Here is a 55,137-nt window from a genome sequence, read left to right as displayed (position 1 = left end):
TCAGCACCATGCGCGGATCAGGGCTCCACCACAGGATCGGTTCGTCCGGGTTGAACCACGGGAAGATGCCGTGCCGGTAGGCTGACAACAGGCGCGGAACGGACAGGTCGCCTCCCGCAGCGAGCAGGCCGTTGGGCGAGCGTAGCGCTAGTTCGACGGGGGGGAAGTCGGTACTGTCGGTGAGCCAGGGGATCATCGGACTAGACCTTTTGGCATATATTCATTAGGGGTATTTTGTGCTTATATTGCCACGGTCAAAGACTATCGTGGTGGCGAGGTGGCGATGTTATCGGCTCTGTTCGGCAAAAAAAACGATCACCCCATGGCGGACATCAAGTCCGCACAGGCGTTGCTGGAAGACTTGCCGAAGAACGATGCGCACAAATCGCTGGGAGAGCTGACCGAGTGGATCGAATCGGTGTCGGACCATGTCGACTTTCGGCTGGAACACCAGTTCGCCGTGTTGCGCCTGCTCGACGAGACCGCACAGCCTCATGTGCATAAGCTGGCGCGCGATTACTTCACTCCCGGGGAACTCGGCAAGTTCCAGGAGAACCGGCTGTGGCTGGCACTGGACAATTTCTACCGTCATTCCGCCAATGCATATGGCGTGCTGTTCGACCGCTACAGCAGCGGCGACAAGGGCGGCGGCGCGCTCAGGGAGCATGTGCCGCTGATCGCCACACGTGCGATGCATGCCTTGGCCAGGCGGCAGAAATATGCCTGCGCGCATTACTGTCCTGCCGGCAGCAGCATCTGGACCGACCTCGCGAAACTGTACCGGCACGCCGAGCAACAGAACTATCTGGATGCTCCTGTCGCACTATATCCCGGCGTGGGCGGCAACACCTCGGTGCGGTTGGTGGCGGGGCATTTGCTGGGCTGGTATGGCTGCGGGGTCAGTGCGTTGAGTCCGCTGGATATCCACTTCGTCGAGCGCATCGTCGGTCAATATTGCGCTGCGATAGAACTCGGTGCGCAGTTGGGCGCGAACAGCCTGTTCAGCTTCGACCTGGAACGTCCGGCCGCGCCGATGCGGGTCAAGGTGGACAGCACCGTGCATCCGTCCATGCGTTTCGTCGACATGTCGGCGATGCAGCCGAAACTGGAAAGTCTGCTCAAGACGCTGGACAAGAATGTCGTGCCGGACGAGTTGAACCTGGGCGGGGCATATGAGGCGGAACGAGTGCGCGGCGCAGCCCGGCATCTGCTGGAATATCTCACTGATCCGCCGTTGCGCCGCAGCGTGCGCCGCAGCATCAAGATCGACATGAACGTGGTGAGCGGCTTTGCCAAGGTGGTCGAGCGCGCCGGTGCCTCTCCGGAAAACGGCGAAGATCGTGCGGTGTACTGGGAGATCGAGGACATCAGCAGCAGCGGGTTCCGTGCCGTGTTGCCGGCGCAGGGAATCGACGGCATACGCATCGGCACCCTGCTCGGGGTGCGGCCGGGCAGCGTGTCGCACTGGGGGGCTGCCGTGGTGCGCCGCCTGATGCGCGACGACGCCAATCTGTTGCATGTGGGCGCGGAGATACTGTCCAGCCATGCCGTCGGTGTGGTCTTGAGCCCGAGCGGCGGCGGGGTGGATGACGGGCTGCCCGCGCTGTGGCTGCAAGCGAAACCGGGCGAGCCGGACGGCGAGGTCCGCCTGTTGATGAAGGCGGATACTTTTTCCATGCACCGCAGCCTGAAGACCGGTTTGAACGGCAAGCATTACCTGTTGATTCCGGCGGGCCTGCAGGAACACGGCCTCGATTGCGATCTGGCGCGTTTCCGGCTTGTCGAGCAGGAAGCCGGTGGCGACGGGGACTACTGAACCCGCGCGGACAGCCAGCTTTCGATATCCTTCAATTCAGCATCGCATACCGAATGCGGCATCGCGTATTCATGCCATTCCACCGCGTAACCCAGCTCCAGCAGCGCCTCCCTTGAATCGACGCCCAGCTTGTATGGCACGACCAAATCGCTGCGGCCATGCGCCATGAAGACCGGTGTTGTCCGCGTGGCTTGCTGCATCTCGGCAGGCAGGCTGTCCGCCAGCGGCAGGTAGGTGGACAGTGCCAGCACGCCGCCCAGCGGCGCACTCTGGCGCAACGCGGTGTGCAGTGCGATCGCGCCGCCTTGTGAGAAACCGGCCAGGAATATGTTGCTCGGCGTGATGCCGCCCGCGATTTCCTGGGCGATCAGTGCCTCGATGGCGGCCTGAGAGGTGCGGATTCCTTCGGCATCCTGCCGGGCGCCGATATCCTGGCTGGCGATGTCATACCAGGCGCGCATGACAAATCCGCCGTTGATGGTCACCGGGCGCATGGGCGCGTGGGGAAAAATATAGCGCATTGAGCAGGGCAGTCTGAGCTCGTCGACGACGGGTTCGAAGTCGTGTCCGTCCGCTCCCAGGCCATGCAGCCAGATGATGCTGTGGCGCGGGTTTTTGCCGGATTCGATGGTGATGCTTGCAAGATTGCCGGGCATTTCTTCCTCTGTTCGCTGGATCACGCGGTCAACGGTTCGGATTAAAATCACGTTAAAGTAATCACCGGAACCGCCGATAAGAGCGAAACCGACGATTGATTAATAAGAAGCAGTCTGGGTGGAGAAACCATGAAAAGAAATATTACCCCTACATCGGTAGAGCGGGTGATGCGTGAGGACGATTTTATCGTCTCCATGACCGATCTCAAAGGCCGTATCACGTATGGCAACCGCATCTTCATCGAATTCTCAGGCTACAGCGAGTCCGAGTTGATTGGCGCCCAGCACAACATCATCCGTCACCCGGACATGCCGCGCGCGGTATTCAAGCTGCTGTGGGACAAGATCCAGAATCGCGAGGAGTGCTTCGCCTATGTGAAGAACATGGCCAAGGACGGCGGCTTCTACTGGGTGTTCACCAACGTCACGCCGACATTCGATCCGGCGGGAAACATCACAGGCTATTTTTCGGTGCGCCGCAAACCCAAGCTGAGCGGTGTGCAGACCGCGAGTGCGGTGTATGCCGCGATGCTGGAAGCGGAAAAGAAAGCGGGGCCGGCCAATGCCATCGCAGCCTCCACCAAGATACTGGTCGACATATTGAATGAAAAGGGACTCAGCTATGACGAACTCGTCCTTGCAATTTAGATTTTCCGCGCTGCTGTGGTCGTTTTCGTTCGGCGTGCTGGTCATCATCCTGACCAGCTTCGCCCGGCATGGTGTGGACGCGTTCATGCTCGGCTTCCTGGTGTTCAGCGTGGGCGTGTCGATCTGGGGGCAATGGCTGGCGCGGCGCTGGCTGGCGCCGGTGGCAAGATTGAAGGCGGTCATCGACGAAGTCGCCGAGGGGAAATTCAACAGCCGCGTGACCGGGATATCCGAACAGAAAGACGAGATCAGCCTGCTGTGCTGGAGCGTGAACGACATGCTGGACCAGCTCGGCGCGTTCTTCCGCGAACAGGAATCGAGCTTCCGCGGCAATCTTGCCGGCAACTTCAACCGCGTGGCGATGGGCGGCGGGATGCATGGCGGATTCAGAAAGGGACTGGAAAACCAGAACATTCTGCTTGAGGGGATGGCGGGCCAGAAACTCGCGGCGATGCGCACCAACATGCTGTCGCGCGCACATCACCTCAATACCGAAAACCTGCTGAAGAACCTGTTGTCCAGCCAGCAGGACCTGAAGGTGATCACCGACAACATGGAGCAGCTGGCGTCGCTGTCCAGGCAGACCCGCGAGGATGCGGAAGAGAGCCGTTCATCGGTGAAGGATGTGGTAGAGCGGTTGTCCGGCATCGTCGTGCGGGTGAACCATGCCAATACGGCGATCACCCAGCTGAATGCCCGCAGCACCGAGATCAACAAGGCGGTGGGGCTGATCACCTCGATCGCGGACCAGACCAACCTGCTGGCATTGAATGCGGCGATCGAGGCGGCGCGAGCAGGCGAGGCGGGGCGCGGCTTTGCGGTGGTGGCGGACGAAGTGCGCAAACTCGCCGAGAACACCAAGAACGCATCCGAGTCGATCGGCCGCATCATGCAGATGTTGCAGGGCGAGGCAGCCAAGATGCTGGTGGACTCCGAGGAAATGCACGAGATCGCCAATTCTTCGCAGGGGGTCATCGGCAGACTGGAACAGAAGTTCGGACAGTTCTACGAATCGGCTGTCACCACACTGGCGAGCGCGCGTTACGCGCAGGATCTGAGCTTTGCCTCGCTGGTCAAGGTGGACCACGTCATTTACAAGCAGCGCGCCTATGTCTTGGTGAGCAATGCGGATAACGAAGAATTCAAGAAGGCGGTGGGCGTCGATCACCACAACTGCCGTCTGGGCAAGTGGTACGAAGGCCCGGCCAGGGAAGTGTTCGGCGACTCGCCTTCATACCGCAAGCTGGCCGCGCCGCATGCCAGGGTACACGGCTGCGTGCATGAGATGGTCGAGATGCTGGGGCACAAGTGGGAGCGCGACGAGGCGGTGCAGGACAAGATATTCGACGCGCTCAAATGTGCCGAGGAGGCCAGCCTGGAGGTGATGCAGGTGATCGACCAGGTCGTCGTCGACAAGCACCCGAACATGGGCAAGGCGGCATAAGCGCCGCCTCAGAGACTGTTTCGATCAATCGGGTTCGGGCATGAGCTCGCGCAGTATCTGGTAGATCTCGCGGTAATTCTTAGGAGGCTTCCCGGCCTCCTTTTCTTTTTTGGCGTTGCGGATCAGCGCGCGCAGGTGTTGCGCATCGGCTTGCGGGTGTGCGGCGAGCAGTTCGGTCAGCGCATCGTCGTTCTCCAGCAGGCGGTCGCGCCAGCGTTCCAGCCGGTGCAGGTGGACGGTGTGCTGCTGTGACTTGCCCTTCCACGCATCCAGCTTGGCGATGATCGGGGCTGGGTCCACGTCGCGCATCAGCTTGCCGATGTACTGGATCTGGCGACGCTGTGCGCCGAAGGAGTTGATGCGGTGCATCTCGCGTATCGCATCGCGCAGGCTTTCGGGAATGTCGAGTTGCGCGAGCTGGTCCTTGCCCAGTTCGGTCAGTTCCTTGCCGAGGTCGCGCAGCTCGTGCATCTGCTTCTTGATCTTGGTCTTGCTGGGTGGCAGCTCTTCCTCGTCGTCTGCCTCCACGGGCTGGTTGCGCAAGCCGCGTCCGCGCGTAGATGGGCTGTCAGTCTTGCGCGCCTGGGGGCGGATGACTTCTACCTCTCCATCGTCATAAATCTCGCCGTCACCCTGCAAGCCGTCTTCATCCAGCAATTCTGCGTCGTGCTCGTCTTCGTCGCCTCCGAGATGGATGTGGAGCGGTTTGTTTTTGTCTTGTTTGTTGTGCTGATTCATGGCTGCGAAATGGCTATAAGATGCTGCTATGATAACGCCTTTCCTCGTCCCGTTCGCTCAGTTATGAATCGCTCCGTTCCGACCGTGCCGCGTTTTTCCCATTCCGCAGATACATTGCGCGACATCGCGCAGGACTTGCTGGACTACGCCAAACAGCGCGGCGCGACCGCCGCTTCCGCCGACGTGTCGGAGGGTTTCGGGCAGACCGTCACGGTGCGCCATAACGAAGTGGAGACCATCGAATACAACCGCGACAAGGGGCTGGGCATCACCGTCTACATCGGCCAGCGGCGCGGCAACGCCAGCACCTCGGATTTCTCGCGACAGGCAGTGCGCGACACGGTGGATGCCGCGCTGTCCATAGCGCGCTATACCGCCGAGGACGACTGTGCCGGGCTGCCGGAGGCCGGCCTGCTGGCGCACGACTGTCCCGATCTCGACTTGTACCATCCCTGGGATCTGCCGGTGGACGATGCCATCGGACTGGCGCGCGAATGCGAACAGTCCGCGCTGGCGCGCGACAAGCGCATCAACAATTCGGAAGGCGCGACGGTGAACGTGCACGAATCGCAGTTCGTGCATGCCAACAGCCAGGGCTTCATGGGCGGTTATCCCGCCTCGCGCCACAGTCTCAGTTGCGCGGTGATCGCGGGCAAGGACGACGCGATGGAGCGCGATTACTGGTACAGCGTGGCGCGCGACGCGAGCGAGATACTGCGTGCTGACGAGGTGGGGCGCATCGCCGCGGAGCGCACGGTGCGCCGCCTCAATGCACGCAAGCTGGCCACCATGCAGGTGCCGGTGCTGTTCGAGGCGCCCATCGCCTCCAGCCTGCTGGGCCATTTCGTCGGCGCGGTCAGCGGCGGCAGCCTGTATCGCAAGTCGTCCTTCCTGCTCGGGCAGATGGACAAACCCATCTTCGCTCCGCACATCAACATCGAGGACGTGCCGGACATTCGCAGGGGGCTGGCCTCCAGCCCGTTCGACGACGAGGGCGTGCGCGTGCAGAAGCGCCGCGTCGTCGAGGACGGCGTGCTGCGCGGCTATTTCCTCGGCAGCTACTCGGCGCGCAAGCTCGGCCTGCAGACTACGGGCAACGCGGGCGGCAACCACAACCTGATCCTGAGCCCCGGCGAACTCGGTTTCGACGGACTGCTGAAGCAGATGGGGCGCGGGCTGCTGGTCACCGAGTTGCTCGGCCAGGGCGTGAACCACGTCACCGGCGACTATTCGCGAGGCGCGGCGGGCTTCTGGGTGGAGCACGGCGAGATCCAGTACCCGGTGCAGGAGATCACCATCGCGGGCAACCTCAAGGACATGTTCCGCAACATCGCCGCCGTGGGCAACGACGTGCTGGTACAGGGCTCGCGCCAGTGCGGCTCGATCCTGGTCGAGGGGATGACTGTCGCGGGACGCTAGGGGCGCTGAACAAGTCCTCCGTTCGTGGTGAGCTTGGTGAAACTACTAGCCAGCCGACTAGGCTGCCAGGAAACACCAGCCAAGTCGTTGGTTATGTCGAACCATGAACGGAGGATGTCTCCGGATCAATTGGTGGCAGAGCTTGCCCTTCGACAAGCTCAGGGCGAACGGCTTGTTCAGCGTTTTCCTGGCTTGGCATGATAAAATCCGCGCCTTTACAGCTTTCCAACCCAATTTTTAACTCTTAGGACTATTCGCCATGTTTTCGAGAAAAAACACCATCGCCACCGTTGATCCCGACCTGTGGGCCGCGATCCAGAACGAGAACCGCCGCCAGGAAGATCACATCGAGCTGATCGCCTCGGAGAACTACACCAGCCCGGCGGTGATGGAAGCCCAGGGCAGCCAGCTGACCAACAAGTACGCCGAAGGCTATCCCGGCAAGCGCTATTACGGCGGCTGCGAGTATGTGGACATCGTCGAGCAACTGGCGATCGATCGCGCCAAGGCGCTGTTCGGCGCGGAATACGCCAACGTGCAGCCGAACTCCGGCTCGCAGGCGAACCAGGCCGTGTACATGGCCGTGCTCAAGCCCGGCGACACCATCCTCGGCCTGTCCCTGGCGCACGGCGGTCACCTGACCCACGGCGCGTCGGTCAATGCCAGCGGCAAGCTGTACAACGCCGTCCAGTACGGCCTGAACGACAAGGAAGAGATCGACTACGACCAGGTCCAGGCATTGGCCACCGCGCACAAGCCCAAGATGATCGTGGCGGGCGCTTCCGCCTACTCGCTGGTGATCGACTGGAAGCGTTTCCGTGAGATCGCCGACAGCGTGGGCGCATACCTGTTCGTGGACATGGCGCACTACGCCGGTCTGGTCGCTGCGGGCGTGTACCCCAGCCCCGTCGGCATCGCGGACTTCGTCACCACCACCACCCACAAGACCCTGCGCGGTCCGCGCGGCGGCATCATCCTGGCCAAGGCCGAGTACGAGAAGGCGCTGAATTCGGCGATCTTCCCCGGCATCCAGGGCGGCCCGCTGATGCATGTCATCGCCGGCAAGGCAGTTGCCTTCAAGGAAGCGGCCAGCAAGGAATTCAAGGCATACCAGATGCAAGTGGTGGACAACGCCCGAGTGATGGCGAAGGTGCTGCAAGAGCGCGGCCTGCGCATCGTCTCCGGCCGCACCGACAGCCACGTGTTCCTGGTCGACCTGCAGGCCAAGAACATCACCGGCAAGGACGCCGAAGCGGCACTGGGCCTGGCTCACATCACCGTGAACAAGAACTCCATCCCGAACGACCCGCAGAAGCCGTTCGTGACCTCCGGCATCCGCATCGGCAGCCCGGCGATGACCACCCGCGGCTTCAAGGAACTCGAAGCCGAGAAGCTCGCTCACCTGATCGCCGACGTGCTGGATGCACCGACCGACGAGGCAGTGATTGCGCGCGTCGCGGGCGAGGTGAAGAAGCTGACGGCGCAGTTCCCCGTGTACGGAGCCTAATGCAGGATATGGGATACAGGAGACAGGATTCAGGGGAAAGCCCTGTTGTACCTGAATCCTGTATCCCGAATCCTTAATCCCATGAAATGCCCGTTCTGTAAAGGCGATAACACCCAAGTGGTGGACACCCGCGAAAGCGAGGAGGGCGACAGCATCCGCCGCCGCCGCCGTTGCCTTTCCTGCGACAAGCGCTTCACCACCTACGAGACGGTGGAGTTGCGCATGCCGCAGGTGGTGAAGCAGAACGGTATGCGCAGCGAATTCGACGAGGATAAGCTGCGCACCAGTTTCAACCGGGCGCTGCACAAGCGCCCGGTTTCCACCGAGCTGGTCGATGCGGCCATCGACCATGTCACGCAGAAAGTCTTCGCGCTGGGCGAACGAGAGATCGGTTCGCGCCAGATCGGCGAGATGGTGATGAAGGAGCTGCTCAAGCTCGACAAGGTGGCCTATATCCGCTTCGCTTCGGTGTACAAGAGCTTCGAGGACGTGGACGATTTCGCCGACGCGGTGAATGCGGTACGCAAGACGCCGCGCCGCAAACCACAAAACTGACCATGCTGACGCCGCAAGACAGCGAGTGGATGGCGCAGGCACTGCGGCTGGCCGAGCGCGGCCTTTACACCACCAGTCCCAATCCCCGCGTCGGCTGCGTGCTGGTGCGCGATGGCAAGGTCGTCGGGGAAGGCTGGCACGAGCGTGCGGGCCAGCCCCATGCCGAAGTCCATGCCTTGCGCGAGGCCGGCGAGGCGGCGCGAGGTTCGACGGCCTACGTCACCCTCGAGCCCTGCAGCCATCACGGGCGCACGCCGCCCTGTGCCGATGCGCTGATCGCCGCCGGCGTTTCGCGCGTCGTGGTCGCGGTGCAGGACCCCAATCCCCAGGTCGCCGGAGAAGGCATCGCGAAGTTGCGCAATGCCGGCATCGCCGTCGAGAGCGGCCTGATGGAAGCGGCGGCGCGCGAACTCAACATCGGCTTCTTCGCGCGCATGACGCGCGGAACGCCGTGGGTCAGGAGCAAGACCGGCATGAGCCTCGACGGTCGCACCGCGCTCGCCAACGGCGTCAGCCAGTGGATCACCGGCCCCGCGGCGCGGCGCGACGTACAGTACTGGCGCGCGCGCTCCTGCGCGGTGCTGGCCGGCGTCGGCACGGTGTTGGCGGACGATCCGCAGCTCAACGTGCGCGAAATAGAAACAGACAGACAGCCGCTGCGCGTGGTGCTGGACAGCAAGCTGCAGACGCCTCCGTCGGCGCGCATCCTGGAAGAGGGGAATGTGCTGATCTACACGGCCATGAAAGATGAGGCGAAGATCGCCGCGTTGCGGCAAGCGGGCGCGGCGGTGGAGCTGTTGCCGGACGGCGACGGGCAGGTGGATCTGCCCGCAATGCTGCGCGACCTCGCGCAGCGCGGCATCAACGAAGTGCTGGTGGAGGCCGGCAGCACGCTGAACGGCGCGCTGCTGCGCGCGGGGCTGGTGGACGAGCTGCTGCTGTACGTCGCGCCGCAGCTGCTGGGCGACGCCGCGCGCGGCATCGCGCAACTGGGCGAATTGACAGCGCTGGAACAGCGCATCGATCTGACATGGCAGGACGTGCGCCAAGTGGGCGCGGACCTGCGCATCGTGGCGAGAGTGAAAGGAAAAGAAAATGTTTAGTGGAATCGTGGCCGACGTCGGCATCATCAAGCGCGCGGAGGACCGTGAAGGCGGCCTGCGCCTTTCCGTGGCGACCGAAGCGCTGGGCATGGACGACGTGAAGCTCGGCGACAGCATCGCCGTGAACGGCGTGTGCCTGACCGTGGTGAAGCTGGAAGGCAATACCTTCACCGTGGACGTGTCGCGCGAGACGCTGAACTGCACCGTTGGGCTGGACAAGCAGGGCGGACACGTCAACCTGGAAAAGGCGCTACGCCTGTCGGACCGCCTGGGCGGTCACCTGGTCACCGGTCACGTGGACGGCGTGGGCGAAGTGGTCGCCTTCAACGACATCGGCGAGAGCTGGCGGCTGGTGGTGCGCGCACCGCACGCGCTGGCGAAATACATCGCGGTGAAGGGCTCCATCACCATCAACGGCGTGAGCCTCACCGTGAACCGTGTCGCGGGCAGCGAATTCGAAGTGAACCTCATTCCGCACACGCTGGAGGTCACCACGCTCAACGAACTGAAGGCGGGCGCGAAGGTGAATCTGGAGATCGACCTGATTGCGCGGTATGTCGAGAGGATGATGGCGGCGGAGCAGGATTAATCCGGGGGCGGTGGATGTTTGTAGGGGCGGGTTTCAAACCCGCCCGAGTCAAAACCAAAAAACAAAATCAAAACCGCCGGGGGTTGCCCGGCAGCAAGTTACCTTTCTTGTCTTGCCAAGAAAGGTAACCCAAAGAAGGCGCCCCCGGTTTGCCGCCGCTACGCGGTTCCCTCGACCAGACGCAAACGAGCGGGGCTGCGCAACTCGCACGATCCGCTACGCGGCCACGTGCTCAAACAGTGCTCGCCCAACCCCACCGCTCGTTCGCGCCTGATCGAGGCGGCGCACAGGGGACGAAAGCAAAACCCAAAAACAGCATGGCGAGCTGTCGCTCGCCATGCGTTAACCACAATGCTGAGTGGCTAACGTTTGACATAAGGGGCGCGCTTTAGCGCGTCCCGCTTGATGGATGGGTTGGGCCTCATGAGTAGAAATTCCTCAGCGAAAAGAGGACTAGGAAAACAAAGGCACAGAGAATTCCGCCTACGGCACATACACCACCCAATGATAAAAACTTTAAGCGGGAATCTTCTACCATGCCTGAATCGGCTATCGCCAAGCCAACTGCGGCCATTGATAGAACCGAGCTGACCAACGAGACGAAGAAGCAGAAGAAAGTAATGCCGATCAAAACAGTCCAGGACGGCGCTTTGAAGAACTTCTCAAGCAGAGTGGCTAATAGCAGAAGGGACGCTGTTGAAAGAGTTGTCAGGTGTTTGAAGAAGTCATAGTAGATCTTCAGACCTTCGATATAGTCTTTGTGCTGCTGCTCCTTGGTCGGGTGCTTTATCTCGGTAGTCATGTTCAGCGATGTAGTGGCGTTGAGGTTCAACGTAAAGTAGATGGCAAAAATGCCATATATTCTGGAACGAACTGCCATATAAGCTGGCGCATTGTTTTCTATCTCCCTGTTTCCATTGCAAGCCGGTCGGATAAATGCGGCGAGCCGCAAATCAAACACGGCTTTTGTTGCTGACTGATTTAACCGCCCGCAACCCTAGCCGACCTTCACGCCGAAAACAATATGCTGGAATATCTATGCATTTTCAGCCCTTGCCGTACAGCGCGCGCAACTCGTCCTTTGCCTGTTCGAGGACGCGCTTCTGGTTTTCGTCGAGGTTTCTGCCCGCGCGGTTGATGTAGAACACCAGCATGGACATGGCGGAGCGGAAGGGCGGGGCTTTGCGGCGGGTGCTCGCTTCCGCCGAGCGCTTGAGCGATTCCGCGATGCGTTTCGGGTCGTGCCAGGTGAAGACGCCTTCCTCCAGGCCGAGCGCGAAGCTTTCTTGCGTCACCTTCGCGGACCAGTAGCGGGGTGCGATTTGCCGTGCCATTCCCTTCGATCCTCCGTACAGGGCAAGCGGGGAGCCGTGCCGAAATGGTAGAATTGCACATCTTCGGCGGCCGCGCATCCTGCGCGGCCCGCCTTTTCAGAGGTTTTGCATGACAGACGTTGCACCGATACAGGACATCATCGCCGAAATGCGCGCCGGGCGCATGGTGGTGCTGGTGGACGAGGAGGACCGCGAGAACGAGGGCGACCTGGTGTTCGCGGCCGAGTTCGTCACGCCTGAGAAGATCAATTTCATGGCGAAGTTCGGGCGCGGGCTGATCTGCCTGACGCTGACCGGGGAGCATTGCGACCAGCTCAAGCTGCCGTTGATGGTGAATGAGAACGGCCTGCCGCTGGCGACCAACTTCACCATGTCCATCGAGGCGGCGACGGGCGTGACCACCGGCATCTCGGCGGCGGACCGTTCGCGCACCATCCAGGTGGCGGCGGCGAAGGATGCGAAGCCTGCCGACATCGTGCGGCCGGGTCACATCTTCCCGCTGCGCGCGAAGAGTGGCGGCGTGCTGGTGCGCGCGGGGCACACCGAAGCGGGCTGCGACCTGGCTCAGCTGGCGGGGCTGACGCCCGCTTCGGTGATCTGCGAGATCCTCAAGGACGACGGCGAGATGGCGCGCCTGCCCGACCTGATCCCGTTCGCGAAGGAGCACGGCCTGAAGATCGGCACCATCGCCGACCTGATCGAATACCGCATACAGAACGAGACGCTGATCGAGCGCGTGGCGCGCCGCACGGTGCAGACCGCCTACGGCGAACTCGACCTGGTGACCTACACCGACAAGACCACGCAGCGCGTGCACCTGGCGCTGGTGAAGGGCGACATCCAGCCGCAGAACGAGACGCTGGTGCGCGTGCACGAGCCGCTGTCGGTGATGGACTTCCTCGAGCAGGCCAGTTACCCGCAATCGACCAGCGTGCACGACGCGCTGACCCGTATCGCCGCGGCGCCGGCCGGTGTGCTGGTGCTGATGCACCACGCCGAGACTTCGCAGGACCTGCTGGCGCGCGCTGCCGCCCAACCCGAGGCGCAGCACGCGCAGTGGGACCCGCGCAATTACGGCATCGGCGCGCAGATCCTGCGCGACCTCAACGTCGGCAAGATGTGCCTCATCGCCACCCCGCGCAAGCTGCCGAGCATGACCGGCTTCGGGCTGGAAGTGGTGCGTTACTGTCACAACAAGGAAAAGCAATGAAAGAACTGGAAAAGAATCTGAGCGGCAAGAGCATGCGCATCGGCATCGTGCAGAGCCGCTTCAACAGCGAAGTGTGCGAGGGCCTGCTGGGCGCTTGCCGTGCGCAACTGGTGCAGCACGGCGTGGCCGAAGACGACATCACGCTGGCGACCGTGCCCGGCGCGCTGGAGATCCCGCTGGTGCTGCTGCGCATGGCGGAGAGCGGCAACTTCGACGGGCTGGTCGCACTCGGCGCGGTGATCCGTGGCGACACTTACCACTTCGAAGTGGTTTCGAACGAGTCCGCGCGCGGCGTGGGCGACGTGCAGCTCGCCAGCTGCGTGCCGATCGCCAATGCGATCCTTACCACCGACACAGACGAACAGGCGATCGCGCGCATGCACACCAAGGGCGGCGAAGCGGCGCAGGTCGTCATCGAGATGGTCAACCTGCTGCGGGACATAGGATGAGCGAAATGGAAGCGAAGAAGACAGCGGCCGTCAGTCCGCGCCACCGCGCGCGCGAGCTCGCGATGCAGGGTATCTACCAGTGGCGCGTGTCGGGCAGCGATGCGCACGACATCGAGAAGCAAGTGCTGGAGGCGAAGGCGCTGGGCCGGTTCGACAAGGGCCTGTTCACCAAACTGCTGCGCGGCGCGCTGGCACAGCACGCCGAGACCGAGGCCTTGCTGACCCCGCACCTCGACCGTCCGCTCGCCGATCTCAGCCCGGTGGAATTCGCCGTGCTGCTGCTGGGCGCATACGAGCTGTCGCAGCACATCGAGACTCCCTACAAGGTGGTCATCAACGAGGCGGTCGAACTGGCCAAGACCTTCGGCGGTACCGATGGCCACAAGTACGTGAATGGCGTGCTCGACAAGCTCGCCCCGCAAGTGCGCGCGGTGGAGTTCGCCGCGCGCAGCAAGACCTGATGCGGACGCATGTCCGAATTTGACCTGATCCGGCGTTTCTTCACCCGCGCCACTCCCGGCGCGGTGCTCGGCGTGGGCGACGATGCCGCGCTGCTGCAGGTGAGCCCTGGCAACGTGCTGGCCGTCTCCACCGACATGCTGGTGTGCGGCACGCACTTCTTCCCCGATGCCGATCCCTTCCTGCTGGGCCACAAGACGCTGGCGGTGAACCTGTCCGACCTCGCGGCGATGGGTGCTGTGCCGCGCTGGGCGACGCTGGCCATCGCCATTCCGAGCGAGGAGGAGGCATGGCTGGAGCGGTTCAGCGCGGGCTTCTTCGCGCTGGCGCAGCAGCACGGCGTCGACCTGGTCGGCGGCGACACCACGCGCGGGCCGCTCAACCTGTGCGTGACCATCTTCGGCGAAGTTCCCGCGCAGCAGGCGCTGCGCCGCGACGGTGCAAAGGCCGGAGACGACATCTGGGTCTCCGGCGAACTGGGCGATGCGGCGCTGGCACTGGCGCATCTGCTGGGGCGCATCAAGCTGGGCGAGGCAGAGCTCGCTGCCTGTGCAGCGCGCCTGCACCAGCCGCACCCGCGCGTGGCACTGGGCTTGGCACTGCGCGGCATTGCCAGCAGCGCGATCGACGTTTCCGACGGCCTGCTCGCCGATCTCGGTCACATCCTCGAACGCTCGAACGTCGGTGCGGAGATCGAGTTCGATGCCTTGCCGGTCTCGCCTTGGCTGCGCGGCCGTTTTCAGCAGAAGCTGGCCCTGTGCGGCGGCGACGATTACGAGTTGTGTTTCACCGCACCCGCCGCGCGCCGCGCCGAGGTCAAGCGCATTGCCGCGCAGCTCGGTCTGCCGCTGACCCGCATCGGGGAAATCGTTGCAGGCCGGGGATGCATCGTGCACGATACGCACGGACATCCGATCGATATCGAGGTCGAGGGTTATGACCATTTCCGCTGATCTGCTCGTCAAGCCGAGCTGGCGCTTCCTGTTCAGCCATCCGGCGCACCTGCTGTCGTTCGGCTTCGGCAGCGGCCTTGCACGCAAGGCGCCGGGCACCTTCGGCACGCTGGTCGCCTTCCCCATGTACTGGTTCCTGGCACCCCGCCTGTCGGACGCGATGTTCATCCTCGCGCTGGTATGGGCGTTCGCCATCGGCGTGTGGGTGTGCGACATCACCGGCAGGGCGCTGGGCGTGGCCGACTACGGCGGCATTGTGTGGGACGAGGTGGTCGCCTTCCTGATCGTGCTGTTCTTCACGCCGCCGGGCTGGGAATGGTCGCTGCTGGCCTTCGCGCTGTTCCGTTTCTTCGACATCGTCAAACCGCCGCCGATACGTTATTTCGACAGCACCTGGCACGGCGGCCTGGGGGTGATGTTCGACGACCTGCTCGCCGCCGGATACACGCTGCTGTGCATGGCGGTCATCAAGAGCTTGCTGCCATGATGCTCATCCGCTCCCTCTTGCTTATCTCGCTGCTGCTTGCTGGCGGCGTGGCACAGGGAGCGGAGTTCGTTGCCAAGGTGATCGCCGTGCTGGATGGCGATACCGTTCTCGTCAAGCGCGCGAACGGCCTGAAGAAGATCCGCCTGGCCGGTATCGATGCACCGGAAAAGGCGCAGACCTTGGGCGATACGTCACGGCGTTCGCTGGCCGACATGGTGCTGGGCAAGCAGGTCAAGGTGGCCAGCGAGGCGGTCGACCAGTACGGGCGCATGGTCGCGCATCTCAGCGTGGACGGGCTGGACGTGAATGCCGAGCAGATCCGCCGCGGCATGGCGTGGGAGTACTCCCGCTTCCACAACGATCGCGCGATGCTGGCTTTGCAGGAAGAGGCCAGGCGGGAACCGCGCGGCCTCTGGGCGCTGAGCGACCCGATGCCGCCCTGGGAGTGGCGCAAGCTGCATCCTTCTACACTATCCGAACCGTCCCCTCATGTTGGCACCAGTGCGGCGGTTGATGCGCCGACTGCGGATCCGGTCTGCGCCAGCAAGAAGCGCTGTTCCCAGATGACTTCCTGCGAGGAAGCACGCTATTACCTGAATCGCTGCGGCGGCAAGCTGCTCGACGGCGATGGCGACGGACTGCCCTGTGAGCAGTTGTGCGCGCCACAGGGCAAAGCCCCATAGGGTGCAGACCGTATTGCCGCATCTCATGCGGTGACGCACCATCCCGGTTCTTTCAATGCACTTCCGAAAGGAGCCGACATGAACCAGGTTTCAAACGATGCCTCAGTCACCCTCAAGGGCGCGCCGGTCACGGTGCGCGGCAGTTTTCCCAAGGTCGGACAGGTCGCGCCCGCGTTCTTGCTGGTGGACAAGGACCTGAAGGATGTTTCGCTGAAGGACTTTGCGGGCAAGCGCAAGGTGCTGGACATCGTGCCCAGCCTCGACACTTCCCCGTGCTCCATCACCGCGCGCAAATTCAATCAGGCCGCGACCGGGCTGCGCAACACCGTGGTGCTGGTGATCTCCGCAGACCTGCCGTTCGCATCGAGCCGTTTCTGTTCCGCCGAGGGATTGCAGAACATCGTCACGCTGTCGCTGATGCGCGGACGCGAATTCCTGCACGACTACGGTGTGCAGATCGCTGATACTCCGATGAGTGGGCTGGCCGCACGCGCGGTGGTGGTGCTGGATGAGAACGACCGCGTGCTGCATGCCGAGCTGGTGAGCGAGATCACCCACGAGCCGAATTACGATGCAGCACTGGCCGTTTTGAAATGACGGGTGAGCAAGGGCCATAATGCCCCTTGCTCTGGAGACAGGCCTCAGTAGCCGGTGATGCGCCCTTCGATGACGGGCAGCGCCTCGCTGCTGATCAAGGACCAGATCAGGCGTGCCACCGATTCTGGGGCGATCACGGTGTGCTGGTTCTTGTGCGCGGCGAGCTGTTCGCGCAGCTGTTTGCGCACGTCGGGATTGCCGGTCAGGTCGAAGATGATGTCCACCTTGTTACCGGCGGCCGCGATCTCTTCCAATGTGGCCATCGGGATGCCGGCGGCGATCGCCTGGGCCTTGCCCGGCGTATTGGACGGTTCGGCGGCGAACAGCAGGTTCAGCCTCTCCTGTTTGCCGGATATTTCACGCAGAAAAGCCGAACCGATCCTGCCCAGACCCACCAGTGCAATATTCTGTTTCCCCATGATCTCTCCCTTGTAATTGAATGCTGCGTTCCGGATGGAACGCGGAGCAGTATAGCGCCCATTCGGTGAGTGGGGGAATAGCGGCCCGGGTGGTTTACTCCGGCAGGATATCCAGGGAACGGCAGCCGTTCGCGTCACAGTGCAACGCCGAGCCTTCCCGGTGCCAGTCGGCCAGCACCCAGCGTTCGCAGCGGTGTCCGTCCACGATGTGTTCGTGCCGATTGGGGCGATGGGTGTGGCCGTGGATCAGGCGCGGGTAGCGGTACTCGCGCAGCAGGGCGGCGACGGCATCGATATTCACGTCCATGATCGCGCTGGCCTTATGTTGCTTCTCGGCCTTGCTGTGCGCACGCAACTGCTCGATGTAGGCCTTGCGTTCGGCCAGCGGCCGGGCGAGGAACTGGCGCTGGAAATCGGCATCGTGCACCTGCGCGCGGTAGCGCTGGTATTCGGTATCGCTGGTGCATAGCGTGTCGCCGTGGCTGAGCAGCGTGGGGGTGCCATACAGGTCGATCAGTGCCGGGTCGCCCAGCAGCGTGGCGTGGCAAGCCTGCGCCAGTGCCTGCCCCATCAGCAGGTCGCGGTTGCCGTGCATAAGAAATACCTTGGTGCCGCGTTCCGCGATGCCGCGCAGGGCGGCGATCACCTGCTGGTGGAACGGGTCATGCAGGTCGTCGTCTCCCGCCCAGTATTCGAACAGGTCGCCGAGGATGTACAGCGCCTCCGCCTGCGGCGCGATGCCGGAGGCGAAACGCCGGAACACCGCCATGCTTTGCGGCTGGTCTGCACCGAGATGCAGGTCGGAGATGAACAGGGAGTGGGGCATGTTCAGGATACGGGATCAGGATACAGGATTCGGGAAATCGGGCAGTGCCCCTGAATCCTGTATCCCGTATCCCGAATCCTTACTGGACTACTTCAGCCTTGGTGATGACGACGTCTTCCTTCGGCACGTTCTGGTGGAAGCCGCTGTTGCCGGTCTTGACCTTCTTGATCGCGTCCACGACTTCCTTGCCCTCGACCACCTTGCCGAACACGGCATAGCCCCAGCCGTCCTGGCCGGGATAGTCGAGGAAGTCGTTGTTGCGCACGTTGATGAAGAACTGCGCGGTGGCGGAATGCGGGTCGCTGGTGCGCGCCATGGCGATGGTGTAGTTCTCGTTCTTCAGGCCGTTGGCCGCTTCGTTCTTGACCGGCGCGTTGGTCGGCTTCTGCTTCATGCCGGGCTCGAAACCGCCGCCCTGAATCATGAAGTTGTCCATCACGCGGTGGAAGATGGTGCCGTCGTAGAAGCCGCTGTTCACGTATTCGAGGAAGTTCTTGACGCTGAGCGGGGCTTTTTCGGCATCCAGTTGCAGGGTGATGGTGCCGAGGTTGGTGTGCAGTTTGACCATGGTTTTCTTGCCTTGAGTTGATGAATAGGAAGGTTGCATCGCGCAGCACAACAGCAGCGCGAACAATGCGGTAATCAGTTTCTTCAGGTTCATGCCGAGCCCTCGTAGACGATCTGCCAACGGTTATTCTGTTTGATCCAGTACTGGCGTTTCTTCATGCGGTTGGACAGGTTGCTGCTACTGTAGTCCTGCTCGAAGTTGACCACGGCCATGTCGGGCTGATCGGGATAGGTGAACACGCTGATGTTCGACAGGCCCACCTTGATCCACGACTTCGCGCTGTTCACCTGTTGTTTCTGTTTCGCCCATGCGGCGTAATTCGCGCTCTCGCTGGAGAAGCTGCGCGAATAATGTTTGAGGTAGGCATTGGTGTCCAGGCTGGACCAGTCCTTGCGCCAGCGTTCGATGGTCTGCAGCAGTTCCTCGCGTTTGCCGCGGTCGTTCTCGTCGAGCCAGTCCACGCGGTTGGCGATGATCACCGGCGTGATGCCCACCTGCAGGTAGGGGGCGAGCTTGTCGAGGTCGTCGTTAGCCAGCACAACGCAGCCGTTGCTGGCACGCGGCGGGCGGCTGTAGGTGTCGGAAGGCGTGCCGTGCAGCCAGATGCCGCTGCCGGTGCGATTGTTCCTGCGGTCCCATTCGTTCGGGTAGCTGAGCGGATACGCGCCGTTGCCGTACAGGTCGGCAAGCGATTTCCTGGGCAGCTCGGATTTGACGAAATACACGCCGATGGGCGTGCGCTGGTCGCCCTCGGAATACTTCTCGCTGCCAAGTTTGCCGATGGTGACGTAGAAATCGGTCACATAGCGCGGTTCGCCATTCACGTTTTCATAGACGAACAGCGTGGAGCGGCTGGTATCCACCACCAGAGCATATTTCTGTTCGCTATCCATCTTCCACAGGAAGCTGGGAGCGAGCTTGCTGTCGGGCTGCGACAGGGCGCGCTGCAGGCGCACGCGCGCTTCATCGCGCAGGTCGTCGATCTTGTCGCGCGGGGCGTTGGCGGCGCTGCCGAAACTGTTGATCGCGCCGGCGCGGGCCATCAGCAGGTCGCCCTTGACCAGGTGTGCCAGCTTGAATTTCGGGTTGGATTTGAGCAGCGAGTCGACTTCGTTGAGCGCGACGTCGAGATGGTTGTTCTGGATGGCCTGCAGGCTCTTCGCCAGCTGCGCCTCGGTGCTGCGCGAATCGGGCGCGGCATGCGCCACGCCCGTCAGCAGGGCGCACAGCAACGAAGAGGCCAGTGCCGGACGCAACATGTTATTTGGCGCGCTCTTCCTGGATCAGCCACTTGCCGCCCGATTTCACCATTAGCAGCGTCTTGGTGCTGGAGGTCTTCATGTGGGTGGCGCGGTAGGACTGACGGAACTTCACGGTGGCATGATTGCCGTTGCTGAAGCTGACGCTCGCATCGCTGATGCCGATGCGGATGGACTTGGGCTTGCCGATGCGCTCTTCGCGTGCAGCTTCCCAGGCCGAGCGGCTTTCGCCGTCTGGCGTCTTGAAATCGTCGGCGTAGAACGACAGGTACTTCTTCACGTTCTGCGAGGACCAGGCGGCGGCCCAGGCGTTGACGGTCTTCATCACATCCTTGTCGCTGTTCGCCGCAGGGGCGGATTCGGGGTTCTTTTCGATCGGCGCGGGCTTGGCGGCGGCCGGTGCCGACGCCACGACGGCTGGTGCGGCCGGCTCGGGCTTGGTCGCCACGGCGCTGGGGGTCGACGCTACCGGTGCAGGCGCCGGGCGTTTGCCGCGCGTGCCGTTGGCGAACAGTTCCTGGATCATCGACAGCTTGGTCTGAGTCGCGGTGTTGCTGCGGTCCAGCTGCAATGCGCGGTCATAGGCCTGGCTCGCCATCTTGGCGTAGATGTCGCCCAGGTTCTCGTGGGCTGTGGCGTAGCTTGGATGGGTGCGGATCGCCATCTCCAGTGCCTGCTTGGCCTTGTCGTACTGGCCCTTGCTGGCGTACAGCACGGCGAGGTTGTTGTACGGTTCTGGCAGTTCGGGATAGTCCTCGGTCAGCGCCGCGAAGATCTTGATCGCCTCGGTGGTGTTGCCCTGCTCGGTCAGGATCAGGCCTTTCAGGAACCGCGCCTGCGCGTCCTTGGGTTTGCCGGCGAGGTAGCCGTTCACCTTCTCCAGCGCCTGGGCATGCTGGCCTTGCTTGAACAGCTTGTTGGCATCCTGGATGCTGTCGGCATGCGCCGCGAGGCTGGCGCCCAAGAGCAGCGCGCTGGCAAGCAGGGCGACAGAAGGGTTGAAACGAGCCAAACGAGTTTCGCTAAAACGGTTGAACATGTTCATCGTATTGTCGTTATCCTGAATATGGGCGGGGAATCGGCCCGAACTGGGGGCGGATTCTACCAAATCGGCCGCGTGTTTTCACAGTTAATGTCTTTCGGGGCGGGGGCTTTATCGGTGTTTTCGGGTAAAATCCGCCACGTATTTCGCCAACCATACCGAAGCCGAGAATAACAACATGAGCAGCGCACCACCCGTTTCCAATTTCATCCGCAGCATCATCGATGCCGACCTGGCCAGCGGCAAGCACCAGAGCATCGTCACCCGTTTCCCGCCGGAGCCGAACGGCTACCTGCACGTCGGCCATGCCAAGTCGATCTGCCTCAACTTCGGGCTGGCACAGGACTACCACGGCAAGTGCAACCTGCGCTTCGACGACACCAACCCGGAGAAGGAGAGTGAGGAATACGCACTGTCCATCCAGGAAGATGTGCACTGGCTGGGCTTCCAGTGGGACGGCCAGGTGCACTGGGCATCGGACTATTTCGATACGCTGTACGACTACGCGGTGGAGCTCATCAACAAGGGCCTGGCCTATGTGGACGACCTCACTCCCGAGCAGATGCGCGAATACCGCGGCACGCTGACCCAGCCGGGCAAGAACAGTCCGAGCCGCGACCGCAGCGTGGCCGAGAACCTGGACCTGTTCGCACGCATGAAGGCGGGCGAATTCGCCGACGGCGCGATGGTGCTGCGCGCCAAGATCGACATGGCCTCGCCCAACATGAACCTGCGCGACCCGGCCATCTACCGCATCCGCCGCGCGCACCACATCCGCACCGGCGACAAGTGGTGCATCTACCCGATGTACGACTACACCCACTGCATCTCCGACGCACTGGAAGGCATCACCCATTCCATCTGCACGCTGGAGTTCGAGGACCACCGTCCGCTGTACGACTGGGTGCTGGACAACATCAGCATCCCCTGCCACCCGCGCCAGTACGAGTTCTCGCGCCTGGAACTGCACTACACCATCACCAGCAAGCGCAAGCTGCTGCAACTGGTGAACGAGAAGCATGTCTCCGGCTGGGACGATCCGCGCATGCCCACGGTTTCCGGCATGCGCCGTCGCGGCTATACGCCGGAAGGCATCCGCGAATTCGCCAAGCGCATCGGCGTGTCCAAGGGCGAGAACAGCGTGGACATGGCGGTGATGGAAGGCGCGATCCGCGAAGACCTGGAACTGCGCGCACCGCGCGTGATGGCCATCATCAACCCGCTCAAGGTGACCATCACCAACGCCGACGGCGCGCAGACGCGCGAAGCCGACTTCCATCCGAACCAGCCCGAGCTGGGCAAGCGCGTCGTGCCGTTCTCCAGGGAACTGTTCATCGAAGCCGACGACTTCGCCGAAGTGCCGCCGGCAGGCTGGAAGCGCCTCACCCTCGGCGGCGAGATCCGCCTGCGCCACAGCTACGTGATGCGCTGCGACGAAGCGGTGAAGGACGCGACGGGCAAGGTGATCGAACTCAAGTGCAGCATCGACCACGACACGCTGGGCAAGAACCCGGAAGGTCGCAAGGTCAAGGGCGTGATCCACTTCCTTTCCAGTTTGCACGCGCTGCCCGTTGAGATCCGCCTGTATGACCGATTGTTCACCGTGCCGGAGCCAGATGCGGATAGAGAAGTGGATTTCTGCACACACCTCAATCCGGCATCGTTGACCGTGGTGCAGGGCTGGGTGGAGGCCTGCGTGAAGGACGCGGCACCCGAGACGCGCTACCAGTTCGAGCGCCTGGGTTATTTCTGCACCGACCGCCGAGATCACCGACCCGGCGAGAAGCTGGTGTTCAACCGCACCGTGACGCTGAAGGATTCATGGGCGAAGGAGCAGGGCTAACGCACTACCTTGACAAGGAGGCTGGCATGTACAAGCGCATTGTGGTTGCAGTGGATGGGAGTTCGACTTCTGACCTGGCCCTCGGCGAGGCGCTCAAGCTGGCCGGGGAAGGGCGATCTCAACTGTTGCTGTTGCATGTCAGCGAAGATTCATCGCTGGCCTGGAGTGGCGGAGACTGGATGGTTGGCTCACCGCCGGTAGTGTCTCCCGAATTTTTCGAGGAACTAGGTCAGCAGATACTCGCGCATGCGTTGGACAGAGTACGCAACGCCGGGCTGAATGCCGAACTTCGCCGAGTGGACGATGCCGGGCAGCGCGTCGGCAACGTCATCGCCAAGGAGGCGCAGGACTGGGAGGCCGACCTGATCGTGGTCGGATCGCATGGACGCAAGGGGCTGGATCGCTTTCTGCTGGGTAGCGTGGCGGAAGGCGTGATGCGGGCCGCGACGGTGCCGGTGCTGCTGGTGCGGGGCGCATAACCGTTTTTAATTGGAAGTTCTGAATCAATGCTGAAAATCTACAACACCCTCGCCCGCGACAAGCAGGATTTCAAACCCATCGAAGCAAACAAGGTCCGCATGTACGTGTGCGGCATGACGGTGTACGACTACTGCCACCTCGGCCACGCGCGGGTGATGGTGGTGTTCGACATGGTGTACCGCTGGCTCAAGGCTTCCGGATACGACGTGACCTACGTGCGCAACATCACCGACATCGACGACAAGATCATCAAGCGCGCGGCGGAGAACGGCGAATCCATCCATGCGCTCACGCAGCGATTCATCGACGCGATGCACGAGGACGCCGATGCGCTGGGCGTGCAGCGCCCGGGCCATGAGCCGCGCGCGACACAGTTCGTGCCGCAGATGCTGGCGATGATCGAGCAACTGGAAAAGAACGGCCTGGCCTATCAGGCGGCGGACGGCGATGTGAACTACGCAGTGCGCAAGTTCGACGGTTACGGCAAGCTGTCCGGGAAGTCGCTGGAAGACCTGCGTGCCGGAGAGCGCGTGGACGTGGCTTCCGACAAGAACGATCCGCTCGACTTCGTGCTGTGGAAGAGCGCGAAGGAAAGCGAAGCGGACGAGGTGAAATGGGACTCGAAGTGGGGCAAGGGGCGCCCCGGGTGGCACATCGAATGTTCGGCGATGGGTTCCGAGATCCTTGGCAAGCACTTCGACATCCACGGCGGGGGCGCGGACCTGCAGTTCCCTCACCACGAGAACGAGATCGCTCAGAGCGAGGGGGCGCACCAGTGCCAGTACGTGAACTACTGGATGCACAACGGCTTCGTGCGCGTGGACAACGAGAAGATGTCCAAGAGCCTCGGCAACTTCTTCACCATCCGCGAAGTGCTGCAGAAATACGACGCGGAAGTGGTGCGCTTCTTCATCCTGCGCGCCCACTACCGCAGCCCGCTGAACTATTCCGACGCGCATCTGGATGATGCGAAGGGCGCGTTGACGCGGCTTTACACTGCCCTGAAATCCGTTCGCCCTGAGCTTGTCGAAGGGCGTGCTTCGACAGGCTCAGCACGAACGGCCTTGGATTGGAACGGTGCCGCCGCGCAGCGTTTCAAGACCGCGATGGACGACGACTTCAACACGCCTGAGGCGATGGCCGTGCTGTTCGACCTGGCCAACGAGGTGAACCGTAACCAGTCCGCAGAAGCGGCGGCACAACTCAAGGCGCTGGCCGGGGTGCTGGGCTTGTTGCAACGCGACCCGCAGGCATTCCTGCAAGGCGGAGCGAGCGAAGGCGGCCTGGACGATGCCGCGATCGAAGCGCAGATCGCGGCGCGCATCGCGGCCAAGAAGGCGAAGAACTTCGCCGAAGCCGACCGCATCCGCAAGGAGCTGCTGGAAGCGGGGGTCGTGCTGGAAGACACCGCACAGGGCACGACCTGGCGGCGTGCTTAGAAGGCGCTAACGCTCCGATTGGAAATCTCTGCGTGAGAGACTTGCTCCGTTGCTAGACCCTGCAAAACGAAAGCTGCCGCTGTCCATCTGCCGGCACTGGTTAGCCGCAATTTCTGTGCTGGTGCTGGCCGGTTGCGCGAACGAGCCTCCCAAAGCTCCGGCGCCTGTCGTCAAAGCACCGCCTCCGCCGCCAACGGTGGCTCACAAGCCGCCGGTCAAGGTAACGCCGCCCCCCAAACCATTGACCGGCCCTGAGCTGGTCAACAGCCTGCTTCCGGCTACCCTTGCGGACAGAAACGGGTGGGCCGCGGATATCGTCGCCGCGTTCGAGGCATTGAACATCGTACCGAACAAGGCGAATGTCTGCGCCGTATTGGCCGAGATCGAACAGGAATCCTCATTCCAATCCGAGCCCGTTGTTATCGGGTTGAGCAGGATCGTCAGGCAGGAGCTGGAAGCGAGAAGACAGAGGTACGGGATACCGCAGTGGCTCATGGATAAGACTCTGGCGAGGAAATCCCCCAGCGGCCGGACCTATAGCGAACGCATCGATGCGCTCAAGACCGAGAACGATATGAATGACCTGTACGAGGACATGATCTCGGAGGTCCCGTTGGGGAAGAAATTCCTCGCCGATTACAATCCCGTGCGAACGGGCGGTCCCATGCAAGTCAGCATGGGCTTTGCCAATTCGTATGCGGCGACGAGACGCTATCCTTTCGTCCATGAAGGATCGTTGCGCGATGCGCTGTTTACCCGCAAAGGCGGTCTGTATTTCGGAATAGCGTACCTGCTGGATTATCCGGCGAGCTATGAAGGCACGAGTTTCCGTTTTGCCGACTATAACGCGGGGCGCTACTCCAGCAGGAACGCCGCATTCCAGAATGCGGTGAGTTCGCTGAGCGGCATCCCTTTGAAGCCGGACGGCGATTTGCTGAACTACCAGGACGGAGTCGCGCTTGAGGACCCCAGCCAGACCATGCAAACCTTGCTCGCCATCGCGCCGCGCCTGGGCATGGACAGGGCCGAAATCTTCCGCAATCTGTTGCTCGAAAAATCCCCCGCCTTCGAGCAAAGCCGTTTGTACACCAGGATATTTGCCTTGGCTCCGATGATGCCGCGTGCCGCGGTTCCGGACATCGTGGTCAGGAGCCCGAAGTTTTCACGCAGGCTGACCACGCCGTCGTATGTGAAGCGAGTCGAGGAACGCTACCGAAGCTGTCTGAAGAAGTGAGGAGTAGTGGCGATCACAGGAAAAGCGCGATGGGAGTCGCGCTTCTTGTTTTGCAGGATTCAAGAGAATGACTTTTAGGTTGCTAACGTGGAGTTGAGGCGCCCTGCACGGCTTTTCGCGCAGGGCGCCTCGAACGCGGGTTTAGAAATCACTTGCCGCTACCACTACCGCTTTGATTTTGCGAAGTACTAGATGGGGTTGACGCGGTTGCACTAGCAACGGGAGCGGCAGTGCTAGCAATAGGCTGGGGTTGGAGATTGGACGCACCGTTAAAGCTTTTTTGGAGATTTACTGCGCCGTTAAAGCTATCCATAGCGATACCAGGCTGAACTTTGGTTGCGCCGTTAAAACTTTCGCGCAATGGAGCAGGTTGGGTTGGTTTCGTTGGTTCGTTTGCCATGACTTTCTCCTTTGACGTGTATGAATGAATCGCAGTGGCGATGCCAATAACTGCGGTGAAAATTACACCGACCCCAAAGGCCCATAAAGCAATTGAGTCCGCCTTAGTGAGCACTGGATCGTTTCCGCAACTGGTTCCCGTCAATACTTGTTCGATGTACGTTCGGTTGCGGCGAAATACGACTAACACTGAAACGAGCGCCACAAGAAAACTTGCGATTGCCCCGACGTAAAGAACGAGTGCTTCAGCAGACGAAAGGCCTACGGTGGTTAGCAGCGTAATAAGAAGACCAATCCCTCCTGCTGCCAACGTCAGAATGCTTTTGTCATGTTCAAGTGATGTGTTGAACCACGCATTTACGCTTGATGCGTAATACTCGACTTCCTTCTGGTGACGAATTTCTTCGGGTGTCATTGTGATTGCGCAGATTGCCTCGAACGCAGGGTTATGAGTTAAAGGTCTAAGGCGATGGTGCCGAGGGAGACTATTCGCGTCGTTAGGCGCACACCCTAATGCCTCGCTTGAGGCGCGTCAACAAGTCTGAAGGCCTATATATTTTCGGTCAGGGCAGCTTGCCTGCCTCAACCATGCGGTTGAGCAGGATGTTGTTGGAGATCCAGGTGACCAGGTCGTCGTAATCCGGTGTGGCGGTGTGGCTGACGAAATTGTTGTCGTTGTCGGCATTGTTGCCTTCATCCGTGGTTGCGGCCGGAACAGGCGCGATCTGCTGACCGGCGGGCGTGTAGGCGCCCAAGCCGTTGGTCCCATGGGAAACGACCATCGCCGGAATGCCGGTTGCGACATAATTGGTTGTGCCTGCAGCCGTCAGTACATTCAGGTTGCCGGACGAGCACAAGGCAAAGGAAGATTGAGTAGGAATAGGGACGGAACAGCCGCTACCGAGAGTGCCGAGACTGATGGCATCGGCAAAAACTGCGGTGACGCGATAAGTGAAGCGCCGCCCCCAGGCATCCGTTTCGCTGACGCCCAAGGTGGCCCACGGCAGCACCCCCCCGGCCGCCTGACTTGATCCTGATCCCGTTAAATTGGTGCAAGTGTTGGTAGAGGTATTGTAGGCCTCTACCCCGGCATTGGTTTGCCCTGTGGCGATGGTGCCGTCGGCAGGGCAAGGCAGGCGGCCGTTGCTGATGGCGAAACCGATCAGTGCTTCGCGCGCCTCGTCCAGAAGCTTTTCCGTCGTCGAGATTTTCTGCTGTTCCATTTGCGCGCTGAGGGGAACCAGCAGGCCGCCCAGCAGCAGGCCGACGATCATCAGCACCATCGCGATCTCGACGAGGGTGAAGCCTTGTTGCCGGTGATGTGAAAGATTTACGGGCATGGCGCGACGTTCAGGTTGGTGTCGATGCAATATAACGTATCGTTGAAAGTGGCGCTGGCGGTTCCGCTCTGGTAGTCGGCATCGCCGCCGCTGTTCGGGTGGTTGCCGGCGTTGCGTCCCTCGAGGTAGTTGGTGATGACGGCGCGCTGCGCGTCGGTGGTGGAACTGGCGCGGACCTGGCCGGAGAGCCGGCTGCCGGCGAACATCACGACCGCGGCGTAAGGGCCGCTGCCGTTCACCGACAGGCAGTCGCCGCAAGGAGCGGTCTGCAGGTTGCCGGGGCGGTATTCGCGCGACAGCGCGTAGAACAGGTGATCCTTCCAGTTGGTCCACCAGGGATAAGCTTCTGCCCAGCCTGTAGGACAGTTGGTCGCATTGACCAGCAAGTTGTAGTTGCTCATGGTGTTGCCGGTGGTCGTATAAGCATCGTTCACCCGGTAGGGAACCCGCCCGGAATACAGGCCGACCTGATCGTCGTAGTTGAGGTTCCTGCCGTAGTCCGCCAGAGAGAGCGGCGCAGGCCATGGCAGGCTTTTGTTGGCAGCCGGGTTGCCAGCGGGCTTGCCGTTGGCTGCGCCGAACGCTGCGATGCACTTGGCCACGCTTTGCGTCATGTTGTTGAGCGTGGCGCGAAAATCGTTGCGCTTTTGTATTGCGTTCCAGATGTCCTGCCGGGTGATGAACAGCATCTGGTCGTTGATGCCTGCTGCCGTGCCGAGCCGGAATTTGCTGATGGCGTTGGCGACCGCAGACACGGCGGCATTGTCGATCATGCCGTCGCTGTCGAGGTAATTGCTCGCGGTGTAATTCCCGCCGCAAACCGGCGCGCTGGCATCGGCAGTGCGTGCCTGGCTGTTCTGCGCGACGCCCGGTGCGAAGATGACGGCGACAGCCTGGTTGTCCGCCGGGGTGAGCAGCGTGGTGCCGTCGGATGCATAGACCTGTAGCTGCCCGTTGGTATCCCAGTTCATCAGGTCGGTCGCGGTATTGTTCTTGTAGGCGCCGGAAACCGCGTACCACAGGCACTCGCCGTTGCCGTCGCGCAGCGGGGGCAGGTCGAGCGTTTTCCACGGCAGCCGGCCAATCTGGCTGATGTTCTTGCCGCCGCAGCTGACGGACGCGATTCCTTCGGTTGCGCCCAGCGTCCCGCCAGCTTGGTTGGGGCAGGGCAGGTAGCCATGCACTGCGCCGGGATGGGTGTCGCCATAGGTGATGGCATAGCCGATCAGGGCATCCCTGGCCTGGGCCAGCGCGGCGGCGGTTTTTGCCTGGCGCTCGCTCCTGAGGCTGGCGGAATTCAGCGAACTCACCAGCGTGGCGGCGAGGCCGAGCACCAGAATGACCAGCATCACCATCAACGCCGCGCCGCGCTGCCTGTCCAGGCTGGGGTGACGTTTGCGCGGGTGCATGAGGCCTATTTGCCGGAGCCGGCGGCGGGAGCGACGAGCACTTTCTGTCCGACCTTGACCTTGACCGGCGTCTTCTGGCCGGGAACGGCAACGGGCAGGCTTTCCGGCGAGCGTTCGTCGCTTGCGCCGGCGTTCTGCGGCACGCCGTTGATCCATACCGTGCGCCCGCCGCCGCGTTTCTGCACGATGCCGTTCACGGTCAGCACGCCGCGGCTGTTGCGGGGATCGGTATTCTGCAGTTTGCCATAGTCTAGTTGTGCGCGTTCTGCGGGGGTGTAGAACAACCGGCCCAGTTCTTCCGCGCCGCATGCCTGCGCGCCCATGAGCAACGCGATCAGTGCGCCAGTGTGGATGGGGGGGGTCATGGCGCCTCGTTCCGCTTCTTCAGTGTGATCCAGCCGCCGTTGCATTCGGCCGTGAGATGGATCGCCGGGTTCCCGTCCGACGCGGCGGTACGCTGCATGGTGCAACCTTCCAGCAGGTACCAGCCCTTGATCTGGCTGCGCAGGGCGGTGAAGAAGTCGAGCAGTTGGCCTTCGTGCAGCAGATCGAATTGCAGTTTCATCTCGCTGTAGCGGATGTCGAAATCGCCGCTGGCTATGGGGGGCTGCGGGGCATAGGGGATTTGCGGGGCGATGTTGTAGCGGAAGTCGGTCACCAGATTCTGCTGGCGAATGTTCTCCAAGCCCTCTACCCAGTCCAGGCGGCGGTCTTCGCCGATGATACCGAAATCGGCCAACGTGGCGTATTCGTCGGCGTAGGCCGCCATGTTCTCCTTGTCTTCCAGCGCACCGTTCAACTGGCTGCGGGCTGCGTTGAGTTGCTGCAGCGCGTCGTGGTGGTCCTTGCGTGTCTGTTCCGCATACCGGGCGCTGCTGTACAAAACGACCGCGCTGGCGAAAATCGCTGCAAAAATCGCCAGCACGCTCGAACGGATCAACTGGAAGTCGGATGGGGTGAACCTCATGCCGGCGGCCTCCATGAGAGCTTCAGGGAAAAGCCGAGCGCTTCGGCGCCGGGCTCGCGCTGGTCGGCGATGTTGCCGCCCGGGCTGACGTCCAGAGGCCTTCGCAGCACCGCCACCTGGTAGCCTTGTGCACTCAAGTCGCGCCGGAAATTCTCCAGGTAATCCAGCGCCGCACGGTAATTGTTCGAGAAGCCGGTCAGACGTCCGTTGAGGGTGATGGTACGGGCGGGAACGTCAATCCGCGTGTTGTTCGTGCCGGGTTCCGCGACATCCATCCGCCAGGAGAGTTCGTCCAGTTCGATCTGCGGATAGCGGTCCATCATCGAGCTGACGGGGCGCAACACATCGCCGGGCATATGGCCGTGCTCGTCGAGCTTATGCATGACCGATACTGCAGTCTTCATCTCCGAGGCCGGGGTGTGGGTGGCGGGGAAAGTGAGCGTGATCTGCCGTGCTTCTTCCCGGATGCGTTGCGTCTGGATTTTGAGCGACGCGGCCTCATCTGCGTTTTCGCGGCTCTGCCAGATATCCGCTGCCGCGAACAATAGGCTGCCCAGCAGGAGTGCGGCGCTGGCCCAGCTCAGTACGTTGCGCAGCTGCCAGAGCGTGTTGTAGCGGGTGTGTTCGGTATTGGCATAGTTGGCCTTGGGTGGCTCGGCGAGCAACTGGTGCAAGAAGACCTGGCTGGCATCCGAGTCGGTGAAGTCATAGTCGATGCTGAGTTGCCCGGCGATATCCGCAAGGTCGACGAATTCATAGCGCATGTCCGCGTCCCTCGGGAGTTCCAGCTGCAGCTCGGTCAGATCGCGGCTATGGCCCAACAGGCGCACGTCGAGCGTTTGTCCCGACGGCAGCAGGCTCAGGCTCTTGAGGTACTGGTAGGTGCGGCCGAGTTCGGCGACGACGGCCTGTTGAAAGGTGAGGTCGGCGGTGATGGGAGTCAGGCGCGATATCTGCAGGCGATGGTCGCTGAAGTAGGTCTGGCGCAAGCCGGAATATTTTTCCCAGGAAATGAGCAGCAGATGGTCCGATGGGTGGTCCTTGACCAACGGGGCGCTGATCTGGGGGACGGAATAGATCCCCATGAGCGGGGTGCGCCGGGCCATTACGATGTCCAGCCAGGGCAGGATCAGCGCCGGATTGGTCAGGGCCGAGAACAGCATGTCGTCGTCGCGTCGGCCGCCCTTCTGTCGCTGCAACAGGGTGGCTTGGCGGAACGGCGTGGCGCGGTAGAACTGCTCGAACTTGCGCTGCAGCAGCGCGGTCCGCTTGCCGCCGATCAGGTGCGGCACGGTTTCCTGGCGGAAGTCTTCCTCGATCAGGTCGACCAGCAGATAGGCCGGGAAGCTCACCGACTGCAACAGGACGGAGAAGGCGTCGTGCCCGTCCGGCGAATCGGGGAATTCGTATTGTGCGGCGATGCTGCCGCCGTCCATGAGCTGGGCATGGAGGCGGTCGGAACTCAGGAACAGCAGCAGGTGATGGCTCATCAGAATTTCACCTTGCCGATCAGGTCGTAGATCGGCGACAGCACCGACAGCATCACCCAGCCGAGCATCAGGCCGAGAACAATGGTCATGGTCGGCTCGATCATGACTTGCACTTTCTTGATGGCGTCTTTCACGTCGCGATCGTAGAAGTAACTGACATTGAGCAGCGCCTTGTCCAGCGAGCCGGTGGCCTCGCCGACCCTCAGCATGCGTATCACCAGGGGAGGGAACATGCCGGTGTTCTGGAAACTCTGGGTGAGGTTCTTGCCCGATTCGATCTCATGCGTGACGTCATCCAGGCTCTTGGCGATCACGCGGTTGTTGACCACGTCGCGCGAGTTCGCGATGCAATCGAGGATGCTCACGCCCGAGCCGTACATCATGGCGAAGGTGTTGGCGAAACGCGCCAGGATGATCTTGCGCAGGATGGGGCCGGTCACCCACAGATTGAGCTTGAGGTTGTCGAATCTGTATTGCATCTCCGTGCTGGAGCCGATGACCAGTTTGGCTGCGATCGGCAGAACCACCGGCAGGGCGACGAGGATGTACCAGTAATCGACGAAGAACGCCGAGGTGGCAAGCAGCAGGCGCGTCTGGAAGGGGATCTCCTGGCCCATGCCCTGGATGAATCCGACCAGTTGCGGCACCAGGTAGATCATCAGGAAGAAGGTGATCCCCAGCACGACGGTGCCGACGAAGGCCGGGTAGAGCATGATGGTCTTGGTGTGCGCGGACATTTCATCCTGCCACTTCAGCGACTCGGTGATGTGTTCGAACACTTCCGGCAGGCGCCCGCTTTCCTCTCCGGCATGCGTCAGGCTGACGAATATCTTGTCGAACGCATCCGGGTGTTGCGCCATCGCCTGCGAGAGCTTGAGGCCGCCTTCGATGGATTCGATCAGGTTGGCGATGATCTCGCGGAAGCGCAGGTCGTTCATGGTGTCGCGAAGATCGGCGAGGCATTCCAGCAGCGGCACGCCCGCGCGGGTGAGCTGTTCCAGATTGAAGAAGAAGGTGATCAGCTCGGTGCGTTTGATTCTCCTGCTTCCCCAGACGGAGTTGCCGCTGTCGATCCGGGCATCGATCAAGTCCAGGCCGCCGCGTTTCAGCCGCAACTCGAGGTCCACCAGGTTGGCCGCATCCTGCAGGCCGTTGCTGGGTTTGCCCTTCTCGTCGATCGCGCGGTAGGAATAGAGCGCCATGTCAGAGCCTGTCGGTCAGGTCCACCACGCGGCTGACTTCGCTGAGCGAGGTGATCCCCTGCTGGATGCGACGTATCCCGTCCATCGCCAGCGGGCGGAATCCTTTTTCCAGCGCCGCATCCCGGATCTGCCGCGTGCTGACGCGGCGCGACACCAGATCGTCCAGGTCGTGATCCATCTTGAGCAGTTCCATGATGGCCATGCGTCCCCGGTAGCCCTGATGGTTACAGGTGTCGCAGCCGGCGGCACGGTACAGGGTGACGTCTTCCTGGGCGGGGATGCCCAAGAGTTTGCGCTCCAGCATGTCGGGCTGGTAGGGATATTTGCATTCGTTGCACAGGACGCGCACCAGCCGCTGCGCCACGATGCCGATGATGTTGCCGGCCATGATGTCCGGCAGGATACCGATGTCCAATAACCGCGGGATCGCACCGATAGCCGAGTTGGTGTGTAGCGTCGAGTACACTTGGTGGCCGGTCATCGCGGCGCGGAACGCCATCTCGGCGGTGGGATGGTCGCGGATCTCGCCGACCAGGATGATGTCCGGGTCCTGGCGCATCATGGAACGGATGCCGTTGGCGAAGTCCAGCTTGACCGCCTCGTTCACCGAGGTCTGGCGGACCAGCGACAGCGGGTATTCCACCGGGTCTTCCAGGGTCATGATGTTGACCGACTCGGTGTTGATGTGGTTCAGCACCGAGTACAGCGTGGTGGTCTTGCCGCTGCCGGTGGGGCCGGTGACCAGCACGATGCCCTCCGGTTTGGCGATGATCATGTGCAGCGTGTTGAGCGCGCTTTCGTCCAGCCCGATCTGGTCGAGCGGCACGATGCCTTTCTGCCGGTCGAGGATACGCAGCACCATGTTCTCGCCGTGCGTGGTCGGGTGCGAGGCGACACGGAAATCGATGGGACGGCCCGACAGGCGCAGCGAGATGCGCCCGTCCTGCGGAGCGCGCGTCTCGGCGATGTTCATGCCGCTCATCACCTTCAGGCGCACCACCATCGCCGGCCAGAAACTCTTGTGCAGGCTGCGCACCTGGCGCAGCACCCCGTCGATGCGGTAGCGGATGCGCAGGAAGCTGCTTTCCGGTTCGAAGTGGATGTCGGATACGCCGCGCTGCACCGCCTCGGTCAGCAGCGCGTCGATCAGGCGCACCACCGGCTGGCTGAATTCGTTCACGCCGGATTGCAGCGCCTGGTATTCCATCTCGCCCGGCTCGATCTCGTGCAGGATGCCGTCGATGGATAGCTCGAAACCGTAGTACTGGTCGATCGCGCGCAGGATGTCGGATTCGCTGGCGAGCTGGGTGATCAGCCGGTATTCGTCCTTGAGCAGGGCGCGCACCTGGTCCAGCGCGATGATGTTGTCCGGGTCGGCGACCGCGAGGGTCAGGATGCGTCCCACCTTTTCCACCGACAGCGGCAGCAACTGGTAGCGCCGCGCGACGTCCTTGGGAATGAGCGCCAGTGCGGCCGGGTCGACGATGATGGCGGAGAGGTCGACGCTCTCCTGGCCGAGATTCTCCGACAGCACGTCGCGGATGGTGGCTTCGGACAGGAAGCCCAGGCGCACCAGCAGGCGCCCCAGCGGCTGGTGCGTCTTGTTCTGTTCCTGCAGCGCGATGCGCAACTGGTCGTCGCTGATGACGCCCTTGTCGACCAGTATCCGTCCCAGCGGTTGTTGGAGTTGGTTGTCTGTCATGGCTAACGGTTCAGATCGTCGATGCGTTGCGAAACTTGCGCGTGGTCGAAGCCTGCGCTGCGCAACGGGTCGAGTTGCAGGGCGCGCTGGTAATACTGCGCGGCCAATCTGGCCTGGCCGAGATGGTCGAGGCTGACGGCGAGGTTAAAGGCGAATTCGGCATTGCCGGGCTCCAGCGTACAGGCATTGAAGTAGGCCTGCTGGGCTTCGCCCCAGCGCGATTGCCCGGCATACAGGTTGCCCAGCGCAAAGTGCAGGACGGGGGAATTGCCCTGCTCGCGCAACAGCAATTTCAGGCGGCTCTCGTTATTGTCGTCTTCCGGGTTCAACGCCGACATGCCGGCATTCGCCGCGGCATTGCGCGGGTCGAGCACCAGCACGCTGGCGTAGTACTGCTTAGCGAGTTCGAGTTCTCCGCGTTGTTGGGCGATGGCCGCCAGGCCAAGCAATGCGTCGGAATTCTGTGCATCCTTCCTGTACATCGCCAGATACAGTTGCTGCGCCTCGTCCAGCTTGCCGTTGCGGTAGGCCTGATAGGCATCCCTGAGCAGCGGCTCGATCACCTCGGCGCGTGGGTGTTCGATGCGTATGGGCGCAGGGCTTTCGCGCGGTTGTGGTGCGGGCAGTGGTGCGATTTCCACAGGAGCGGCTGGTGGGGAAGTTTCCTGCCCCTTGTCGGCGGCAACCGGCTCCCTGCTGGTTGCAGGCAGCGGGGCGGGGGGGCTTGCGGCGGCCAGGGGGGGCGCGCTGGCAGGGCGCGGTGTTGTGTCGCTCGCTGAGCCGACTAGCCATAGATACACAGCGCCGCTGCCGAGCAGCAACACTATGCCGCCCAAGCCGAACAGCAGCTTGCGATCGAGTCGCGCGAGTCCGTCAAAAGGGAGCGGGGACTTTGCGGAAAACAGGTTCTGCCCGGCATTGCGCGCCGCGTCTTTGGTATCGGTAGCAGCGTTCCCGCTCTGACCGGAAGCAGAAGGAGCATGGTCGTCCTGCTGCGCGGACCGCGCTTGCAACGACTTCTTGCGGGCATCCAGGAGCAGGCTCATGTTCTGGATTTCTCAGGGCTTGCCGGCGGCCGGTTCTTTGAAGAAATTCCGGTCCGGCAGCGTATCGCGATAGGCGCTGAAATCCCCATCCAGGCTGGCATCCTTGAGCACCACCGGGCGCAGGAAGATCACCAGTTCCGTTTTTGTCGAGGTGTCATTGCGATGCTTGAAGAATTCACCGGCGACGGGTATTCCGGATACGCCGGGTACGGCATCGGTGAAGTTGTCTATGCGATCCTCCATCAGGCCGCCCAGCACGGCGATCTGGTTGTTGTCGATTTTCAGTACCGACTCCATCTCGCGGGTCGAGGTTTGCGGAATCTTGTTGTTGGTCACTCCCGGGGTCGGATCTGTCGCATCGGTGAGTAGGCGTGTAATTGAGGGGCGAACATTGAGCAGGACGGTGTCGCTGTCATTGATCTGAGGTGTCACGCTCATGGTGAAGCCAATGGGCACCGTATTGACGGTGGTGGTAAAGGTGACGATAGGGGTGCACGGGGCGGGAGAACAAGGCGTGGTGGTCGAATTGACGATGAAATACACCCTGTTGTCCACCACACGCAGCATCGCAGTCTGGTTGTTCATGACGCTCAGCTTGGGGCTGGACAACACCTTTACCGTGCCGAACGATTCCAGCAGGGAAACCGAAGCGGACAGATTGCCCAGCCTGGAAGTGGGGTTGAGGTAGTTGAGAGTAAAAAGGTTGGCCGTATTAGCGCTGGGCAACCCTATCGTAGCCGCCTGCCGCAACTGGAATCCGGTGCCGTTGCGTTGCAATAGCGACCAGTCGATGCCCTGCTTGTAATTGTCGTTCAGGCGAACTTCCACCACGGTTGCCTCGATCAGCACCTGCCGACGGGCGCTGGACATGATCTGGTCGATGAATTCCTGGATCTTCTCATGCTGCTTGCCGGTGGCGCGCACGGTGATGATGCCGGTCTCGGGGTTGGCGATGACCGACGCGGCCTCGCGGAAGGTGCTGCGGCGGGTGATGGTCGCTCCGCCTTCCTGCACCATCACCGGGTTGGGACTGTTTTCGATCCCTTCCCTGGCGGTTTGCCTTTTGCCCGGCGTGGTCTGCGCGCCGGTGCCTGTGCTGCTGGTGGCGTTGCTCTGCTGCACTACGGTTTCGCTCGAGCCCTCGGGCAGGATCTTGTCGGTTTCGCGCAGGATGTCCTTGATGTTCTGGGTCAGGGTATCCCAGAAATGATTTTTCGACACCCCCTTGATCGAAAGCGAGGAGTTGTTGCCCGTGACGGCCGAGACGGTCGAGCCCGTCGTGGTGACGGAGCCTAGCTGGGAGGTGTTCGAGATCGTGCCGTCCGAGTCGCGCGACATGTTCACGTAGTCGATCTTGTAATGGTGCAGGTACGGGCTGTCCGGCATCACGATCAGGTTGCCGTTGTCCAGTTCGTAGCGCATGTCCACCTGTTTGGCGATGCGCGCGAGGATCTGCGGCAGGGTCTGGTTGAGTGCGTTCAGCGTGACCATACCCTGTATGCCGGGGTGGATGTCCAGGTTGATCTTCGCGTCGCGCGCCAGCGCGAACAGGATCTCCTGCGCGGGAAGATTGGTGACGACGACGCTGTAGGTCTCTGCTTTGGCGGCGGGTTTGGGCGGGGGAAGCGCTGCGCTGTGCTTCAGGGGTTGCGGTATCGCGGTTGCGGCCGGCTGGCTGCTTTGCCGCTGGATATGCTTATCCGATGGCTGGAGCGGCTTGGTGCCACAGCCCGCCAGAATCGTGCTGATGGCGCAGAGATATATTATGTTGCGTGAACGCATTTTTTGGTTTTCCCCGCCCTCTCCCTCATTTGTCGAGCAGCCTAGCAGCTTTGCGAGTCTTGCTCAATATGCCTATTGAGCCCGCCTAGTAGGTATAGACGTGAATGGAGCCGGCAAAGGCATCCTGATAACGCTGGGGCAGGTTCCTGGTTGCGGTGCGAGCGGCATCCACCGACGGGTACGCGCCGTAGACCACACGCAAACCGTCCTTGTCGCCGAACTTTGCGGGCAGCAAATAGATCTCGGAGAGCTTGCCCAATTCCTCCGCGCGCTTCAGGAAGCCTTCGATGCGTGCCGGCTGGATTTCCTCCTTGTAGAACAGCTGGATGCTGGCAACGGCGGCTTTCTGCTCAAGCAATTGCCTGCCTGCCGCCAGACGTTGGTTGAACAGGCCGGCCTTGCCTGCCGCCGGTATGTCGTTTGGCACAGGTGTGGGCGCTGCGATATCGCTCGCAGTCGTTTTCGGCTGAAGCGGAAGATCGGCCGCGCTGTCCTGGCTGCCGCCGTCAGCGAGAGATTTGTCTGGCTGTGATGAGGCCGGCAGTGATGCCAGGGTCTGGTGCTCCTGCACTTGCGGGTTCAGCATCCGCCAGCCGGCAAAGCTGGACAGGAGCAGCACGGCAGCCGCGCCTCCCATCAGCAGTTTTTTGTCCGGCAGGGTGCGGACGGGTTTGATCTCGCTGTCGCGCATCGCGGCCTGCACATGACGCGCTTCGATGTTATGGGTGTCTTCCACGAAGGCGGCCAGCAGCGACTTGTCCGCGAGGATGTTGACGCGGCGCATCAGTCCGTTGGAGGCGCTGGCGATGAGTTTGATGGCGGCCGGTGAGAAGATGTTCGGGCCGTGATAGCCCGCTGCACGCATGCGGAACATCAGATAGCTATCGAGGACGTTGCGCGACAGTGGCTGCATGTGGAAGTGATGGATGATGCGATCCTTGAGCTGGCGCATGTTCGGCTGGTCCAGCTTGGTGTTCAGTTCCGGCTGGCCGAACAGGATGATCTGCAGGAGTTTTGCGTTCCCGACCTGCAGGTTGTAGAGCAGGCGCAGCTCTTCCAGGGTGTCCAGCGGCATGGCGTGAGCCTCATCCACCAGCACGACGATGCGCTTGCCTTCGCGCGCCTTTTCCTCGAGTTTGTTCTGGATGTTGTGCATGATGACGCCGACCCGCTCGTTGTCGACGTGCAGGTCGAGTGCATCGGCGATCGCATACAGCATCTCTTCGCGCGACAGGCTGGGGTTGGCCAGGTAGATGGTTTCGGTATGTTCGGGCAGGCGTTCCAGCAGCATGCGGCACAACATGGTCTTGCCGCTGCCGACTTCGCCGCTGACCTTGATGATGCCTTCGGCTTCGCTTAACGAATAGATCAGCGCCTCGAGAATCTCGCCGCGATTGGCGCCGGAAAAAAAGAATTCCGTGACGGGGGTGATCCTGAATGGCGGCTCGTTGAGTCCGAAATGCTCTAGGTACATGCCGAGGTCCTTGATATGTGGCGTTTTTCTTTCGCTTCCATGCGGCTAAGCAAGTGGAGATCGATGCCGGGGGCGGCAATGATCATCGGGGAAGGAGGATAACGGCAAGCGTACGCAAGCTCAATAGCCCGGATGCATAGATATTCTTCGGACAGGACACAGGTTGAGCATTGTCTGTGCTGTGGTTTAGAATGCGCGCTCTTGAATTATTTTGGGTTTTGGATTTTGTCTTCGTCTCCCCTGGTCGAAATTCGCGACCTCAACTTCGCCTACGATAAGCGGCCTGTCCTGGAGAAGATCAATATGGTCTTCCCCAAGGGGAAGCTGATCGCCATCATGGGGCTGAGCGGTTGTGGCAAGACCACGCTGCTGCGCCATATCGGCGGCGCGCTCAAGCCCACCAAGGGCTACATCAAGGTGGCCGGGCAGGTGATCCATGAGCTGGATCAGGACGGGCTGTATGCGATGCGCCGCAAGATGGGCATGCTGTTCCAGTTCGGAGCGCTGTTCACCGATATGTCGGTGTATGACAACGTGGCGTTCCAGATGCGGGAGCATACCAACCTGCCGGAGGAGCTGATCCACGACCTGGTAATGATGAAGCTGCATGCCGTTGGTTTGCGCGGCACGCATGATCTGATGCCTTCCGAGCTGTCCGGTGGTATGGCGCGGCGCGTGGCGCTGGCTCGAACCGTGGCGCTCGATCCGATGTTGATCATGTACGACGAGCCGTTTGCCGGGCTCGACCCGATTTCGCTGACGGTGGTGGGTGACCTGATCCGGCGCCTGAACGATGCGTTGGGCGCAACATCGGTGGTGGTGACCCACGACGTGCAGGAGTCGCTGAAGATCGTTGACTACGTTTATTTCATGGCGAACGGGGTAATCATGGCGGAGGGAACGCCCGACGAGATTCGCGCGTCGGACAGGGACTTCGTGCACCAGTTCGTGCATGGCGAAATGGACGGTCCCGTGCCGTTCCACTATCCTGGCGGCGATTACCGCCAGGACTTGAGTTTGAGGGTCTGAGACTATGCCGGCAGCTAAAGCGTTCAGGGGTATTGGCCACCGCGCGATCAACGCGGTGTGGCGCATCGGCGTGGCGACACGCTTTTTCCTGCTCACCTTGATATATTCCGGAACCAGCCTGCGGCGTTTCCAGTTGATCATCAAGGAGCTGTTTTCCACCGGGGTGATGTCGCTCATCATCATCATCGTGGCCGGCTTGTTTGTCGGCATGGTGCTAGGCTTGCAGGGCTATGAAACGCTCAAGCGCTATGGTTCTGAATCGGCGCTCGGTGTGATGGTGGCGCTGGGCTTGGTGCGGGAACTGGGACCTGTGGTGGCCGCGCTGTTGTTCGCCAGTCGTGCCGGCTCGGCGATGACGGCGGAGATCGGCCTGATGAAGGCGACCGAACAGATCACGGCGATGGAGATGATGGCGGTCAATCCGATCGCGCGCATCGTGGCGCCTCGCTTCTGGGCGGGCATCATTTCCATGCCGCTGCTGGCCGCGATATTCAGCGCTGTGGGCGTTTTCGGCGGCTATTTCGTCGGCGTCGTGCAGATCGGCGTGGACGAAGGCTCATTCTGGTCGCAAATGCAGGCAGCCGTGGATTTTCGCGAGGACATCCTGAACGGGGTGATCAAGAGCTTCGTGTTCGGTTCGGTGGTGACGGTGATCGCGCTGTTCGAGGGCTACGACGCGCCGCCCACTGCGGAGGGCGTGTCCGGCGCGACGACGCGCACGGTGGTGACTTCGTCGCTGGCCATCCTGATGCTGGACTTCATATTGACCGCAATCATGTTTAGAGGAAATTAAGTTATGGAACGCACTACGCTGGATTTATGGGTAGGCATATTCGTGGTGGGCGGCGTCGCCGCACTGGTGATGCTGGCAATGAAGGTCGGGAACCTGGGCACATACAATGTGTCGGATTCCTACCAGGTACAGGCTTACTTCTCGAATATCGGCGGCCTGAAGCCCAAGGCGTCGATCAAGAGCTCGGGCGTGCTGGTGGGGCGCGTGACGGATATATCGCTGGATATGGAGCGTTACGAGGCCAAGGTGACCATGAGCCTGGACAAGCGTTACAAGTTCTCCAAGGATACTTCAGCAAAGATTCTGACCTCCGGCCTGCTCGGCGAGCAGTACATCGGCCTGGAGGTCGGCGGTGATACTGAGACGCTGAAGAACGGCGATGAACTGAAGATGACGCAGTCTGCGGTGGTGCTGGAAGATCTGATCGGCAAGTTCCTGTACAGCAAGGCTGAGGAACCGGCCAAATAACGAGTGTATGTAAGGAGTGTCAAGAATGCGTGGTTTGCTTAAATTGGTTGTGGGATTGTTCTGTATGGTCGGAGTCGCGCAGGCCGAGATGGTTGCGCCCGACGTGTTGATCAAGAATACCGTGCAGGATGTCATCACGATTATCAAGCAGGACAAGGATATCCAGGCCGGCAACCAGAAGAAGATTCTGGAAATGGTGGATGCAAAGGTGCTGCCGCATTTCGATTTCGAGCGCATGACCCGGCTTGCCGTCGGCAAGAGCTGGCGTACGGCGACGCCGGAGCAGAAACAGGCGCTGGTGACCGAGTTCCGCAACATGCTGGTGCGTACCTATACCAAGGCGTTCACGGTTTACCGCGACCAGACGATCGAAGTGAAGCCGTCCAAGATCGCGGATGATGCGACCGAGGTCACGGTCAAGACCTCCATCAACAAGCCGGGCGCACAGTCGATCCCGGTTGATTATGAAATGGGCAAGACCGCCAACGGCTGGAAGGCCTTTGACCTGTCAATCGAGGGGGTCAGCATGGTGGGCAGCTATCGCGGCACGTTTGCAACACAGATCCAGCAGGGCGGTATCGACGGCCTGATCAAGACGCTGGCGGACAAGAATGCGGCCGCCGCGACCACTCCCCTGCGCAAGGCGGAGACAAAATGATCACGCGCGAGGGCGGGCGAGTGGTGGTGCGCGGTCGCTTGACCATAGAAACCGTCCCCGCCTTGTTCGAAGCCGGCTTGCAGCAACTGGCAGCGGAGGATCTGGTGGTGGATTTCTCTCAGGTCGAGGCTGTCGATTCCGCGGCGGTCAGCATGTTGCTGGGCTGGTTGCGAGCCGCCCAGCGCAGCCAGCGCACCTTGAGCGTCACGGCGCTTCCCGAGGACTTGCTCAGTCTGGCGCGCCTGTATGGCGTGGCCGACCTGCTGCCGCAACAAGCCAGTTAGTCCCTCCCGGCGCGCGGGGGCTGTATGCCGCGCCCGGTCTTTAGTATCATGCGCAACCTTTTGCGCATCTCCGTCAACGGAATCCCGTCAATAAAAGCATGGTTACCCCGGAAAGCATCCGAGCGAACATCGCCCAGGGCATGGCGACAGATCACCTGGCCGTGACCGGCGACGGCACGCATTTCGATGCGGTGGTGGTGAGCGAGGCATTCGCGGGCAAGAGCCGCGTACAGCGCCATCAGCTGGTTTACCAGACTTTGGGCGAGCGCATGCGCGGGGAGATACACGCGCTGTCGATGAAAACCTATACGCCAGACGAGTGGCAGAAACAAATACAGTAATGCAAAAACTAGCGATACAGGGCGGGAACCGCCTGAACGGTGAAGTGCGGATCTCCGGTGCCAAGAACGCGGCCTTGCCGATCCTCTGCGCCAGCCTGCTGACCGGCGATACGCTGCAACTCGGCAACGTGCCCGACCTGAACGATGTCGCCACCATGCGCAAGCTGCTGCAGCAGATGGGGGTGGCGATAACGGTGAATGGAGGCGAGGTGTCGCTGTCCGCCGCGAATATCGACAAGCTTGAGGCGCCCTACGATATGGTGAAGACCATGCGCGCCGCGATCCTGGTGCTGGGGCCGCTGGTGGCGCGCTTCGGCGAGGCGCGCGTGTCGCTGCCCGGCGGTTGCGCCATCGGCTCGCGACCGGTCGACCTGCACATCAAGGGGTTGCAGGCGATGGGGGCCGAGATCCATATCGAACACGGCTATATCCATGCGCAGGCTAAGCGCCTCAAGGGCGCGCGCATCTGCTTCGATCTGGTCAGCGTCACCGGCACGGAGAATCTGATGATGGCCGCCGCGCTGGCCGACGGCGTGACGGTTCTGGAGAATGCGGCGCGCGAACCCGAAGTGGTGGATTTGGCTAACTGCCTGCGTTCCATGGGGGCGCAGATCGCCGGAGACGGCAGCGATACCATCACCATCACCGGCGTGGACAAGTTGCACGGTGGTTCGCATCGCATCATGCCGGACCGCATCGAGAGCGGCACCTTCCTGGTGGCTGCGGCGGCGACCGGCGGCGACATCATCCTGCGTGATGCTCGTGCCGATATCCTCGACAACGTGCTGGAGAAGTTGCAGGAAACGGGCGCAGTCATCAAGACGACAACTGACACAATCAGGCTGCAAATGAACCAGCGGCCCAAGGCAGTGAACGTGCGTACCGCGCCCTATCCGGCCTTCCCCACCGACATGCAGGCGCAGTTCATGGCGATGAACTGTATCGCCGAGGGGAGTGCGATGGTGGTCGAGACTATCTTCGAGAACCGCTTTATGCACGTGCAAGAGCTGCGCCGCCTCGGCGCGCAGATCGACGTCGAAGGCAATACGGCCGTCATCAAGGGGTGTGCGCAACTGGAAGGCGCGACCATCATGGCGACCGACTTGCGCGCTTCGGCTTGTCTGGTCATCGCCGGCCTGGTTGCTCAGGGCGAGACCGTGGTTGACCGCATCTACCATCTGGATCGCGGCTACGAGCATATCGAGGCCAAATTGTCGGCGCTGGGCGCACAGATCCGGCGCGTGAAATAGCGTCAGTCAGGAGTGGAAATGATAACGATCGCACTGTCCAAGGGACGCATTTTTGAAGAGACGCTGCCGCTGCTGAGCGCGGCAGGCATCACTGCGCTGGAAGATCCGGAGTCTTCGCGCAAGCTCATCCTGCCGACCAATCGCGCCGACGTGAGGCTCATCATCGTGCGCGCTTCCGACGTGCCGACCTATGTGCAATACGGCGCGGCCGATCTCGGGGTGGCGGGCAAGGACGTACTTAACGAGCATGGCGGTACCGGCCTGTACCAGCCGCTGGATCTGAATATCGCCAAATGCCGCATGATGGTCGCGGTGCGCAACGACTTCGACTACGACTCCGCGGTGCGCCAGGGCGCGCGCCTGCGCGTGGCGACCAAGTATGTGCAGACTGCGCGCGAACACTTTGCCGCGAAGGGTGTGCACGTCGACCTCATCAAACTGTACGGCTCGATGGAGTTGGCACCGCTGGTGGGGCTGTCCGATGCCATCGTCGACCTGGTGAGCAGCGGCGGCACGCTGAAGGCCAACAATCTCAAGGCGGTCGAACATATTGCCGACATTTCGTCGCGGCTGGTGGTGAACCAGGCCGCGCTCAAATTGAAACGTGAGGCGATCCAGCCGATGCTGGACGCTTTCGCCGGAGCTATTGCCAAATGAAGATCAAACGACTCTCTTCCCGCGCGGCGGATTTCGATGCCGCATTGACCCAACTGCTCGCCTTCGAGGCGACTGCTGACGAAAAGCTCGAAGCCACGGTGGCTTCCATCCTGGCCGACGTGCGCCAGCGTGGCGACGAAGCGGTGCTGGAATACACCCGCAAGTTCGACCGTCTGCCGTTGGCGAATGCCGCGGCAATGGAGCTGCCGCGCGAGGAGTTGCGCGCGGCCTTCGACAGCCTGCCGGCCGCTCAGCGTTCCGCGCTGGAACAAGCCGCGCAGCGCGTGACCGACTACCACCAGAAACAAGTGCAGACTTCGTGGAGCTACACCGATGCCGACGGCACCATGCTTGGCCAGCAGGTGACGCCGCTGGATCGCGTCGGCCTGTATGTGCCGGGCGGCAAGGCGGCCTATCCTTCGTCGGTGCTGATGAACGCGCTGCCGGCCAAGGTCGCGGGCGTGGACGAATTGATCATGGTGGTGCCGACGCCGGATGGCGTGAAGAATCAATTGGTGCTGGCGGCAGCCCATTTGTCCGGCGTGGATCGCGTGTTCACCATCGGCGGTGCGCAGGCAGTGGCGGCGATGGCCTACGGCACGGCGAGCATCCCGCGCGTGGACAAGATCGTCGGGCCCGGCAATGCATATGTAGCATCGGCCAAACGCCGCGTGTTCGGTGCTTGCGGTATCGACATGATCGCCGGACCGTCTGAGATTTTGGTGATATGCGACGGCAAGACCAATCCGGACTGGATCGCGATGGATCTGTTTTCCCAGGCCGAGCACGACGAACTGGCGCAGGCCATTCTGCTGTCGCCCGATGCGGAGTTCATCGAGCGCGTCGCGCAAAGCGCGGACCACCTGCTCGACCAGATGCCGCGCAAGGAGATCATCCGCACCGCGCTGGAGAATCGCGGCGCGCTGATCCATGTCGCGGACATGGAAGAGGCGTGCGCCATCGCCAACCGTATCGCGCCGGAACACCTGGAGTTGTCGGTCGAAGATCCGCAGGCCTGGCTGCCCAAGCTCAAGCATGCCGGGGCGATCTTCATGGGGCGCTATACCTCGGAATCGCTGGGCGATTACTGCGCCGGCCCCAACCACGTGCTGCCCACTTCGGGTACGGCGCGTTTCTCCTCGCCACTGGGAGTGTACGATTTCCAGAAGCGCAGCAGCCTGATACAAGTCTCCCCGCAAGGCGCGCAAAAGCTGGGCGCAATCGCTTCCGAACTGGCGTTCGGGGAAGGTCTGCAGGCGCACGCTCAGTCCGCGTTGTTCCGGAAAGGATAGAGACGATTCACTGTTTTGTTCCGGCCGAAAGGCCGGATGCGCGAGGTGACGCAAAAATATCGCCAGAAAATGCACAATCCTTTTGACAAGGTGGTGCAATATCTGGATAATCTCGCGTTCTTCTGGAGGGGTTCCCGAGCGGTCAAAGGGATCAGACTGTAAATCTGACGGCTCAGCCTTCGAAGGTTCGAATCCTTCCCCCTCCACCATGTTTTAGTAGTTGACTGGGTTGTGCCAATCGCCGGATTTTGGCGATTGTTTGGCGGGAAAGCATTGCGGGTGTAGCTCAATGGTAGAGCAGAAGCCTTCCAAGCTTACGACGAGGGTTCGATTCCCTTCACCCGCTCCAGTTAAGTTTGTTTGCCCATGTGGCTCAGTGGTAGAGCACTCCCTTGGTAAGGGAGAGGTCGCGAGTCCGATTCTCGCCATGGGCACCAGTTTTTTGTGATTAACGTTTGACATTGATGAGGAAAGATCATGGCAAAGAGCAAATTTGAACGTACGAAACCGCACGTGAACGTAGGTACGATTGGCCACGTTGACCACGGCAAGACCACCCTGACCGCGGCGATCACCACCGTGCTGTCCAAGAAGTTCGGCGGCGAAGCCAAGGCTTATGACCAGATCGACGCAGCGCCGGAAGAAAAGGCGCGCGGCATCACCATCAACACCGCTCACGTTGAATACGAAACAGCAACTCGCCACTACGCGCACGTTGACTGCCCGGGCCACGCCGACTATGTGAAGAATATGATCACCGGCGCCGCCCAGATGGACGGCGCGATCCTGGTCGTGTCCGCAGCTGATGGCCCGATGCCGCAAACCCGCGAGCACATCCTGCTGGCTCGCCAGGTTGGCGTTCCTTACATCATCGTGTTCCTGAACAAGTGCGACATGGTCGATGACGAAGAGCTGCTGGAACTGGTCGAAATGGAAGTGCGCGAGCTGCTCTCCAAGTACGACTTCCCTGGCGACGACGTGCCCATCATCAAGGGTTCTGCACTGAAGGCGGTGCAAGGCGACCAAGGCGACCTGGGCGAGCCCGCCATCTTCCGTCTGGCCGATGCGCTGGACAGCTACATCCCGACTCCTGAGCGTGCCATCGACGGCGCCTTCCTGATGCCGGTTGAAGACGTATTCTCCATCTCCGGTCGCGGTACTGTGGTGACTGGTCGTGTCGAGCGCGGTGTCATCAAGGTCGGCGAAGAAATCGAAATCGTCGGTATTAAGCCGACCCAGAAGACCACCTGCACCGGCGTGGAAATGTTTCGCAAGCTGCTCGACCAAGGTCAGGCAGGCGACAACGTCGGCGTGCTGCTGCGCGGCACCAAGCGTGAAGACGTCGAGCGCGGCCAAGTGCTGGCCAAGCCCGGCTCCATCACCCCGCACACCAAGTTCACTGCCGAGATCTACGTGCTGGGCAAGGACGAAGGCGGCCGTCACACTCCGTTCTTCCAAGGCTATCGCCCGCAGTTCTACTTCCGTACCACCGACGTGACCGGTGCGGTCGAGCTGCCGGCAGGTACCGAAATGGTTATGCCTGGCGACAACGTCAGCATCACTGTGGCACTGATCAACCCGATCGCGATGGAAGAAGGTCTGCGCTTCGCGATCCGCGAAGGCGGTCGTACCGTCGGCGCTGGCGTGGTTGCAAAGATCATCGAGTAATTAAGTAGTGATGCTGGCGGGGCGAAGTGATTCGCTCCGCCGTCGTCATTTGCAGGTTTATAGGCCAGTAGCTCAATTGGTAGAGTATCGGTCTCCAAAACCGAGGGTTGGGGGTTCGAGACCCTCCTGGCCTGCCAAAACAGTAAGAAGTAGTTAATCGGAATAATCGCGCATGGCGGACAAGATCAAGTTGCTCGTTGCTTTTCTGTTGCTGGTAGCGGGCATCGTGGGTTTCTATTACCTGCACGAGAGTGCGGCGGTGTTGCAGCTGGCTTCTGTGCTGGTTGGTGTGGTGTTGGCTGCTGTGGTGGCTTATACCAGCGAGCCGGGGAAGCGCTTCTTCGAGTTTGGCAAGGATTCCGTTGCCGAGGCGAAGCGCGTGGTCTGGCCGACGCGCAAGGAAACGATGCAAACCACTGGTGTGGTGATCCTGTTTGCGATCACCATGGCCTTGTTCCTGTGGGCGGTGGATGCTAGTTTGATGATGGTAGTGAATGGACTGATGGGGCGAGGTGAGTGATGGCCAAGAACTGGTATGTTGTTCATACGTACTCGCAGTTTGAGAAGAGTGTTCAGCGTGCATTGACCGAGCGCATCCAGCGCGAGGGTATGCAGGATAAGTTCGGTCAGATACTGGTTCCCGTTGAGGAAGTGGTGGAGCTGAAGTCTGGGCAAAAGAGCATTACCGAGCGCAAGTTCTTCCCGGGCTACGTGCTGGTCGAGATGGAAATGACCGACGAGAGCTGGCATCTGGTGAAGAGCACGCCCAAGGTCACCGGTTTCCTGGGTGGTTCGGCGATGAAGCCGACCCCGATCTCGCAGCGTGAAGTCGACAATATCATGCAGCAGATGCAGGCCGGTGTCGAAAAGCCGCGTCCGAAGGTGTTGTTCGAGGTGGGCGAGGCGGTGCGCGTCAAGGAGGGCCCGTTCACGGACTTCAATGGCACGGTGGAAGATGTCAATTACGACAAGAACAAACTGCGCGTGGCGGTGACCATCTTCGGTCGCTCGACACCCGTGGAGCTGGATTTCGGCCAGGTAGAAAAAGGCTGAAGAGCGAGGATCGCGAATGGGGGACCGCAGGCTGCAATGATTGCAGATGCGGTTTCCCGTTTGGCGTTTCTCATGTTGGGGAGAAACTTCGAGTTTCGATATCACCCGTTTGATAGGAGTGCATCATGGCAAAGAAAGTAGTCGGCTACATCAAGCTGCAAGTGCCTGCAGGTAAGGCAAATCCAAGTCCACCGATCGGCCCGGCATTGGGTCAACGTGGCTTGAATATCATGGAATTCTGTAAGGCGTTCAACGCGCAAACTCAAGGCGTAGAACCCGGTCTGCCGATTCCGGTGGTGATCACCGCGTTCGCGGATAAGAGCTTCACCTTCATCATGAAGACTCCGCCCGCGACCATTCTGATTAAGAAGGCCGCCGGTATCCAGAAGGGCAGCCCGAAGCCGCATACCGACAAGGTCGGCAAGCTGACCCGCAAGCAAGCGGAAGAAATCGCAACAACCAAGATGCCCGACCTGACCGCATCCGACATGGACGCCGCCGTGCGCACCATCGCGGGCAGCGCGCGCAGCATGGGTATCACCGTGGAGGGCGTATAACATGTCCAAACGTTATAAGGCTATTGCAGCCAAGGTCGATCGCAACAAGCTGTATCCGCTGGGCGATGCGCTGAATCTGGTCAAGGAAAACGCCGTAGCGAAGTTCGATGAGTCCATCGACGTTGCGGTGAACTTGGGCGTTGACGCACGCAAGTCCGACCAGCTGGTGCGTGGTTCCGTCGTGCTGCCCAAGGGCACCGGCAAGACCGTGCGTGTGGCTGTGTTCGCGCAAGGCGCCAAGGCTGAAGAAGCCAAGGCTGCCGGCGCCGACATCGTCGGTTTCGACGACCTGGCCGAAAGCATCAAGGGCGGCAACCTGAACTTCGACGTGCTGATCGCTTCTCCGGACGCGATGCGTCTGGTGGGCCAGCTGGGCCAGATCCTCGGCCCGCGCGGCTTGATGCCTAACCCGAAGGTGGGCACCGTGTCCGCCGACGTGGCTGGCGCCGTGAAGAACGCAAAGGCCGGTCAGGTGCAGTACCGCACCGACAAGAACGGCATCGTGCAGTGCACCATCGGTCGCGCCTCGTTCGCGCCGGAAGCTCTGCGCGAGAACCTGCTGGCGCTGATCGATGCGCTGAACAAGGCCAAGCCCGCTGCATCCAAGGGCGTGTACCTGAAGAAGGTTTCGATCTCCAGCACCATGGGTGCCGGTATCCGCGTCGAGCAGGCTAGCCTGACTGCGTAATTGTTTTGAATTTGGCGGCAGGGCTATGTCCTGTCGCCTCTGATCTTTGGACTGCTGGCGTGCTGGCAGCATCAAAGACCGTAGGTGCCGAAGGCGTTGTTGGCCCCAGGCTTAAATGGCGGAGCGTCCTGATCACCGGACATCCGGCGGCCCACGTAGATGGTGTGCCCGCGAGCAGGAGTTGTTTTCCTGGCTCAAGGTCGCTGTTGTAACCGATGGAGTGCGCGTAAGTGCATTCCGGAAATTGGAGGAAGACTTGAGTCTCAATCTGCAAGAAAAACAGGCCGTGGTCGCGGAAGTCAGTGCACAAGTGGCACAGGCCCAGACCATCGTCTTGGCAGAGTACCGTGGCATCCAAGTCGGCGACATCACCAAGCTGCGTGCCAATGCACGTAAGTCTGGGGTGTATTTCCACGTGTTGAAGAACACGCTGGCACGCCGTGCGGTGCAGGGTACTCCGTTCGAAACCCTGGCAGACCAGATGGTCGGCCCGCTGGTGTACAGCATCAGCGCGGACGCCGTTGCTGCCGCCAAGGTGGTGCACGAGTTCGCCAAGACGAACGATAAGCTGGTCGTGAAAGCTGGTTCTTACAACGGCAAGGTGCTGGATGCCGCAGGCGTGAATGCGCTGGCTTCCGTACCGTCGAAGGAAGTGCTGCTGGCACAACTGTGCGGTTTGCTGCAATCGCCGGTCTCTGGCTTGGCTCGCGTGCTCAACGCAGTTGCCGAGAAAAAAGAACCTGCTGCTGCTTGATCTGATTAATTTTTAAAGATAGGAAAACAAAATGGCATTCGATAAAGACGCATTTTTGACAGCCCTGGACAGCATGTCCGTGCTGGAACTGAACGAGCTGGTCAAGGCAATTGAAGAGAAGTTCGGCGTATCCGCTGCTGCGATGGCTGCTCCTGCTGCTGGCGGCGCTGCTGCTGGTGGTGCTGCTGCTGCTGAGCAGACCGAGTTCACCGTGATCCTGAAGTCCGCTGGCGACGCCAAGGTTAACGTGATCAAGGTGGTTCGCGCGATCACCGGCCTGGGCTTGAAGGAAGCCAAGGATCTGGTGGATGGCGCGCCGAAGCCCCTGAAGGAAGGCGTATCCAAGGCTGACGCAGACTCGATCGCCAAGCAGCTGATCGAAGCTGGCGCAACTGCTGAAATCAAGTAAGGCTGTACGTTGCAGAAAGGCTGGCGGTTCACCGTCAGCCTTTTGCCGCTTTAAGAAGCCAGCGGCCAGAAAGCCGATGATTGCTTTCTGCCCCCTGTCTTTTGGTTCCGGCACAATCCCAAAATTGTGCTTGCGCTAAAACTTTGTTTTCCTTCGATCGTGGAGATTATATGAGCTACTCTTTTACCGAAAAAAAGCGCATTCGTAAGAGTTTTGCCAAGCGGGTCGGCGCGCTGCCGGTCCCCTTCCTGTTGTCCACCCAACTGGAATCCTTTGCTGCCTTCCTGCAGGCCTATACGCCGCCCGAGCAGCGCAAGAACGAGGGCTTGCAAGCCGCTTTCAACGGTATCTTCCCAATCGAGAGCCATTCCAAGAATGCTCGTCTGGACTTCGTCAGCTACCAGCTGGGCATGCCTCCGTTCGACGTTAAGGAATGTCAGCAGCGCGGCCTGACCTACGCCTCCCCGCTGCGCGCACGCGTGCGCCTGACCATCATGGACAAGGAAGCGTCCAAGCCGACGGTCAAGGAAGTGAAGGAGCAGGAAGTCTACATGGGCGAGATCCCGCTGATGACCCACACCGGCTCGTTCGTGATCAACGGCACCGAGCGCGTCATCGTCTCCCAGTTGCACCGTTCTCCCGGCGTGTTCTTCGAGCATGACCGCGGCAAGACACACTCGTCCGGCAAGCTGCTGTTCTCCGCGCGCATCATTCCCTACCGTGGCTCCTGGCTGGATTTCGAATTCGACGCGAAGGATTACGTCTACTTCCGTATCGACCGCCGCCGCAAGATGCCGGTGACCATCCTGTTGCGTTCGCTGGGCTACAACAACGAAGACATGCTGAAGATGTTCTTCGACTTCGACGCCTTCCATCTGGGCAAGAAGGGCATCCAGTTCGAGGTCGTGCCTGAGCGCCTGCGCGGCGATGTGGCACGCTTCGACATCGTCGGCAAGGCCGGCAAGGTCATCGTCGCCAAGGACAAGCGCATCACCGTGCGCCACATCCGCGAGATGCAGGAAGCGGGCATCGACAAGCTGGCAGTCAGCGAGGACTTCCTGATCGGCCGCGTGATCGCGACCGACGTGGTGGACAAGGATAGCGGCGAGATCGTGGCCCATGCCAACGACGAGATCACCGAAACTCTGCTGGCCAAGCTGGAAGCAGCCGGCATCACCAAGATCCAGACGCTGTACACCAACGACCTGGATCACGGCGCATTCATCTCTCAGACTCTGCGCACCGACGAGACCGTCGACCAGTGGACTGCCCGCGTGGCGATCTACCGCATGATGCGTCCCGGCGAGCCGCCGACCGAAGAGGCCGTCGAGGGCCTGTTCCAGGGGCTGTTCTTCAGTGAAGAGCGTTACGACCTGTCGGCCGTCGGTCGCATGAAGTTCAACCGCCGCGTCGGCCGTGACGAACTGACCGGCTTGGCTATCCTGACCAACGAAGACATCGTCGAAGTGGTCAAGATCCTGGTCGAGCTGCGCAATGGCCGCGGCGAGATCGACGACATCGACCACCTGGGTAACCGCCGCGTACGTGCGGTGGGTGAGTTGGCCGAGAACCAGTTCCGCGCCGGTCTGGCCCGCGTCGAGCGTGCCGTGAAGGAGCGTCTGGGCCAGGCCGAGACCGACAATCTGATGCCGCACGATCTGATCAACGCCAAGCCGATCTCTGCGGCGGTGAAGGAGTTCTTCGGTTCCAGCCAGTTGTCGCAGTTCATGGACCAGACCAACCCGCTGTCCGAAGTGACCCACAAGCGCCGCATCTCCGCGCTGGGCCCAGGCGGCCTGACACGCGAACGCGCCGGCTTCGAAGTGCGTGACGTGCACCCGACCCACTACGGCCGCGTGTGCCCGATCGAAACGCCGGAAGGTCCGAACATCGGTCTGATCAACTCGCTGGCGCTGTATGCACGCACCAACGAATACGGCTTCATCGAGACCCCGTACCGCAAGGCCGGCAACGGCAAGGTGCTCGACGAGGTCGATTACCTGTCGGCGATCGAGGAAGGCAAGTACACCATCGCCCAGGCGAACGCCGAGCTGGACAAGAAGGGCCACTTCACCAACGACATCGTGTCCGCGCGTCAGCACAACGAATTCGTGCTGGCCGAACCCGACAAGCTGGAGTACATGGACGTGTCCCCGTCCCAGGTGGTGTCCGTCGCTGCATCGCTGATCCCGTTCCTGGAACACGACGACGCGAACCGCGCGCTGATGGGCGCCAACATGCAACGCCAAGCCGTTCCGTGTCTGCGCGCCGAGAAGCCGCTGGTCGGCACCGGCATCGAGCGCACCGTGGCGGTGGACTCCGGCACGGCCGTGCAGGCATGGCGCGGTGGCCGCATCGACTACGTGGATGCGGGCCGTATCGTGGTGCGTGTGAACGACGACGAGACCACGCCGGGCGAAGTGGGCGTGGACATCTACAACCTGACCAAGTACACCCGTTCCAACCAGAACACCAACATCAACCAGCGTCCGCTGGTCAAGGTGGGCGACGTGATCGGTCGCGGTGACGTGATCGCCGACGGTGCATCCACCGACATGGGCGAACTGGCGCTGGGTCAGAACATGCTGGTCGCGTTCATGCCGTGGAACGGCTACAACTACGAGGACTCGATCCTGATCTCCGAGCGCGTTTCTGCGCAGGACCGTTTCACTTCGATCCACATCGAAGAGCTGACCGTCGCTGCGCGCGACACCAAGCTGGGACCTGAGGAAATCACCCGCGACATCCCGAATCTGGCCGAGGCGCAACTGGCCCGTCTGGACGAATCCGGCATCGTGCACATCGGCGCGGAAGTCGGCCCCGGCGACGTGCTGGTGGGCAAGGTCACGCCGAAGGGCGAGACCCAGCTGACCCCGGAAGAGAAGCTGCTGCGCGCCATCTTCGGCGAGAAGGCTTCCGACGTGAAGGACACTTCCTTGCGCGTGGACGCCGGCATCTCCGGCACCGTGATCGACGTGCAGGTGTTCACCCGCGAAGGTCTGCAGCGCGACAAGCGTGCGCAGCAGATCATCGACGACGAGCTGGATCGCTACAAGAAAGACCTGGCCGACCAGATGCGCATCGTCGAGGCCGACCAGTTTGCCCGCCTTGAAAAAATGCTGCACAACAAGGTCGCCAACGGCGGTCCGAAGAAGCTGGCCAAGGGCACCAAGTTGAGCAAGGATTACCTGCACAGCATCGAGCACCACCAGTGGTTCGATATCCGCGTGGCTGACGACGAAGTCGCTGCCCAAATGGAGCAGGTCAAGGACGGTTTGGCCCAGAAGCGTGTCGAGTTCGACGCTGCGTTCGAGCTGAAGAAGAAGAAGCTGACCCAGGGCGACGAGCTCCAGGCCGGCGTGCAGAAGATGGTCAAGGTGTATGTGGCGGTTAAGCGCCGCCTGCAGCCCGGCGACAAGATGGCGGGTCGTCACGGTAACAAGGGTGTGGTGTCGCGCATCGTGCCGGTGGAAGACATGCCGTACATGGCCGACGGTACACCGGCCGACGTCGTGCTGAACCCGCTGGGCGTTCCGTCGCGTATGAACATCGGTCAGATCCTCGAGACTCACCTGGGCTGGGCGGCAAAGGGCCTGGGCAAGAAGATCGACGAGATGCTGCAGACCAACGCGAAGATCGCCGAGGTGCGCAAGTTCCTGGGCAAGATCTACAACCACGGCGGTCAGACCGTCGATCTGGAATCCTTCAGCGACGACGAGATCATCGAGTTGTGCCGCAACCTGACGAAGGGCGTGCCGTTCGCGACCCCCGTGTTCGACGGCGCGAGCGAAGAAGAGATCAAGTACATGCTGGAACTGGCGGGCCTGCCGCTGTCCGGCCAGACCACGCTGTACGACGGCCGCACGGGCGAAGCCTTCGACCGTCCCGTTACGGTCGGCTACAAGCATGTGCTGAAGCTGCACCACCTGGTCGACGACAAGATGCACGCGCGTTCCACCGGCCCGTACTCGCTGGTGACCCAGCAGCCGTTGGGCGGTAAGGCTCAGTTCGGTGGCCAGCGTTTCGGTGAAATGGAAGTGTGGGCGCTGGAAGCTTACGGCGCCGCGTACACCCTGCAGGAAATGCTGACCGTCAAGTCGGATGACGTGACCGGCCGTACCAAGGTCTACGAGAACATCGTCAAGGGCGACCACAAGATCGACGCCGGCATGCCGGAATCCTTCAACGTGGTGATCAAGGAAATCCGTTCCTTGGGCATCGACATGGATCTGGAACGTCACTAATCGCGACAAAATCACAGGACGATATTAGGAGCCTCATATGAAATCATTGCTGGATTTGTTCAAGCAGGTCACACAGAAAGAAGAGTTCGACGCGATCAAGATCGGGTTGGCCTCGCCGGAGAAGATCCGGTCCTGGTCGTACGGCGAAGTCAAGAAGCCGGAGACCATCAACTACCGTACCTTCAAGCCGGAACGCGACGGCCTGTTCTGCGCCAAGATCTTCGGCCCGGTCAAGGACTACGAGTGCCTGTGCGGCAAGTACAAGCGCCTCAAGCATCGTGGGGTGATCTGCGAAAAGTGCGGCGTCGAAGTCACCCTGTCCAAGGTGCGCCGCGAGCGCATGGGCCACATCGAGCTGGCCTCGCCGGTCGCTCACATCTGGTTCCTGAAGTCGCTGCCGTCCCGTCTCGGCATGGTGCTGGAC

The 55,137-nt window shown here is 61.4% G+C and carries 58 protein-coding genes and 4 tRNA genes (2 of these 62 running past the window's edge); 41 read left to right on the top strand and 21 right to left on the bottom strand.

What is annotated here, in order from left to right:
• Window positions 1–196 carry the 5' end (the start) of a leucyl/phenylalanyl-tRNA--protein transferase gene (gene aat / locus FGKAn22_RS09890; protein WP_212785480.1) on the bottom strand. The gene continues 500 nt to the left of window position 1, outside the view, so the window shows 196 of its 696 coding nt (coding positions 1–196); it begins with the start codon at window positions 194–196; the stop codon falls past the left edge of the window.
• 126 nt (window positions 197–322) lie between these two features.
• On the opposite strand from aat, the gene FGKAn22_RS09885 reads away from it, so the two are divergent.
• Window positions 323–1,816, top strand: coding sequence for a hypothetical protein (locus FGKAn22_RS09885; protein ID WP_212785479.1), 1,494 nt, complete (start codon window positions 323–325; stop codon window positions 1,814–1,816).
• On the opposite strand, the gene FGKAn22_RS09880 is transcribed toward FGKAn22_RS09885, so the two are convergent.
• Entirely contained in the window at window positions 1,810–2,472 is a 663-nt protein-coding gene (locus tag FGKAn22_RS09880) for an alpha/beta hydrolase (protein ID WP_212785478.1), read from the bottom strand. The two genes, FGKAn22_RS09885 and FGKAn22_RS09880, sit on opposite strands and share 7 nt — an antisense overlap.
• 129 nt (window positions 2,473–2,601) lie before the next feature.
• On the opposite strand from FGKAn22_RS09880, the gene FGKAn22_RS09875 reads away from it, so the two are divergent.
• Together FGKAn22_RS09875 and FGKAn22_RS12600 are read left to right on the top strand one after the other, a co-directional pair.
• Window positions 2,602–3,120, top strand: a complete 519-nt coding sequence (locus tag FGKAn22_RS09875) for a PAS domain-containing protein (RefSeq protein WP_212785477.1) — start codon at window positions 2,602–2,604, stop codon at window positions 3,118–3,120.
• Entirely contained in the window at window positions 3,110–4,564 is a 1,455-nt protein-coding gene (locus FGKAn22_RS12600; RefSeq protein WP_212785476.1) for a methyl-accepting chemotaxis protein, read from the top strand. The genes FGKAn22_RS09875 and FGKAn22_RS12600 overlap by 11 nt, the downstream gene beginning before the upstream one ends.
• A 24-nt stretch (window positions 4,565–4,588) precedes the next feature.
• On the opposite strand, the gene yjgA is transcribed toward FGKAn22_RS12600, so the two are convergent.
• Window positions 4,589–5,302, bottom strand: a complete 714-nt coding sequence (yjgA, locus tag FGKAn22_RS09865) for a ribosome biogenesis factor YjgA (RefSeq protein WP_212785475.1) — start codon at window positions 5,300–5,302, stop codon at window positions 4,589–4,591.
• Between the two features lie 63 nt (window positions 5,303–5,365).
• Between yjgA and pmbA the strand changes: the two genes are divergently transcribed.
• The 5 genes from pmbA to FGKAn22_RS09840 all read left to right on the top strand — a co-directional run bounded on the left by pmbA (window position 5,366) and on the right by FGKAn22_RS09840 (window position 10,475).
• Window positions 5,366–6,721 carry a metalloprotease PmbA gene (pmbA, locus tag FGKAn22_RS09860; RefSeq protein ID WP_212785474.1) on the top strand — a complete coding sequence of 452 codons (1,356 nt, stop codon included), beginning with the start codon at window positions 5,366–5,368 and terminating at the stop codon, window positions 6,719–6,721.
• Window positions 6,722–6,980: 259 nt separating this feature from the next.
• On the top strand, window positions 6,981–8,228 hold the full coding sequence (glyA, locus tag FGKAn22_RS09855; protein WP_212785473.1) for a serine hydroxymethyltransferase: 1,248 nt from the start codon (window positions 6,981–6,983) through the stop codon (window positions 8,226–8,228).
• Between the two features lie 81 nt (window positions 8,229–8,309).
• Window positions 8,310–8,783, top strand: coding sequence for a transcriptional regulator NrdR (nrdR, locus tag FGKAn22_RS09850; RefSeq protein WP_212785472.1), 474 nt, complete (start codon window positions 8,310–8,312; stop codon window positions 8,781–8,783).
• Between the two features lie 2 nt (window positions 8,784–8,785).
• Window positions 8,786–9,886 (top strand): bifunctional diaminohydroxyphosphoribosylaminopyrimidine deaminase/5-amino-6-(5-phosphoribosylamino)uracil reductase RibD, encoded by a 1,101-nt coding sequence (gene ribD / locus FGKAn22_RS09845; protein ID WP_212785471.1) that lies wholly within the window; start codon window positions 8,786–8,788, stop codon window positions 9,884–9,886.
• Entirely contained in the window at window positions 9,879–10,475 is a 597-nt protein-coding gene (locus tag FGKAn22_RS09840; RefSeq protein WP_212785470.1) for a riboflavin synthase, read from the top strand. Before ribD ends, FGKAn22_RS09840 begins: the two co-directional genes overlap by 8 nt.
• A 421-nt stretch (window positions 10,476–10,896) precedes the next feature.
• Here FGKAn22_RS09840 and FGKAn22_RS09835 read toward each other — a convergent pair whose 3' ends face one another.
• Entirely contained in the window at window positions 10,897–11,436 is a 540-nt protein-coding gene (locus FGKAn22_RS09835; RefSeq protein ID WP_212785469.1) for a hypothetical protein, read from the bottom strand.
• 85 nt (window positions 11,437–11,521) lie between these two features.
• Window positions 11,522–11,809: a DUF3175 domain-containing protein gene (locus FGKAn22_RS09830; RefSeq protein ID WP_212785468.1), complete on the bottom strand. Its 288-nt coding sequence runs from the start codon at window positions 11,807–11,809 to the stop codon at window positions 11,522–11,524.
• Window positions 11,810–11,918: 109 nt separating this feature from the next.
• Here FGKAn22_RS09830 and ribBA point away from each other — a divergent pair, with 109 nt between their 5' ends.
• From ribBA to tpx, 7 genes are all read left to right on the top strand, one after another.
• Window positions 11,919–13,019 carry a bifunctional 3,4-dihydroxy-2-butanone-4-phosphate synthase/GTP cyclohydrolase II gene (ribBA, locus tag FGKAn22_RS09825; RefSeq protein ID WP_212785467.1) on the top strand — a complete coding sequence of 367 codons (1,101 nt, stop codon included), beginning with the start codon at window positions 11,919–11,921 and terminating at the stop codon, window positions 13,017–13,019.
• Window positions 13,016–13,468, top strand: coding sequence for a 6,7-dimethyl-8-ribityllumazine synthase (gene ribH / locus FGKAn22_RS09820; protein ID WP_212785466.1), 453 nt, complete (start codon window positions 13,016–13,018; stop codon window positions 13,466–13,468). Before ribBA ends, ribH begins: the two co-directional genes overlap by 4 nt.
• Window positions 13,465–13,929, top strand: a complete 465-nt coding sequence (gene nusB / locus FGKAn22_RS09815; protein WP_212785465.1) for a transcription antitermination factor NusB — start codon at window positions 13,465–13,467, stop codon at window positions 13,927–13,929. The genes ribH and nusB overlap by 4 nt, the downstream gene beginning before the upstream one ends.
• A gap of 9 nt (window positions 13,930–13,938) precedes the next feature.
• A complete protein-coding gene (gene thiL / locus FGKAn22_RS09810; protein ID WP_212785464.1) occupies window positions 13,939–14,880 on the top strand; it encodes a thiamine-phosphate kinase in 942 nt (313 codons plus the stop codon).
• Window positions 14,864–15,367: a phosphatidylglycerophosphatase A family protein gene (locus FGKAn22_RS09805; protein WP_212785463.1), complete on the top strand. Its 504-nt coding sequence runs from the start codon at window positions 14,864–14,866 to the stop codon at window positions 15,365–15,367. The genes thiL and FGKAn22_RS09805 overlap by 17 nt, the downstream gene beginning before the upstream one ends.
• The gene (locus FGKAn22_RS09800) at window positions 15,364–16,050 is read left to right on the top strand and encodes a thermonuclease family protein (protein ID WP_246487384.1); all 687 of its coding nucleotides are present in this window, start codon (window positions 15,364–15,366) and stop codon (window positions 16,048–16,050) included. The genes FGKAn22_RS09805 and FGKAn22_RS09800 overlap by 4 nt, the downstream gene beginning before the upstream one ends.
• Before the next feature lie 78 nt (window positions 16,051–16,128).
• Window positions 16,129–16,647, top strand: coding sequence for a thiol peroxidase (tpx, locus tag FGKAn22_RS09795; protein WP_212785462.1), 519 nt, complete (start codon window positions 16,129–16,131; stop codon window positions 16,645–16,647).
• 44 nt (window positions 16,648–16,691) lie between these two features.
• On the opposite strand, the gene FGKAn22_RS09790 is transcribed toward tpx, so the two are convergent.
• The 5 genes from FGKAn22_RS09790 to FGKAn22_RS09770 form a co-directional block, all read right to left on the bottom strand.
• The gene (locus tag FGKAn22_RS09790; RefSeq protein WP_212785461.1) at window positions 16,692–17,066 is read right to left on the bottom strand and encodes a Rossmann-fold NAD(P)-binding domain-containing protein; all 375 of its coding nucleotides are present in this window, start codon (window positions 17,064–17,066) and stop codon (window positions 16,692–16,694) included.
• 94 nt (window positions 17,067–17,160) lie between these two features.
• Window positions 17,161–17,892 (bottom strand): UDP-2,3-diacylglucosamine diphosphatase, encoded by a 732-nt coding sequence (locus tag FGKAn22_RS09785; protein ID WP_212785460.1) that lies wholly within the window; start codon window positions 17,890–17,892, stop codon window positions 17,161–17,163.
• 79 nt (window positions 17,893–17,971) lie between these two features.
• Complete coding sequence (locus tag FGKAn22_RS09780; RefSeq protein ID WP_246487497.1) at window positions 17,972–18,460, bottom strand: peptidylprolyl isomerase; 489 nt, start codon at window positions 18,458–18,460, stop codon at window positions 17,972–17,974.
• Between the two features lie 89 nt (window positions 18,461–18,549).
• Entirely contained in the window at window positions 18,550–19,719 is a 1,170-nt protein-coding gene (locus FGKAn22_RS09775; RefSeq protein ID WP_212785458.1) for a L,D-transpeptidase family protein, read from the bottom strand.
• 1 nt (window position 19,720) lies between these two features.
• Window positions 19,721–20,764 (bottom strand): L,D-transpeptidase Cds6 family protein, encoded by a 1,044-nt coding sequence (locus tag FGKAn22_RS09770; RefSeq protein WP_246487383.1) that lies wholly within the window; start codon window positions 20,762–20,764, stop codon window positions 19,721–19,723.
• 175 nt (window positions 20,765–20,939) lie between these two features.
• Here FGKAn22_RS09770 and FGKAn22_RS09765 point away from each other — a divergent pair, with 175 nt between their 5' ends.
• From FGKAn22_RS09765 to FGKAn22_RS09750, 4 genes are read left to right on the top strand one after another with little or no spacing between them, the layout of a single operon-like run.
• The gene (locus FGKAn22_RS09765; RefSeq protein ID WP_212785457.1) at window positions 20,940–22,604 is read left to right on the top strand and encodes a glutamine--tRNA ligase/YqeY domain fusion protein; all 1,665 of its coding nucleotides are present in this window, start codon (window positions 20,940–20,942) and stop codon (window positions 22,602–22,604) included.
• Window positions 22,605–22,630: 26 nt separating this feature from the next.
• Window positions 22,631–23,083: a universal stress protein gene (locus tag FGKAn22_RS09760; protein WP_212785456.1), complete on the top strand. Its 453-nt coding sequence runs from the start codon at window positions 22,631–22,633 to the stop codon at window positions 23,081–23,083.
• A gap of 27 nt (window positions 23,084–23,110) precedes the next feature.
• Window positions 23,111–24,523 carry a cysteine--tRNA ligase gene (gene cysS, locus FGKAn22_RS09755; protein ID WP_212785455.1) on the top strand — a complete coding sequence of 471 codons (1,413 nt, stop codon included), beginning with the start codon at window positions 23,111–23,113 and terminating at the stop codon, window positions 24,521–24,523.
• Window positions 24,524–24,572: 49 nt separating this feature from the next.
• Window positions 24,573–25,757, top strand: a complete 1,185-nt coding sequence (locus FGKAn22_RS09750; protein ID WP_246487382.1) for a DUF1615 domain-containing protein — start codon at window positions 24,573–24,575, stop codon at window positions 25,755–25,757.
• A gap of 148 nt (window positions 25,758–25,905) precedes the next feature.
• Here the strand turns inward: FGKAn22_RS09750 and FGKAn22_RS09745 are convergent, their stop codons facing one another.
• The 11 genes from FGKAn22_RS09745 to FGKAn22_RS09695 all read right to left on the bottom strand — a co-directional run bounded on the left by FGKAn22_RS09745 (window position 25,906) and on the right by FGKAn22_RS09695 (window position 38,568).
• Window positions 25,906–26,571 carry a hypothetical protein gene (locus tag FGKAn22_RS09745; protein ID WP_212785454.1) on the bottom strand — a complete coding sequence of 222 codons (666 nt, stop codon included), beginning with the start codon at window positions 26,569–26,571 and terminating at the stop codon, window positions 25,906–25,908.
• 148 nt (window positions 26,572–26,719) lie between these two features.
• Entirely contained in the window at window positions 26,720–27,496 is a 777-nt protein-coding gene (locus tag FGKAn22_RS09740; RefSeq protein WP_212785453.1) for a type II secretion system protein, read from the bottom strand.
• Window positions 27,487–28,905, bottom strand: coding sequence for a hypothetical protein (locus FGKAn22_RS09735; RefSeq protein WP_212785452.1), 1,419 nt, complete (start codon window positions 28,903–28,905; stop codon window positions 27,487–27,489). Before FGKAn22_RS09735 ends, FGKAn22_RS09740 begins: the two co-directional genes overlap by 10 nt.
• A 5-nt stretch (window positions 28,906–28,910) precedes the next feature.
• Entirely contained in the window at window positions 28,911–29,270 is a 360-nt protein-coding gene (locus FGKAn22_RS09730; protein WP_212785451.1) for a hypothetical protein, read from the bottom strand.
• Entirely contained in the window at window positions 29,267–29,872 is a 606-nt protein-coding gene (locus tag FGKAn22_RS09725) for a hypothetical protein (protein ID WP_212785450.1), read from the bottom strand. The genes FGKAn22_RS09730 and FGKAn22_RS09725 overlap by 4 nt, the downstream gene beginning before the upstream one ends.
• Complete coding sequence (locus tag FGKAn22_RS09720) at window positions 29,869–31,362, bottom strand: hypothetical protein (RefSeq protein WP_212785449.1); 1,494 nt, start codon at window positions 31,360–31,362, stop codon at window positions 29,869–29,871. The genes FGKAn22_RS09725 and FGKAn22_RS09720 overlap by 4 nt, the downstream gene beginning before the upstream one ends.
• Window positions 31,362–32,564, bottom strand: coding sequence for a type II secretion system F family protein (locus FGKAn22_RS09715; RefSeq protein ID WP_212785448.1), 1,203 nt, complete (start codon window positions 32,562–32,564; stop codon window positions 31,362–31,364). The genes FGKAn22_RS09720 and FGKAn22_RS09715 overlap by 1 nt, the downstream gene beginning before the upstream one ends.
• Window position 32,565: 1 nt before the next feature.
• A complete protein-coding gene (locus FGKAn22_RS09710) occupies window positions 32,566–34,266 on the bottom strand; it encodes a GspE/PulE family protein (RefSeq protein WP_212785447.1) in 1,701 nt (566 codons plus the stop codon).
• A 2-nt stretch (window positions 34,267–34,268) separates the two neighbouring features.
• Entirely contained in the window at window positions 34,269–35,312 is a 1,044-nt protein-coding gene (locus FGKAn22_RS09705) for a tetratricopeptide repeat protein (RefSeq protein WP_212785446.1), read from the bottom strand.
• A 12-nt stretch (window positions 35,313–35,324) separates the two neighbouring features.
• Window positions 35,325–37,094 (bottom strand): type II secretion system protein GspD, encoded by a 1,770-nt coding sequence (locus tag FGKAn22_RS09700; RefSeq protein ID WP_212785445.1) that lies wholly within the window; start codon window positions 37,092–37,094, stop codon window positions 35,325–35,327.
• Window positions 37,095–37,179: 85 nt separating this feature from the next.
• Window positions 37,180–38,568 carry an ExeA family protein gene (locus tag FGKAn22_RS09695; protein WP_212785444.1) on the bottom strand — a complete coding sequence of 463 codons (1,389 nt, stop codon included), beginning with the start codon at window positions 38,566–38,568 and terminating at the stop codon, window positions 37,180–37,182.
• A 225-nt stretch (window positions 38,569–38,793) separates the two neighbouring features.
• On the opposite strand from FGKAn22_RS09695, the gene FGKAn22_RS09690 reads away from it, so the two are divergent.
• The 22 genes from FGKAn22_RS09690 to rpoC all read left to right on the top strand — a co-directional run.
• Window positions 38,794–39,597: an ABC transporter ATP-binding protein gene (locus tag FGKAn22_RS09690; protein ID WP_212785443.1), complete on the top strand. Its 804-nt coding sequence runs from the start codon at window positions 38,794–38,796 to the stop codon at window positions 39,595–39,597.
• A 4-nt stretch (window positions 39,598–39,601) separates the two neighbouring features.
• Window positions 39,602–40,390, top strand: a complete 789-nt coding sequence (mlaE, locus tag FGKAn22_RS09685) for a lipid asymmetry maintenance ABC transporter permease subunit MlaE (protein ID WP_212785442.1) — start codon at window positions 39,602–39,604, stop codon at window positions 40,388–40,390.
• Window positions 40,391–40,393: 3 nt separating this feature from the next.
• Window positions 40,394–40,858, top strand: coding sequence for an outer membrane lipid asymmetry maintenance protein MlaD (mlaD, locus tag FGKAn22_RS09680; RefSeq protein ID WP_212785441.1), 465 nt, complete (start codon window positions 40,394–40,396; stop codon window positions 40,856–40,858).
• 25 nt (window positions 40,859–40,883) lie between these two features.
• Window positions 40,884–41,516, top strand: a complete 633-nt coding sequence (locus FGKAn22_RS09675) for an MlaC/ttg2D family ABC transporter substrate-binding protein (protein WP_212785440.1) — start codon at window positions 40,884–40,886, stop codon at window positions 41,514–41,516.
• The gene (locus FGKAn22_RS09670) at window positions 41,513–41,800 is read left to right on the top strand and encodes an STAS domain-containing protein (protein WP_212785439.1); all 288 of its coding nucleotides are present in this window, start codon (window positions 41,513–41,515) and stop codon (window positions 41,798–41,800) included. Before FGKAn22_RS09675 ends, FGKAn22_RS09670 begins: the two co-directional genes overlap by 4 nt.
• A 98-nt stretch (window positions 41,801–41,898) precedes the next feature.
• Window positions 41,899–42,141 (top strand): BolA family protein, encoded by a 243-nt coding sequence (locus FGKAn22_RS09665; RefSeq protein ID WP_212785438.1) that lies wholly within the window; start codon window positions 41,899–41,901, stop codon window positions 42,139–42,141.
• Window positions 42,141–43,391 carry a UDP-N-acetylglucosamine 1-carboxyvinyltransferase gene (gene murA / locus FGKAn22_RS09660; RefSeq protein ID WP_212785437.1) on the top strand — a complete coding sequence of 417 codons (1,251 nt, stop codon included), beginning with the start codon at window positions 42,141–42,143 and terminating at the stop codon, window positions 43,389–43,391. The genes FGKAn22_RS09665 and murA overlap by 1 nt, the downstream gene beginning before the upstream one ends.
• Before the next feature lie 18 nt (window positions 43,392–43,409).
• Window positions 43,410–44,048, top strand: coding sequence for an ATP phosphoribosyltransferase (hisG, locus tag FGKAn22_RS09655; RefSeq protein WP_212785436.1), 639 nt, complete (start codon window positions 43,410–43,412; stop codon window positions 44,046–44,048).
• Window positions 44,045–45,340 carry a histidinol dehydrogenase gene (gene hisD, locus FGKAn22_RS09650; protein WP_212785435.1) on the top strand — a complete coding sequence of 432 codons (1,296 nt, stop codon included), beginning with the start codon at window positions 44,045–44,047 and terminating at the stop codon, window positions 45,338–45,340. The genes hisG and hisD overlap by 4 nt, the downstream gene beginning before the upstream one ends.
• 124 nt (window positions 45,341–45,464) lie before the next feature.
• A tRNA-Tyr gene (locus FGKAn22_RS09645) sits at window positions 45,465–45,549 on the top strand.
• A gap of 66 nt (window positions 45,550–45,615) precedes the next feature.
• Window positions 45,616–45,689, top strand: a tRNA-Gly gene (locus FGKAn22_RS09640).
• Window positions 45,690–45,702: 13 nt separating this feature from the next.
• Window positions 45,703–45,777 (top strand) — tRNA-Thr (locus FGKAn22_RS09635).
• A gap of 40 nt (window positions 45,778–45,817) precedes the next feature.
• On the top strand, window positions 45,818–47,008 hold the full coding sequence (gene tuf, locus FGKAn22_RS09630) for an elongation factor Tu (protein ID WP_212785434.1): 1,191 nt from the start codon (window positions 45,818–45,820) through the stop codon (window positions 47,006–47,008).
• 61 nt (window positions 47,009–47,069) lie between these two features.
• A tRNA-Trp gene (locus tag FGKAn22_RS09625) sits at window positions 47,070–47,145 on the top strand.
• A gap of 35 nt (window positions 47,146–47,180) precedes the next feature.
• Window positions 47,181–47,528 (top strand): preprotein translocase subunit SecE, encoded by a 348-nt coding sequence (gene secE, locus FGKAn22_RS09620; RefSeq protein WP_212785433.1) that lies wholly within the window; start codon window positions 47,181–47,183, stop codon window positions 47,526–47,528.
• Window positions 47,528–48,061 carry a transcription termination/antitermination protein NusG gene (nusG, locus tag FGKAn22_RS09615; RefSeq protein WP_212785432.1) on the top strand — a complete coding sequence of 178 codons (534 nt, stop codon included), beginning with the start codon at window positions 47,528–47,530 and terminating at the stop codon, window positions 48,059–48,061. Before secE ends, nusG begins: the two co-directional genes overlap by 1 nt.
• A 125-nt stretch (window positions 48,062–48,186) precedes the next feature.
• Complete coding sequence (rplK, locus tag FGKAn22_RS09610) at window positions 48,187–48,618, top strand: 50S ribosomal protein L11 (RefSeq protein ID WP_212785431.1); 432 nt, start codon at window positions 48,187–48,189, stop codon at window positions 48,616–48,618.
• A gap of 1 nt (window position 48,619) precedes the next feature.
• Window positions 48,620–49,306 (top strand): 50S ribosomal protein L1, encoded by a 687-nt coding sequence (gene rplA / locus FGKAn22_RS09605; protein WP_212785430.1) that lies wholly within the window; start codon window positions 48,620–48,622, stop codon window positions 49,304–49,306.
• A gap of 256 nt (window positions 49,307–49,562) precedes the next feature.
• Window positions 49,563–50,060 carry a 50S ribosomal protein L10 gene (gene rplJ / locus FGKAn22_RS09600; protein ID WP_212785429.1) on the top strand — a complete coding sequence of 166 codons (498 nt, stop codon included), beginning with the start codon at window positions 49,563–49,565 and terminating at the stop codon, window positions 50,058–50,060.
• Window positions 50,061–50,091: 31 nt separating this feature from the next.
• Window positions 50,092–50,469 carry a 50S ribosomal protein L7/L12 gene (gene rplL / locus FGKAn22_RS09595; protein WP_212785428.1) on the top strand — a complete coding sequence of 126 codons (378 nt, stop codon included), beginning with the start codon at window positions 50,092–50,094 and terminating at the stop codon, window positions 50,467–50,469.
• 170 nt (window positions 50,470–50,639) lie between these two features.
• Window positions 50,640–54,713, top strand: a complete 4,074-nt coding sequence (gene rpoB / locus FGKAn22_RS09590) for a DNA-directed RNA polymerase subunit beta (protein WP_212785427.1) — start codon at window positions 50,640–50,642, stop codon at window positions 54,711–54,713.
• Between the two features lie 37 nt (window positions 54,714–54,750).
• Window positions 54,751–55,137 carry the start of a DNA-directed RNA polymerase subunit beta' gene (gene rpoC, locus FGKAn22_RS09585; protein ID WP_212785426.1) on the top strand. 3,870 nt of this gene lie beyond the right edge of the window, so only the first 387 of its 4,257 coding nucleotides appear in the window; its start codon is at window positions 54,751–54,753; its stop codon lies off the right edge, out of view.

This window comes from Ferrigenium kumadai, from assembly GCF_018324385.1.
Classification (GTDB): domain Bacteria; phylum Pseudomonadota; class Gammaproteobacteria; order Burkholderiales; family Gallionellaceae; genus Gallionella; species Gallionella kumadai.
The sequence above is the reverse complement of the archived record's forward strand: the minus strand, read 5'-3'. Positions and strand labels throughout refer to the sequence as shown.

Bases quoted from the DNA above. Each gene is read 5' to 3' on its own strand.
- FGKAn22_RS09885 (WP_212785479.1), top strand. From the start codon at position 323: ATGGCGGACATCAAGTCCGCACAGGCGTTGCTGGAAGACTTGCCGAAG.
- FGKAn22_RS09880 (WP_212785478.1), bottom strand. From the start codon at position 2,472: ATGCCCGGCAATCTTGCAAGCATCACCATCGAATCCGGCAAAAACCCG.
- FGKAn22_RS09875 (WP_212785477.1), top strand. From the start codon at position 2,602: ATGAAAAGAAATATTACCCCTACATCGGTAGAGCGGGTGATGCGTGAG.
- yjgA (WP_212785475.1), bottom strand. From the start codon at position 5,302: ATGAATCAGCACAACAAACAAGACAAAAACAAACCGCTCCACATCCAT.
- pmbA (WP_212785474.1), top strand. From the start codon at position 5,366: ATGAATCGCTCCGTTCCGACCGTGCCGCGTTTTTCCCATTCCGCAGAT.
- glyA (WP_212785473.1), top strand. From the start codon at position 6,981: ATGTTTTCGAGAAAAAACACCATCGCCACCGTTGATCCCGACCTGTGG.
- nrdR (WP_212785472.1), top strand. From the start codon at position 8,310: ATGAAATGCCCGTTCTGTAAAGGCGATAACACCCAAGTGGTGGACACC.
- ribD (WP_212785471.1), top strand. From the start codon at position 8,786: ATGCTGACGCCGCAAGACAGCGAGTGGATGGCGCAGGCACTGCGGCTG.
- FGKAn22_RS09840 (WP_212785470.1), top strand. From the start codon at position 9,879: ATGTTTAGTGGAATCGTGGCCGACGTCGGCATCATCAAGCGCGCGGAG.
- FGKAn22_RS09830 (WP_212785468.1), bottom strand. From the start codon at position 11,809: ATGGCACGGCAAATCGCACCCCGCTACTGGTCCGCGAAGGTGACGCAA.
- ribBA (WP_212785467.1), top strand. From the start codon at position 11,919: ATGACAGACGTTGCACCGATACAGGACATCATCGCCGAAATGCGCGCC.
- ribH (WP_212785466.1), top strand. From the start codon at position 13,016: ATGAAAGAACTGGAAAAGAATCTGAGCGGCAAGAGCATGCGCATCGGC.
- nusB (WP_212785465.1), top strand. From the start codon at position 13,465: ATGAGCGAAATGGAAGCGAAGAAGACAGCGGCCGTCAGTCCGCGCCAC.
- thiL (WP_212785464.1), top strand. From the start codon at position 13,939: ATGTCCGAATTTGACCTGATCCGGCGTTTCTTCACCCGCGCCACTCCC.
- FGKAn22_RS09805 (WP_212785463.1), top strand. From the start codon at position 14,864: ATGACCATTTCCGCTGATCTGCTCGTCAAGCCGAGCTGGCGCTTCCTG.
- FGKAn22_RS09800 (WP_246487384.1), top strand. From the start codon at position 15,364: ATGATGCTCATCCGCTCCCTCTTGCTTATCTCGCTGCTGCTTGCTGGC.
- tpx (WP_212785462.1), top strand. From the start codon at position 16,129: ATGAACCAGGTTTCAAACGATGCCTCAGTCACCCTCAAGGGCGCGCCG.
- FGKAn22_RS09790 (WP_212785461.1), bottom strand. From the start codon at position 17,066: ATGGGGAAACAGAATATTGCACTGGTGGGTCTGGGCAGGATCGGTTCG.
- FGKAn22_RS09785 (WP_212785460.1), bottom strand. From the start codon at position 17,892: ATGCCCCACTCCCTGTTCATCTCCGACCTGCATCTCGGTGCAGACCAG.
- FGKAn22_RS09780 (WP_246487497.1), bottom strand. From the start codon at position 18,460: ATGGTCAAACTGCACACCAACCTCGGCACCATCACCCTGCAACTGGAT.
- FGKAn22_RS09775 (WP_212785458.1), bottom strand. From the start codon at position 19,719: ATGTTGCGTCCGGCACTGGCCTCTTCGTTGCTGTGCGCCCTGCTGACG.
- FGKAn22_RS09770 (WP_246487383.1), bottom strand. From the start codon at position 20,764: ATGAACATGTTCAACCGTTTTAGCGAAACTCGTTTGGCTCGTTTCAAC.
- FGKAn22_RS09765 (WP_212785457.1), top strand. From the start codon at position 20,940: ATGAGCAGCGCACCACCCGTTTCCAATTTCATCCGCAGCATCATCGAT.
- FGKAn22_RS09760 (WP_212785456.1), top strand. From the start codon at position 22,631: ATGTACAAGCGCATTGTGGTTGCAGTGGATGGGAGTTCGACTTCTGAC.
- cysS (WP_212785455.1), top strand. From the start codon at position 23,111: ATGCTGAAAATCTACAACACCCTCGCCCGCGACAAGCAGGATTTCAAA.
- FGKAn22_RS09745 (WP_212785454.1), bottom strand. From the start codon at position 26,571: ATGACACCCGAAGAAATTCGTCACCAGAAGGAAGTCGAGTATTACGCA.
- FGKAn22_RS09740 (WP_212785453.1), bottom strand. From the start codon at position 27,496: ATGCCCGTAAATCTTTCACATCACCGGCAACAAGGCTTCACCCTCGTC.
- FGKAn22_RS09735 (WP_212785452.1), bottom strand. From the start codon at position 28,905: ATGCACCCGCGCAAACGTCACCCCAGCCTGGACAGGCAGCGCGGCGCG.
- FGKAn22_RS09730 (WP_212785451.1), bottom strand. From the start codon at position 29,270: ATGACCCCCCCCATCCACACTGGCGCACTGATCGCGTTGCTCATGGGC.
- FGKAn22_RS09725 (WP_212785450.1), bottom strand. From the start codon at position 29,872: ATGAGGTTCACCCCATCCGACTTCCAGTTGATCCGTTCGAGCGTGCTG.
- FGKAn22_RS09720 (WP_212785449.1), bottom strand. From the start codon at position 31,362: ATGAGCCATCACCTGCTGCTGTTCCTGAGTTCCGACCGCCTCCATGCC.
- FGKAn22_RS09715 (WP_212785448.1), bottom strand. From the start codon at position 32,564: ATGGCGCTCTATTCCTACCGCGCGATCGACGAGAAGGGCAAACCCAGC.
- FGKAn22_RS09710 (WP_212785447.1), bottom strand. From the start codon at position 34,266: ATGACAGACAACCAACTCCAACAACCGCTGGGACGGATACTGGTCGAC.
- FGKAn22_RS09705 (WP_212785446.1), bottom strand. From the start codon at position 35,312: ATGAGCCTGCTCCTGGATGCCCGCAAGAAGTCGTTGCAAGCGCGGTCC.
- FGKAn22_RS09700 (WP_212785445.1), bottom strand. From the start codon at position 37,094: ATGCGTTCACGCAACATAATATATCTCTGCGCCATCAGCACGATTCTG.
- FGKAn22_RS09695 (WP_212785444.1), bottom strand. From the start codon at position 38,568: ATGTACCTAGAGCATTTCGGACTCAACGAGCCGCCATTCAGGATCACC.
- mlaE (WP_212785442.1), top strand. From the start codon at position 39,602: ATGCCGGCAGCTAAAGCGTTCAGGGGTATTGGCCACCGCGCGATCAAC.
- mlaD (WP_212785441.1), top strand. From the start codon at position 40,394: ATGGAACGCACTACGCTGGATTTATGGGTAGGCATATTCGTGGTGGGC.
- FGKAn22_RS09675 (WP_212785440.1), top strand. From the start codon at position 40,884: ATGCGTGGTTTGCTTAAATTGGTTGTGGGATTGTTCTGTATGGTCGGA.
- FGKAn22_RS09670 (WP_212785439.1), top strand. From the start codon at position 41,513: ATGATCACGCGCGAGGGCGGGCGAGTGGTGGTGCGCGGTCGCTTGACC.
- FGKAn22_RS09665 (WP_212785438.1), top strand. From the start codon at position 41,899: ATGGTTACCCCGGAAAGCATCCGAGCGAACATCGCCCAGGGCATGGCG.
- murA (WP_212785437.1), top strand. From the start codon at position 42,141: ATGCAAAAACTAGCGATACAGGGCGGGAACCGCCTGAACGGTGAAGTG.
- hisG (WP_212785436.1), top strand. From the start codon at position 43,410: ATGATAACGATCGCACTGTCCAAGGGACGCATTTTTGAAGAGACGCTG.
- hisD (WP_212785435.1), top strand. From the start codon at position 44,045: ATGAAGATCAAACGACTCTCTTCCCGCGCGGCGGATTTCGATGCCGCA.
- tuf (WP_212785434.1), top strand. From the start codon at position 45,818: ATGGCAAAGAGCAAATTTGAACGTACGAAACCGCACGTGAACGTAGGT.
- secE (WP_212785433.1), top strand. From the start codon at position 47,181: ATGGCGGACAAGATCAAGTTGCTCGTTGCTTTTCTGTTGCTGGTAGCG.
- nusG (WP_212785432.1), top strand. From the start codon at position 47,528: ATGGCCAAGAACTGGTATGTTGTTCATACGTACTCGCAGTTTGAGAAG.
- rplK (WP_212785431.1), top strand. From the start codon at position 48,187: ATGGCAAAGAAAGTAGTCGGCTACATCAAGCTGCAAGTGCCTGCAGGT.
- rplA (WP_212785430.1), top strand. From the start codon at position 48,620: ATGTCCAAACGTTATAAGGCTATTGCAGCCAAGGTCGATCGCAACAAG.
- rplL (WP_212785428.1), top strand. From the start codon at position 50,092: ATGGCATTCGATAAAGACGCATTTTTGACAGCCCTGGACAGCATGTCC.
- rpoB (WP_212785427.1), top strand. From the start codon at position 50,640: ATGAGCTACTCTTTTACCGAAAAAAAGCGCATTCGTAAGAGTTTTGCC.